At 47.7% G+C, this 57,671-nt stretch carries 45 protein-coding genes and 1 tRNA gene (2 of these 46 only partly in view); 14 read left to right on the top strand and 32 right to left on the bottom strand.

The features are described 5' to 3' along the window. Positions 1–1,539 carry the 5' portion of an accessory Sec system translocase SecA2 gene (gene secA2 / locus LACZS1_RS05230; RefSeq protein WP_070650848.1) on the bottom strand. The gene continues 852 nt to the left of window position 1, outside the view, so only the first 1,539 of its 2,391 coding nucleotides appear in the window; the start codon lies at positions 1,537–1,539; its stop codon lies beyond the left edge, outside the window. Positions 1,540–1,627: 88 nt separating this feature from the next. On the opposite strand from secA2, the gene LACZS1_RS05225 reads away from it, so the two are divergent. From LACZS1_RS05225 to LACZS1_RS05210, 4 genes are all read left to right on the top strand, one after another. Then, on the top strand, positions 1,628–1,816 hold the full coding sequence (locus LACZS1_RS05225; RefSeq protein WP_049169422.1) for a hypothetical protein: 189 nt from the start codon (positions 1,628–1,630) through the stop codon (positions 1,814–1,816). Between the two features lie 103 nt (positions 1,817–1,919). After that, positions 1,920–2,843 carry a glycosyltransferase family 8 protein gene (locus tag LACZS1_RS05220; protein WP_070650849.1) on the top strand — a complete coding sequence of 308 codons (924 nt, stop codon included), beginning with the start codon at positions 1,920–1,922 and terminating at the stop codon, positions 2,841–2,843. Between the two features lie 89 nt (positions 2,844–2,932). After that, positions 2,933–3,832 (top strand): glycosyltransferase family 8 protein, encoded by a 900-nt coding sequence (locus tag LACZS1_RS05215; protein ID WP_070650851.1) that lies wholly within the window; start codon positions 2,933–2,935, stop codon positions 3,830–3,832. A gap of 30 nt (positions 3,833–3,862) precedes the next feature. Then, positions 3,863–4,768 carry a glycosyltransferase family 8 protein gene (locus LACZS1_RS05210; RefSeq protein WP_070650853.1) on the top strand — a complete coding sequence of 302 codons (906 nt, stop codon included), beginning with the start codon at positions 3,863–3,865 and terminating at the stop codon, positions 4,766–4,768. A gap of 59 nt (positions 4,769–4,827) precedes the next feature. On the opposite strand, the gene LACZS1_RS05205 is transcribed toward LACZS1_RS05210, so the two are convergent. The 9 genes from LACZS1_RS05205 to LACZS1_RS05165 all read right to left on the bottom strand — a co-directional run bounded on the left by LACZS1_RS05205 (position 4,828) and on the right by LACZS1_RS05165 (position 24,424). Further along, a complete protein-coding gene (locus LACZS1_RS05205) occupies positions 4,828–6,381 on the bottom strand; it encodes a glycosyltransferase (RefSeq protein WP_070650856.1) in 1,554 nt (517 codons plus the stop codon). After that, on the bottom strand, positions 6,378–7,898 hold the full coding sequence (locus tag LACZS1_RS05200; protein ID WP_070650858.1) for a glycosyltransferase: 1,521 nt from the start codon (positions 7,896–7,898) through the stop codon (positions 6,378–6,380). The genes LACZS1_RS05205 and LACZS1_RS05200 overlap by 4 nt, the downstream gene beginning before the upstream one ends. A 349-nt stretch (positions 7,899–8,247) precedes the next feature. Further along, complete coding sequence (locus LACZS1_RS05195) at positions 8,248–17,310, bottom strand: LPXTG cell wall anchor domain-containing protein (RefSeq protein WP_306402783.1); 9,063 nt, start codon at positions 17,308–17,310, stop codon at positions 8,248–8,250. Next, positions 17,219–17,464 (bottom strand): KxYKxGKxW signal peptide domain-containing protein, encoded by a 246-nt coding sequence (locus LACZS1_RS05190; protein ID WP_083311582.1) that lies wholly within the window; start codon positions 17,462–17,464, stop codon positions 17,219–17,221. Before LACZS1_RS05190 ends, LACZS1_RS05195 begins: the two co-directional genes overlap by 92 nt. Positions 17,465–17,467: 3 nt before the next feature. After that, a complete protein-coding gene (locus tag LACZS1_RS05185; RefSeq protein ID WP_070650831.1) occupies positions 17,468–19,033 on the bottom strand; it encodes a glycosyltransferase in 1,566 nt (521 codons plus the stop codon). A gap of 10 nt (positions 19,034–19,043) precedes the next feature. Continuing rightward, positions 19,044–20,630: a glycosyltransferase family 4 protein gene (locus LACZS1_RS05180; RefSeq protein WP_070650829.1), complete on the bottom strand. Its 1,587-nt coding sequence runs from the start codon at positions 20,628–20,630 to the stop codon at positions 19,044–19,046. Between the two features lie 550 nt (positions 20,631–21,180). Next, positions 21,181–22,095, bottom strand: coding sequence for a UTP--glucose-1-phosphate uridylyltransferase GalU (galU, locus tag LACZS1_RS05175; RefSeq protein ID WP_070650834.1), 915 nt, complete (start codon positions 22,093–22,095; stop codon positions 21,181–21,183). A 162-nt stretch (positions 22,096–22,257) separates the two neighbouring features. Further along, positions 22,258–23,331 (bottom strand): phosphomevalonate kinase, encoded by a 1,074-nt coding sequence (locus tag LACZS1_RS05170; RefSeq protein WP_010489096.1) that lies wholly within the window; start codon positions 23,329–23,331, stop codon positions 22,258–22,260. A gap of 202 nt (positions 23,332–23,533) precedes the next feature. Next, entirely contained in the window at positions 23,534–24,424 is an 891-nt protein-coding gene (locus tag LACZS1_RS05165) for a glycosyltransferase (RefSeq protein ID WP_070650827.1), read from the bottom strand. Between the two features lie 212 nt (positions 24,425–24,636). Between LACZS1_RS05165 and LACZS1_RS05160 the strand changes: the two genes are divergently transcribed. After that, positions 24,637–24,846 carry a DUF1659 domain-containing protein gene (locus LACZS1_RS05160; protein WP_010489101.1) on the top strand — a complete coding sequence of 70 codons (210 nt, stop codon included), beginning with the start codon at positions 24,637–24,639 and terminating at the stop codon, positions 24,844–24,846. A 20-nt stretch (positions 24,847–24,866) separates the two neighbouring features. Next, on the top strand, positions 24,867–25,100 hold the full coding sequence (locus tag LACZS1_RS05155) for a DUF2922 domain-containing protein (RefSeq protein ID WP_010489103.1): 234 nt from the start codon (positions 24,867–24,869) through the stop codon (positions 25,098–25,100). Positions 25,101–25,330: 230 nt separating this feature from the next. Here LACZS1_RS05155 and LACZS1_RS05150 read toward each other — a convergent pair whose 3' ends face one another. Next, positions 25,331–26,377 carry a glycosyltransferase family 2 protein gene (locus LACZS1_RS05150; RefSeq protein ID WP_070650824.1) on the bottom strand — a complete coding sequence of 349 codons (1,047 nt, stop codon included), beginning with the start codon at positions 26,375–26,377 and terminating at the stop codon, positions 25,331–25,333. Between the two features lie 189 nt (positions 26,378–26,566). Beyond that, entirely contained in the window at positions 26,567–27,391 is an 825-nt protein-coding gene (gene map, locus LACZS1_RS05145) for a type I methionyl aminopeptidase (protein WP_025013679.1), read from the bottom strand. 200 nt (positions 27,392–27,591) lie between these two features. Here map and LACZS1_RS05140 point away from each other — a divergent pair, with 200 nt between their 5' ends. Further along, positions 27,592–28,053: a flavodoxin gene (locus LACZS1_RS05140; RefSeq protein WP_010489109.1), complete on the top strand. Its 462-nt coding sequence runs from the start codon at positions 27,592–27,594 to the stop codon at positions 28,051–28,053. Between the two features lie 77 nt (positions 28,054–28,130). Here LACZS1_RS05140 and LACZS1_RS05135 read toward each other — a convergent pair whose 3' ends face one another. From LACZS1_RS05135 to LACZS1_RS05125, 3 genes are all read right to left on the bottom strand, one after another. Continuing rightward, positions 28,131–29,132, bottom strand: a complete 1,002-nt coding sequence (locus LACZS1_RS05135) for a YihY/virulence factor BrkB family protein (RefSeq protein WP_070650822.1) — start codon at positions 29,130–29,132, stop codon at positions 28,131–28,133. A 136-nt stretch (positions 29,133–29,268) separates the two neighbouring features. Then, the gene (locus LACZS1_RS05130) at positions 29,269–30,645 is read right to left on the bottom strand and encodes a DUF2252 domain-containing protein (RefSeq protein ID WP_070650820.1); all 1,377 of its coding nucleotides are present in this window, start codon (positions 30,643–30,645) and stop codon (positions 29,269–29,271) included. 230 nt (positions 30,646–30,875) lie between these two features. Beyond that, a complete protein-coding gene (locus LACZS1_RS05125) occupies positions 30,876–31,484 on the bottom strand; it encodes a TetR/AcrR family transcriptional regulator (RefSeq protein ID WP_306402906.1) in 609 nt (202 codons plus the stop codon). A 275-nt stretch (positions 31,485–31,759) separates the two neighbouring features. Here LACZS1_RS05125 and LACZS1_RS05120 point away from each other — a divergent pair, with 275 nt between their 5' ends. After that, positions 31,760–32,995 (top strand): aminopeptidase, encoded by a 1,236-nt coding sequence (locus tag LACZS1_RS05120; RefSeq protein WP_070650818.1) that lies wholly within the window; start codon positions 31,760–31,762, stop codon positions 32,993–32,995. Between the two features lie 100 nt (positions 32,996–33,095). On the opposite strand, the gene recQ is transcribed toward LACZS1_RS05120, so the two are convergent. The 7 genes from recQ to LACZS1_RS05085 form a co-directional block, all read right to left on the bottom strand. Next, complete coding sequence (gene recQ, locus LACZS1_RS05115) at positions 33,096–34,883, bottom strand: DNA helicase RecQ (RefSeq protein ID WP_070650816.1); 1,788 nt, start codon at positions 34,881–34,883, stop codon at positions 33,096–33,098. 122 nt (positions 34,884–35,005) lie between these two features. Next, positions 35,006–35,728, bottom strand: a complete 723-nt coding sequence (locus tag LACZS1_RS05110; RefSeq protein ID WP_093997850.1) for a hypothetical protein — start codon at positions 35,726–35,728, stop codon at positions 35,006–35,008. Positions 35,729–36,108: 380 nt separating this feature from the next. After that, a tRNA-Arg gene (locus LACZS1_RS05105) sits at positions 36,109–36,182 on the bottom strand. 101 nt (positions 36,183–36,283) lie between these two features. Beyond that, positions 36,284–36,706 carry a DUF3284 domain-containing protein gene (locus tag LACZS1_RS05100; RefSeq protein WP_010489123.1) on the bottom strand — a complete coding sequence of 141 codons (423 nt, stop codon included), beginning with the start codon at positions 36,704–36,706 and terminating at the stop codon, positions 36,284–36,286. Between the two features lie 157 nt (positions 36,707–36,863). After that, positions 36,864–37,193, bottom strand: a complete 330-nt coding sequence (locus LACZS1_RS05095) for a PTS lactose/cellobiose transporter subunit IIA (RefSeq protein ID WP_047105898.1) — start codon at positions 37,191–37,193, stop codon at positions 36,864–36,866. 37 nt (positions 37,194–37,230) lie between these two features. Beyond that, a complete protein-coding gene (locus LACZS1_RS05090) occupies positions 37,231–38,535 on the bottom strand; it encodes a DEAD/DEAH box helicase (protein WP_070650814.1) in 1,305 nt (434 codons plus the stop codon). A gap of 14 nt (positions 38,536–38,549) precedes the next feature. Further along, positions 38,550–39,503, bottom strand: coding sequence for a Gfo/Idh/MocA family protein (locus tag LACZS1_RS05085; protein ID WP_010489126.1), 954 nt, complete (start codon positions 39,501–39,503; stop codon positions 38,550–38,552). 208 nt (positions 39,504–39,711) lie between these two features. Between LACZS1_RS05085 and LACZS1_RS05080 the strand changes: the two genes are divergently transcribed. Beyond that, entirely contained in the window at positions 39,712–40,068 is a 357-nt protein-coding gene (locus tag LACZS1_RS05080; protein ID WP_010489127.1) for a DUF4828 domain-containing protein, read from the top strand. A 103-nt stretch (positions 40,069–40,171) separates the two neighbouring features. On the opposite strand, the gene LACZS1_RS05075 is transcribed toward LACZS1_RS05080, so the two are convergent. Together LACZS1_RS05075 and LACZS1_RS05070 are read right to left on the bottom strand one after the other, a co-directional pair. Continuing rightward, positions 40,172–40,528 carry a YxeA family protein gene (locus LACZS1_RS05075; protein ID WP_047105894.1) on the bottom strand — a complete coding sequence of 119 codons (357 nt, stop codon included), beginning with the start codon at positions 40,526–40,528 and terminating at the stop codon, positions 40,172–40,174. Between the two features lie 129 nt (positions 40,529–40,657). After that, positions 40,658–41,383 carry a GH25 family lysozyme gene (locus LACZS1_RS05070; RefSeq protein WP_070650812.1) on the bottom strand — a complete coding sequence of 242 codons (726 nt, stop codon included), beginning with the start codon at positions 41,381–41,383 and terminating at the stop codon, positions 40,658–40,660. A 347-nt stretch (positions 41,384–41,730) separates the two neighbouring features. Between LACZS1_RS05070 and LACZS1_RS05065 the strand changes: the two genes are divergently transcribed. The 4 genes from LACZS1_RS05065 (at position 41,731) to LACZS1_RS05050 (ending at position 44,544) form a co-directional block, all read left to right on the top strand. Next, a complete protein-coding gene (locus LACZS1_RS05065; RefSeq protein ID WP_047105891.1) occupies positions 41,731–41,925 on the top strand; it encodes a hypothetical protein in 195 nt (64 codons plus the stop codon). 41 nt (positions 41,926–41,966) lie between these two features. After that, complete coding sequence (locus tag LACZS1_RS05060; RefSeq protein WP_047105889.1) at positions 41,967–42,890, top strand: SPFH domain-containing protein; 924 nt, start codon at positions 41,967–41,969, stop codon at positions 42,888–42,890. A 200-nt stretch (positions 42,891–43,090) separates the two neighbouring features. After that, positions 43,091–43,963, top strand: coding sequence for a DegV family protein (locus LACZS1_RS05055; protein ID WP_306402905.1), 873 nt, complete (start codon positions 43,091–43,093; stop codon positions 43,961–43,963). Positions 43,964–44,088: 125 nt separating this feature from the next. Then, the gene (locus LACZS1_RS05050; RefSeq protein ID WP_070650808.1) at positions 44,089–44,544 is read left to right on the top strand and encodes a GNAT family N-acetyltransferase; all 456 of its coding nucleotides are present in this window, start codon (positions 44,089–44,091) and stop codon (positions 44,542–44,544) included. Between the two features lie 83 nt (positions 44,545–44,627). Here LACZS1_RS05050 and LACZS1_RS05045 read toward each other — a convergent pair whose 3' ends face one another. Next, on the bottom strand, positions 44,628–46,532 hold the full coding sequence (locus LACZS1_RS05045; RefSeq protein ID WP_115656724.1) for a M13-type metalloendopeptidase: 1,905 nt from the start codon (positions 46,530–46,532) through the stop codon (positions 44,628–44,630). Positions 46,533–46,654: 122 nt separating this feature from the next. On the opposite strand from LACZS1_RS05045, the gene LACZS1_RS05040 reads away from it, so the two are divergent. Further along, positions 46,655–47,530 carry a PPK2 family polyphosphate kinase gene (locus LACZS1_RS05040; protein ID WP_070650805.1) on the top strand — a complete coding sequence of 292 codons (876 nt, stop codon included), beginning with the start codon at positions 46,655–46,657 and terminating at the stop codon, positions 47,528–47,530. Positions 47,531–47,601: 71 nt separating this feature from the next. On the opposite strand, the gene LACZS1_RS05035 is transcribed toward LACZS1_RS05040, so the two are convergent. The 7 genes from LACZS1_RS05035 to gatA form a co-directional block, all read right to left on the bottom strand. Beyond that, positions 47,602–48,417: a Cof-type HAD-IIB family hydrolase gene (locus LACZS1_RS05035; RefSeq protein ID WP_093997862.1), complete on the bottom strand. Its 816-nt coding sequence runs from the start codon at positions 48,415–48,417 to the stop codon at positions 47,602–47,604. Positions 48,418–48,522: 105 nt separating this feature from the next. Continuing rightward, entirely contained in the window at positions 48,523–49,707 is a 1,185-nt protein-coding gene (locus LACZS1_RS05030; RefSeq protein WP_070650803.1) for an MDR family MFS transporter, read from the bottom strand. A gap of 271 nt (positions 49,708–49,978) precedes the next feature. Further along, entirely contained in the window at positions 49,979–52,030 is a 2,052-nt protein-coding gene (locus LACZS1_RS05025) for a glycoside hydrolase family 3 N-terminal domain-containing protein (protein WP_070650801.1), read from the bottom strand. Between the two features lie 451 nt (positions 52,031–52,481). Next, entirely contained in the window at positions 52,482–53,852 is a 1,371-nt protein-coding gene (rlmD, locus tag LACZS1_RS05020; RefSeq protein ID WP_306402781.1) for a 23S rRNA (uracil(1939)-C(5))-methyltransferase RlmD, read from the bottom strand. After that, on the bottom strand, positions 53,845–54,879 hold the full coding sequence (locus LACZS1_RS05015; protein WP_070650797.1) for a diacylglycerol kinase: 1,035 nt from the start codon (positions 54,877–54,879) through the stop codon (positions 53,845–53,847). The genes rlmD and LACZS1_RS05015 overlap by 8 nt, the downstream gene beginning before the upstream one ends. A 214-nt stretch (positions 54,880–55,093) precedes the next feature. Next, positions 55,094–56,524, bottom strand: a complete 1,431-nt coding sequence (gene gatB / locus LACZS1_RS05010) for an Asp-tRNA(Asn)/Glu-tRNA(Gln) amidotransferase subunit GatB (RefSeq protein WP_047105878.1) — start codon at positions 56,522–56,524, stop codon at positions 55,094–55,096. 1 nt (position 56,525) lies between these two features. Next, positions 56,526–57,671, bottom strand: the 3' portion of a protein-coding gene (gene gatA / locus LACZS1_RS05005) for an Asp-tRNA(Asn)/Glu-tRNA(Gln) amidotransferase subunit GatA (protein ID WP_070650795.1). It continues 309 nt past the right edge of the window; only the last 1,146 of its 1,455 coding nucleotides appear in the window; its start codon lies beyond the right edge, outside the window; its stop codon occupies positions 56,526–56,528.

Raw genomic sequence — 57,671 nt, 5'->3', positions numbered from 1 at the left:
GGCATTATCCATGCGCTCGGTGCCAATGACGAGTAAGCCGCCTTTTTCAACCACACCTTTGCCTAAATGAATATCGGTTCCGCGCCCGGCCATCGATGTCGCTACGGTGATCGTTCCCGGTTGGCCGGCTTCTTTGACAATCATGGCTTCTTTTGAAGCACTGCGCGCGTTTAACAAGTTATGCGGAATGCCGGCTTTTAGTAGCACCCGCGAATACAAATTCGACATGGTCACAGAGCCGGTTTCGATCAATACAGGCCGTTTCTCCGCATAAGCCTGCTTCACCATGTCAACTGAGGCATAAATCTTATGTTCTGTATCGAGGAAAAGTCGATCCGGCTTGTCTTGGCGGATATTCGGCTTATGCGTGGGAATAATGACCACGTCCAAATGGTACGATTCCCGAAACTCGGCCGCGTCTGTTTTTGCTGTTCCCGTCATGCCACACAAATGGGTAAACATGCGAAACAGATTCTGGTAAGTAATTGATGCCATTGAGCGGGTCTGGTCCGAAATCGGCAGGTGCTCTTTAGCCTCAATCGCCTGATGCTGTCCGGCTTCCAGGCGCATCCCCTGCAACTCGCGCCCGTTGGTGATATCCAACAATTTAACCTCGTGATCAACGACCACATAATCGCGATTACGAATGAATAAAAATTGGGCTTTCAAAGCTAACACCAAGTGTCGGTATAAATCCCGCCACTTAGCCGATAACAAATGGTCAACGCCAAAATAAACTTCCAGTAACGCAATGCCGGCCTCGGTAAACCAAACCTTTTTCTTGTCGTCGCTGAGCACATAGTCGCGGTCGGCTTGTAACAATGGGATCACTTCGGCCGCCAACAGGAAATAATTCGACTGAACGCGTGGCGCACCGGAAATCACCAACGGCGTTTGGGCCATATCCAGCAAGACCGCATCAATTTCATCAAGTAACGCAAAGCGAAAATGGGTTAAATACTTTGGCTTTTCCGGGCCGGACAGGTTGTCTAATAAATAATCAAAGCCTAGTGTGCTGTTGGTGGTGTACACAATATCGTGCTGATAAATATCATCGACATCCCGATCTTCATCTTCCTGGCCTTCTTTGGAAACACCAGCCGTGACCGAAACGCCGAGCCATCGATAAACGCGACCCATATCTTCAGCATCACGATTTGCCAAATAAGCATTGGCCGTAATCAAAAAAGTCCCCGGCCCTGCCAAGCCATTGAGGTACATCGGCATCGTCGCCGTCAGCGTCTTGCCTTCCCCGGTTTTCATTTCCGCAACATTGCCAAATTGCATGGCGAGTGCGCCTAAAACCTGTTCATAAAAAGGCTCCATCCCCAGCACCCGGCGATCTGCTTCGCGAACAACGGCAAAGGCCGGCACCATGATGCTGGCCAACGATTTTCCGGATTTCAAGGCTTCACGAAAATGCAGAGTCTGCGCCTTCAGTTCCTTATCCGACATTGCGCGATAAATATCCCGTTTTGCGATAACTTGTTTCGCCAGTTTAACATATTTATGTAATGCCAAATGCTCTCTTAGTTTCAAAAAGCAAACTCCTTTTCAGCTAAGCATGTTCTGGCTTTCTAGAACCACCTATTAATATTAGTCATTTTATAATATAATATAGCTTATCATGTCAAAACCAAAAAAACATACGCTGGATCAAGAAATACACGACCGGTTCAAGGCTGAAAAAAAACAGCTGGTTGATCCTCCTGTTAAGAAAGATCCCGGCCAAACCTTACAAAAAGTCATCGCCGTTGTCATTGCCATTATTGCCGTGGCTGGTGTCATTTACCCGCTTATTTCGATCTTTCAATAAGCGGTCCTTTGATGTGCCTTTTGTCATAAAGATACTATAACACTTGGTACATAATTTCTCAGAAAGCGCGTTAATTTGAAACAGATGGAGGTCTAAAGTCTTCATGAGCAAAAACGTCATCGTTTATTGCGTCACAGGGACCCACTTGCAACTTACCGCCGTGTCCATCGCCACGATCCTTGAACACTATCAAACTAAAAGAGACTTACAAATCAATATTGTTTGCAGCGGCGTTCGCCAACAAGACATCGCTTTTATCAAACAATTGCCGGCGATCTATGGCAAACCCATGGTAACTGTCGATTTTTGGTCGATTCCGCAAGAAATTTCCAAAATCAGACCGGATTTCACCATTGGCAGCGGCGTACCGGTCCCGCCGATGGCCATTTGGCGTTTGTTTATGCCTAATTACTTTAATGAGTACGATCGCATGCTTTACTTAGACAACGACACGATGATCGAAACCGATGTCAGCAACATCTTTGCCCAGCTGAACGAGCCATATGTGCTGGCAGCGGTAAAAGACTTTTTGTTTGCGACCGACGTTGGTTACGGCCCTGCCAATTTTAACGCCAAAGAAGCCTATGGTATCGATTCCATGAGGCATTACTTTAATAATGGCGTCATGTTGATCGATGTGGCGAAATTCAATCGGTTAATTCCGGTAAGCCGTTTGCTGCACGTCATCAATACATCGCATTGGCATTTAGCTGATCAGACCATTATTAATATTTTGGCTGCCGGTCATGTTAAATATCTGCCATATCGCTACAATTTCCAACACTCACTGGCATTCTTTGATAATCCCAAGGTTGATTGGAATCCACAACTGGTCAAAACGGTGACGGATGAGTATCCGCATATTCTGATTCGCCATTTTGCCGGTACCGGTCGCCTCACCTGTCCGTACCAACATGTTCGTCTCGCCGATGAATGGGAAGAAGAATTTTTGCGCGTCTTGATCAATGTTAAGCGGTTGAGTTTTAATATCAGTCCGATTCATACGATTCAACCGGAAATCAAGTAACCTTGTTTTTGATTTCCAACAGAGTAACAGCATATTAACGCGTTCGCCGACTTCTAACCGCGTCGGCTCACGTTCAGGAGGTTTTTCTTTTGGAGCAGCAGGCGGTTGTCTTCTGCGTTACTGGCCCGCATATTCAACTCACAGCCGTGGCCATCACGACATTGTTACAACATTATCATCAACAAACACCCTTAAAAATTTTAGTCGTCTGCGATCATGTCCTCCAGTCAGATATAGATTTGATTCGGTCATTCCCGCAACAATTAAATCGTCCCGCAGCGTCGATCGATTTTTGGGCGCCACCGGCTTGGGCTAAGGATCTGAAGCCTTATCAAATGCGCGGACGTACTGGTTCAACGCCACCGATGGCTTTCTGGCGAATGTTTTTGCCAGCTTACTTTTCGAACTATCAAAAACTGCTTTACTTGGATAATGACATCATTGTCAATACGGATGTTTCTGATTTGTTTGACCGGTTAGATGACCAGCATACGCTTGCGGCCGTCCCTGACTTTTTATTCGCGGCTTCCAAAGATTACGAGTTGCCATCCAAGGTTGATACCATGTATTTATATGGCATGGCCGATATGCAGCATTATTTTAATGGTGGGGTCATCGTCATGAACGTAGCGCGTTATAATGCCAGTTATCAACCCGGAGACATCCTTAAGCTCATTCAAACCACGTCATGGAACCTGGCAGATCAAACGCTGATGAATCTCATGTTTCAAGAAAGCACGTCGCTATTGCCTTATCGTTACAATTATCAACATAGCAAAAAATATTTCACCGATCCTTATCACTGGGATCCCGAGCGCATCCAACCAATGCTGGCGGCTTACCCACACATTGCCATTCGTCACTTCGCCGGCGAAGGTCCGGTTTCCGCACCTTACCAACATGTCGCGCTCCGTGACGAGTGGGAAGCAGCTTTTTGGCAGGCCCTGCATCAAGTCAGGCTGCTGGCATCAAAGGCCAGTCAATTATGATATTTTAGCGAACATTCTGGAGGCTTCTGAATGAGTGAAAATGCCGTTGTTTTCTGCGTCACCCGACTTCATCTTCAATTAACCGCCGTGGCGATCACGTCGATTTTGGAAAATTATCAAAATAACCAACCGTTGCAGATTCTGGTTGTTTGTGAGGATGTCCAGCAGCCAGATATCGACTATATTAAAACCCTTCCCCAAAAGTTTGGTTTACCGCAAGTAACCGTCGACTTTTGGAGCAAACCCAGCGAAGTCGATCAAATATCGCCGGACTTTACGATTGGCGAAGGTGTGCCGGTTCCGCCCATGGCAATTTGGCGACTGTTTACCCCTAATTATTTTGCCAACTATCAGAAGCTGCTTTACTTAGATAATGACGTGATTGTCAAAACCGATGTCAGTCGCTTATTTGACTTGTTGGATGAGCACCATGTCTTAGCTGCCGTTCCCGATTTTTTGTTTGCGGCTTCCAAAAACTACTACGAGGATCAGTATCCGGCTGAAGAACTCTACGGCATGAAATCCATGCGGCACTATTTCAATAATGGCATGATGATTATTAACACCGCTCAGTTCAACCAAATGATTCCGGTCGACAAATTGATCACAACCATCAACACGACCCACTGGCATTTAGCGGACCAGACAATTCTCAATATTCTTCTGGAAGGCCACGTGCAGCTTTTGCCGTGGCGCTTCAATTATCAACACGATCTCACCTACCTACACAATCCCGATTATCATTGGGATCCGCAGTTGGTGCAAAAAATCATTGACGACTATCCACGGATTGTCATTCGCCATTTTGCTGGCAGTGGATTTTTAGCATTACCTTACGAACACGTTCAAGTCAGCGATGAATGGGATCTGGAATTTTGGCGTCTGCTTGAAAAAGTCAAAAAAGCCAGTCGCGTAAGTCATCCCAGTAAGGACTAGTTTTTACAAAACAAAGAGGTTCAGTCATCAGTAGCCACTAATGATTGAGCCTCTTTGTTTTATTTATTTTGGATCTTGCCATCAACCGGCGCCTGAAGATCATCCAAAAATGCCCGCCATTTTGCCACAACATGAGCTTTCGAATACGTCTGCGCCAGTTTCTTAGCCGCCACACTCTGCGCCTGCCACAAGTCCGCATCGGTCAAAACCTGGGTTAGGCGTTTGGCCAGAGTTCTTCGATCGTTGAGTGGGACTAAGAAGCCGTTTTGGCCATCTTTAATTTGCTCGTTGATACCGTAATGCACATCATAAGCCACAGCAGGCATGCCGTGAGCCAGGCTTTGCATCAAGGCGAGGTTAAAGCCTTCGTAATAACCGGTTAAGGCCAAAACCGCGCCTTGGTCAAACGGTTTACTTAAGTCAGGCACATAACCCATAAACCGTGCATGATCTTGTAGGTGTGTTTCAACAAGCTGCTTTTGCAACTTCTGATAATACGATTGGTCGTTGATGTAACCGTAAATTTCCAGTTGAACATCCGGTACCTGTTGCTGGATTAATTGAAGGGCATCAATGAGTTGATCGAGTTGCTTTTCCGGATGAATGCGGGCAACGCTGATGATCGTGTGCTTTTTCCGGCGGTTTAGCGGTACTGATGTTTTTTCTAAAAGGGCAGATTCGTTGTACGCTGGTGGAATGGCCCAGGTTTTGACGCCGGAACGTTGATGTAAATCAGTTGCTTGGCTTTTGGTGGCGGTCACAAAGCCGATGACGCTTTCCGGATGATCGATTTCCTTCTGGACGCGATCCACGTATGGACTTTTCATCGGATCATTAGGGTCTTGGGTGTGGGCGGAGTGCCGAACCGCAATGATTTTTGGATGCGTAGGCAGAGCAAACAACGGCGCGTCCCCCATTTCCGGCCAGTCAGCAAAGAAATAGGCAGGCTGGCCGATCGCCTGCAAACGCGATAAGAAGTCGGTTATCAACTCCTGCCGCGTCGTGAAGATACTGAGGCCATCATCTGTTTGGAGGGTGGTTTGCTGCAAAACGTTATGCCCGTTATCGTCTTTTTGGTAGGTGTTTTCATAACCTACTTTGCCATCTGGCTGCATCATTTGTTCTGTCGTCAGATAGCCATCTTCATCAAAGATATGCCGCATCGATAAAAAACCACGCACATCGTAATAATCTGTTTGCAGTAATTGATCGCGGTGCCCGTAAAAATCGATTTTGTCGATCTGATCAGGTGCAAACGGATACCCTGAGTCTGGCTTAGCTAATGTCACCGTCACGACCCGATAACGCCCTTTGTAGTAATGCACCTGTCGCGCTTGGCGAACCGGTGTGACTAAATTACCAAAATCAAGATCGGTCAGCGTCCGCCGCGGGCCATGATAAATGACGGCTTGCTGAAAAAAGTCATTCATATTGACGCAATCTTCCGCCTCAATACCGGCTCTGAAGCGATTCAAATCGCTGAACCGATTATAAATGGTAGATATGATTTTAACCGGCACACCCATTTCTTTAAAAAGGCGATAACGTTGGCGAATGGCATAGTCAATTCCGGAAAATTCGTAACGGATCACATCTGTCATTAAATAAATCATTTATTCTGCTCCTTTGCTGGTTGAATAAATTGATCCTGCCATGCCTGCCACACTTTGTCCTCGCTGAATCGCGCTGCACTTTTATAAGCCCCATCACTCAATTGGCGAAGCAGCTGATCATCCTTGAACAATGCAATCGCCTTTTCTGCGAGTGCATGAATATCGCCATTCTTAACGATATAACCACTTTTCCCATCCATAATAATGTCGCTTGGGCCATAATTAACATCGTAACTGATCGCGGGAACACCATGCGACTGCGCCTCCAACAGTGCTAAACCGAATCCTTCATAGCGGCTGGAAATCAGCATCAATTGTGCGTTGTTGTAAACACCGGTTAAATCCGGTGTATAGGCAACAAACGTAACCACATCGTGCAAGTGTGCGTCATCGACTTGCTTTTGTAACTGATCCATTAATTTTTGATCATTAATGTAGCCATGAATACTTAACGTTGCATCTGGAACGGCCTGTCTTATCTGGACAAAGGCGCTGATCGTGTCCTCGAGTCGCTTTTGTTCATGAATCCTGGAGACACTGATAATATGATGTGATTGCCGCTTGTCAAAGGGAACGTGTTTTTCTGCCAGCGTTTGATCAGTAATAAATCCGGCCGGAACCGTTTTAATCGGGAAACTTTGAACTCGCTTTGCAATCATCGAAGACTGCTTGTGCGTCGAAGTAAACAGCCCCTGGAACCGCGACGCCTCCTCTATTTCTGCGCCAAGCGTCTCACTCAGCGCACCGGTTAATGGGGCATCGGCCGCAGTATGCACGTTATGCCAAAATGAAATCGTATAGACATGTTGCTGCATATGATAGATACCCGGATCCACCGCATACGAACGGTCAGCAATCATCCCTTCCGCATCTTGCTTGACTAACTGATCATAAAAAAAACCTGTCAACTCGTCATCCGAATCAAAATAATAGGATCGTGCATGATAACGCAACCAGATTCGTTCAGCCTGATCCCCTTTTACGTTCTGGAATTGCTTGACAATGACCGGCACGCCCCCAGCATCATAAAACACTTGGCGGTTATGCGCACCTGAAGCAGCATAATAAATAGAACTCGACAAAAAGCCCCGGACATCATACAAATCCTTACGCTGCAGTTTGCCATTTGCACCATAATACTCAACCCGTTCAATCTGGCCCTTTTCATAAAAAGTATAATCCGTGAACGTCCAGACCTGCATCACTTTTTGCCCATTGCGACGATATATGACGTTCGTTCCATTGTCTTCTGCATCAGCATTCACAACTTTAAAATTCGCGATATTTTCTCGCGGGCCATGATAAAACAAGCGGTTCTGAAAAAAATCATACAGATTGACAACATCGTCGGGCATTAATGATTCGCGCGTTAAATACAAGTACTGATACCGGGCATAAGTGAACGTTGCAATTTTAGCCGGAACGTTGTGCTTGTGAAACAGGATTAGGCGCTTCATCTGCGCATTCTCGATGCCTGAGTTATTATAATCAATTGCCGATGTTAAGAAGTAAAACATAAGCAGCTCCTTCTCGTAAAAGCCAATGAAGATTATGCATAAAAATCGAATTTGAACAATTCATTACATTCATAATTTTAGCACAGATATACGTTTTCTTAATTCCTGATGGCTCTGCTTTCAATAAAAAAGCATCCTGTTTGACTGTACGATTTAACTCGTTCATCAAACAAGATGCTTTTTTGGGGAGCGTGAGCCAGCCCGCTTAGAAACCGGAGTGTAAGTGGCCTCGGGCGTGATGGCTGGTCTTTGCCGTCGCGACAGAGGTCATTACACGCAGGTTTCTGGGCTGGCGAACGCGTTATGGTTCAAGTGTCAGAAACGCTTGTCTGATCAGCGATTTTCATGCTTAATCGTCGGAACGCTTGCGTTTCTTTAGGCCGTCAAGGAGCAGTGAGAAGCCTGCCAGCAGCAATCCCCAAATCGAGAGACTTGTAGCCTGTTCATCACCGGTTTGTGGTAAGTGACGGCGAGCATTACCATTACGAGCATTGCCATTAATAGTCTTATTTCCAGAATGAGCGTTGGTGTCAACACGATTCTTATCACTATTAGACGGATTGCCAACCTTGTGCTCGCCTGGTCTAGGCTGGTTGGTCGTATCACTCGGCTCCGTTACATGATCGCTAGGCTTTTCGCCAGACTCGCCACCACCAGTACCTGGTAACTCGTGCTGACTGGTTTTGCCGTTAAACAGTAATTGAGCAGTTGCATAGGTGACCGCGCCACTTCCGCTATCATGACCGTTGACAAATCTTGTGCCAAACGCAATTTCAACCTTATAACCCGATTGATCCGCCAGCTTAGTCAGGATGAATTCGATCGTATTGAACGGAATGCTATCACTCGCTGTTTGGTTCTGCGCTTTCGTGAATGCAGAAACCAAAACGTACTTGAGTGAAGCCGGATCAAGCGAATGACCGTAAATATCCGTGATACTGGTGATCATGCTCTTAATGGTGTCTGCAGTGATGGGAGCATCGTTGTTAATGTTGATGTCATGAATCACCACGACCGGATTCCGCAAGTTATCACCGATCAGGTTGTTGCCTTTATTATTTGACCCGATATTGCCATTCCCGACATTGTTCGAGCCGACATTATCACTTCCTTGATTGTTGTTGCCGTGATTGTTATTACCAGTATTATTGGATCCCACATTACTATTGCCAATGTTTTGGTCACCAAAGTTGTTAGAACCAGCATTGCTGTTGCCAGCATTGCTGTTGCCAGTATTGCTATCGCCGATATTATTGTTACCGGAGTTGTTCGAACCTACGTTACCATTACCAGTATTGTTGTCGCCCGAGTTGTTTAAACCGGTATTGCTGTTACCGCTGTTATCATCACCAGAGTTGTTTGAACCTGAGTTACTGTTTCCGGTGTTGTTATCGCCGGTATTGTTGTCCCCCGTGTTGTTAGAGCCAGTATTACCGTTACCGGTGTTGTTGTTACCAGAATTATTCGAGCCCGCATTACCGTTGCCAGTATTGTTGTCACCAGAATTATTTGAGCCGGTATTGCTATTACCGCTGTTATCATCACCAGAGTTGTTTGAGCCCGTGTTACCGTTGCCGATATTGTCGTCGCCAAAGTTGTTGGAGCCCAAATTACTATTTCCAGTGTTGTTGTTACCCGAGTTGTTCGAACCTGCGTTACTGTTACCGGTGTTATTATCGCCAGCGTTGTTAGAACCCGTGTTACTGTTGCCGGTATTGTCGTCACCGGAATTGTTCGAGCCCATATTATTATTACCAGTGTTCTCATCGCCGGAGTTGTTTGAACCCGAGTTATTGTTCCCAGTGTTGTTGTCGCCAGAATTATTCGAGCCGGTATTACCGTTACCGGTATTGTTGTCACCAGCGTTGTTGAAACCGGCATTGCTGTTGCCGGTATTTTTGTCGCCCGAGTTGTTGTTACCTGAGTTACTGTTGCCGGTATTGTTGTCGCCAGTGTTGTTCGAGCCTACGTTGCCGTTGCCAGTGTTGTTGTCGCCTGAGTTATTTGAACCGACATTGCTGTTGCCGCTGTTGCTATCACCAGAATTACTCGAGCCCTTGTTACCATTACCAGTGTTGTTGTCGCCGGTATTGTTAACGCCTGAGTTGTTCGAACCCGAGTTGCTGTTACCGGTATTGTTGTCGCCAGTGTTGTTCGAGCCTACGTTGCCGTTGCCAGTGTTGTTGTCGCCGGCATTGTTCGAGCCAGCATTGCTGTTACCGGTGTTATTGTCGCCTGAGTTATTTGAACCGACATTGCTGTTGCCGGTGTTGTTGTCGCCGATGTTGTTCGAGCCGGCATTATTGTTACCAGTGTTGCCGTCGCCAAAATTGCTGGAACCCGAGTTGTTATTACCGGTGTTTTGATCACCTGAGTTGCTTGAACCTTTATTACCGTTGCCGGTGTTGTTGTCACCAGTATTGTTCGAACCCGAGTTATCGTTTCCAGTGTTGCCATCACCGGAATTATTCAGGCCCGAATTGTTGTTGCCGGTGTTATTGTCGCCAGAATTGTTCGAGCCAGTGTTGCTGTTACCAGTATTCCTGTCCCCAAAGTTGTTTGAACCCGAATTGCTATTTCCAGTGTTGTTGTTGCCGGTGTTATTGGAACCAGCGTTACTGTTGCCGGCATTGTTGGCACCGGCATTGCTCGAACCAGTATTACCGTTACCGGTGTTATTGTCGCCGGAGTTGTTTGAACCAGCGTTACTGTTGCCGGCATTGTTGTCGCCAGAATTATTCGAGCCCTTATTACCGTTACCAATATTGTCGTCCCCGGTGTTGTTCGAACCCGTGTTACTATTCCCGGTGTTGCCGTCACCAGAATTATTCGAGCCCTTATTACCGTTACCGGTGTTGTTGTCGCCAGTATTATTCGAGCCCTTATTGCCATTGCCGGTGTTGTCGTCTCCGGTATTGTTGTTGCCCGAGTTGTTGGAACCAAAATTACTGTTACCGGTATTCTTATCTCCCGAGTTGTTGTTACCTGAGTTGCTGGAACCAGCATTGCTATTCCCAGTATTATTGTCACCGGAATTATTCAGTCCCGAATTGTTGTTGCCGGTGTTGTTATCACCAGTGTTGTTTGAACCAGCGTTACTATTTCCGGTGTTTTGGTCACCTGAGTTGTTCGAACCCGTATTACTGTTACCGGTGTTGTTGTCGCCAGTATTATTCGAGCCCTTATTTCCATTACCAATGTTGTCGTCCCCGGTATTGTTGTTACCCGAGTTGTTCGAGCCAGTATTGCTGTTGCCGGTATTCTTGTCTCCGAAGTTGTTGTTCCCTGAGTTACTGTTACCAGTGTTGTTGTCACCGGCATTGTTTGAGCCCGAATTACTATTTCCAGTATTGTTGTCACCCGAGCTGTTCGAGCCAGTATTGCTATTACCGGTGTTCTTGTCGCCGTTGTTGTTCGAACCGGCATTGCTATTTCCGGTGTTGTCGTCACCGGTATTGTTGTTTCCCGAGTTGCTTGAGCCTGTATTACTGTCACCGGTGTTTCGATCACCTGAGTTGTTCGAACCCGAGTTATTGTTGCCAGTGTTGCTGTCACCAGTATTGTTTGAGCCCGAATTGCTGTTACCGGTGTTGTTGTCGCCAGTATTGTTCGAGCCAGTGTTACTGTTACCGGTATTCTTGTCGCCGATATTGTTTGAACCCGAGTTACTGTTACCGGTGTTGCTGTCGCCAGTATTATTCGAACCCTTATTACCGTTACCAGTGTTGTCGTCTCCGGTATTGCTGTTGCCTGAGTTGTTGGAACCAGCATTACTGTTACCGGTATTCTTGTCGCCAGAGTTGTTGTTACCCGAGTTACTGTTGCCGGTGTTATTGTCGCCGGCATTGTTCGAGCCCGAGTTGCTGTTGCCACTGTTATTGTCACCAGTATTATTCGAGCCTTTATTACCGTTACCGGTGTTATTGTCACCGGTATTACCCGAACCCGAATTTCCGTTGCCAGTGTTGCTATCCCCGGAGTTGTTGTTACCCGAATTGTTCGAGCCCGAATTACTGTTTCCAGTATTGTTGTCGCCAGTATTGTTGTTTCCAGAGTTGTTGGAACCCGCGTTGTTGTCTCCGGTATTCTTGTCTCCGGAGTTGTTGTTACCCGAATTACTGTTACCGGTGTTGTTGTCGCCAGAATTATTCGATCCCTTATTACCGTTGCCAGTGTTGTTGTCTCCGGTATTGTCCGAACCCTTATTTCCATTACCAGTGTTGTCGTCTCCGGTATTGTTGTTTCCAGAGTTGTTGGAACCCGCGTTGTTGTCTCCGGTATTCTTGTCTCCGGAGTTGTTGTTACCCGAATTACTGTTACCGGTGTTGTTGTCGCCAGAATTATTCGATCCCTTATTACCGTTGCCAGTGTTGTTGTCTCCGGTATTGTCCGAACCCTTATTTCCATTACCAGTGTTGTCGTCTCCGGTATTGTTGTTTCCAGAGTTGTTGGAACCCGCGTTGTTGTCTCCGGTATTCTTGTCTCCGGAGTTGTTGTTACCCGAATTACTGTTACCGGTGTTGTTGTCGCCAGAATTATTCGATCCCTTATTACCGTTGCCAGTGTTGTTGTCTCCGGTATTGTCCGAACCCTTATTTCCATTACCAGTGTTGTCGTCTCCGGTATTGTTGTTTCCAGAGTTGTTAGAACCTGCGTTGCTGTTGCCGGTATTCTTGTCTCCGGAATTGTTGTTACCCGAGTTACTGTTGCCGGTGTTGTCGTCACCAGTATTGTTCGAGCCCGAATTGCTGTTGCCACTGTTGTTGTCGCCAGAATTATTCGATCCCTTATTACCGTTACCAGTGTTGTCATCACCGGTATTGTTGTTACCCGAGTTACTGTTGCCGGTGTTATTGTCACCGGTATTGTTTGAACCGGTATTACCGTTACCAGTGTTGTCGTCTCCGGAATTGTTCGAACCCGTGTTGCCGCTGCCATGATTATTCGCAGCAGTGTTCGCTGCAGCCGCTGTTTGTGCTGTACTGTTTTCCGCGGAGGCCACCGCCGCAGCACTGGCTGCTGAACTTGCTGCATTGAATGCTTCAACCGCTGCGCTACTTGCTGCAGAATTGTTTCCTTCTATGCTAGCCGAAGTTGCAACTACCGCAGCACTTGAAGCTTGGGCAGCATAGCTTTCCGCCAGTGATGCTGCTGCGCTTGCAGATTGAGCAGCCGAACTGATAGCAGCATCATCTGGCCAACTTGCTGCAGCACTGGCTGCTTCAGCTGCGGCGATTGATGCATTTTTCGCGGCTGTTTCCGCATCAGTAGCTGATTCAGAAGCAATTTTTGCATATTCAGCCGTTGCTCTCTTGGCGTATTCCTCAGCAGTCGCTGCTGCATCGATCGCACTCTTCTTGGCAACCGCAGCATTGCTGGCAGCCAAAAGCGCTGTAGCTGCCGCAGAAGAAGCTGTCGCTGTCGAACCAGCTACTTCAGCACTTGAAGCAAGAGCCGCGGCACTTGATGCAAGGGTAGCATAGCTGTTGGCCTCAGAACTTGCTAATAGGGCAACCGCAGCAGCACTGGCTGCATAACTTGCTGCAGTGGATTGCAGACTGCTGTTTGAGGCGTATGAATTAGCAACTTCAGCATAAGACGACGCAACATTCGCAAAGTCCGTTGCCTCTTGAGCACTTGATGAAGCTGCCGCTGCCGCACTTGAAGCAGCTGTTGCATAGATACTGTTAACCGTCAGTTTTGCCGGACCAAGCTTAATTGTCTGGGTTTTTTTATTGGAAGTATAACTAACGACCAAATAATAATAAGCACCATCAGTTAACTCAACATTATTCAGCGTCAAGCTATTGCTTGTTGCACCGGAAATGGCACTTCCTGAATCGTTGGCTGAATTAGCTTTATACCATTGATATTTAATATCGCCAGAATCCAACGTCGTCTGCGGGGTAAGCGTAACATCCGTGCCGACGTTGGCCGTTTGATCGGTAAGTCCATTGCCAATCGTGACAGTCTTAGAATCTGAATGTGTCGACCCATCACTATTTGTAATGGTGACAGTAATTGTCGTTTTACCGGTTTTAAGAGCCGTTAAATTACCAGTACTATCAATCGTGGCAACGGACAAATCACTACTGCTCCAAGTGACAGTCCCTGTGGCGTTGTCCGGGTCCGTTGCGTACGTATACGCCCCCTTCTGACCATCAAGAACATAATCATCACCACTAACAATCGTTATCCTACTTGCATGAATGTCATTTTCATAGACATCGACTTGATTAACATTGCTGTAGCCTTTGTTATCTAAAAAGAAACCGCTGGACTGAAAGTATGCTTGAAAACGTAGAGATCCTGCGTAGTCAGTTGTTTTAAAAGTTAATGTGCTCAAAACATTATGATTAAACACGCTGTTGCTTGGAATATTCGATATATTAACATCCTTAATATATTGCCCAGCATCCGCCACCGGCATCCATTTTCCTTGAACTAAAACATACCACGTGACTTTCCAAGTGGGATCACCAAGCCCAAATCCTGCATAGTAGCTGGCAGTCAACGTTGTAACCGTTTGTCCACCAGTCGTCGTTGAGACATTCTGCGGTGACACACCTTTCCCTGGCGTTAAGACAATACCGAGTGGAACCCAGGCATCACTGGAAACCGCTCCTTGCGTCGACGTGGTATCAAGTGAATAGTTCTTGACCCGTTCGGCCAGTGAGGACGCTGTGGCTGCATTGCTCATCGCCATTGAGGCAAAAGTTGATGCCTGAACCGCCGCAGAACTTGCTGCGGTAGCAAAAGAGCTCGCTGCAAGCAAGTCGTTGGCCGCCACGGCGCTGGATGCTAAGTTTAACTGATTCACGGCAATTATCTCTGAGCCGCGATTGAGGTCAACTTGTTGGGCAAAACTCGAAGCGGCACTCGCATACGCATAAGCTAGCGATGTGTTCTTAAGCGCGCTTGCGGAACTAGTAACCGCAGCGACCGAATTCGCTGTTGACTCAGCGGTTGTTGCGGCACTGGTAGCTGCGGTTATCTGGTCGCCATAAACCTTAGATCGGTTAGCGAAAATTTTTGCAATGCCTTCACTGCGGGCGCTAGTAGCTGCTGATACTTGCTGATAGGCTTGGCTCATTGTAGTATTAGCCGTTAAAGCAGCTAAAGAAGCCTTGTTAAAATCGCTACCCGCCGATTTAGCTTTTGCAGCTTCACTTGAAGCATTTTTTGCAAATCCAACCGCCAATGAGAGTGCTTGACTGGCCTGTGAGAGATAAGTCTGCGCATTAGAAGTAAACGCAGGATCAAGGGTGGCAAATGCGTTATTAAGCTCCGCATATTCGGAACTTGCCAAGGAGGCTGCCTGACTAGCCGCTGAAGCAGCCGCACTTGCGTTGATGGCATAGCTGGAAGTCAAGTATTCGGCAGTTTTGTCTTGTTCGGCACTTGATGAATCGGCCGCAGCTGCGAGCATCGCAGAATTAACAAATTCTTTGGTCTTGGCAGCGGCAGCATCTACCTCAACCGCCGCTGAACTAATAGCAATAGCGCTTGAGGAAGCTAATGCAGCGTATGAAGCCGCAACAGCATATTGACCATTACTTTCGGCACCTGCAGCACTTGCGGCAGCATCACTGGCCGCTTTAGCTAGGCTGCTAGCTAAACTGGCAGCAGACTGTGCAACAGCCGCGGCTGAAGTTGCCTGACTCGCAAGAAAAGATGCTGCCTGACCATTTGTATCAGCATTTTGCTGCATGTCTGTGATGGCTTGACTGGCTGTAGTACCAGCAGCAGTTGCTAAAGAGGCGGAACTAGCAGCCTGATTACTTGCTGTCTTTGCTTGCTCAGTGTAAGAACCTTTAGGGTCACTAACGAGAATCGTGATGGTGTTAGAGGCAGCACTGAAAGTTTTCGTGAAAACCCCCCACTCACTTCTTGTTCCGCTTGCGACTACTTGGAAGAAGTAAGTGCCAGCAAAGTCTGGTTTAAACGCCAGTGAAGCATCTGAATTGCTAATCTTCTGCCAATTCTTACCGTCAGTTGACTGGTACCAATTATAGGTTGGGGTACCTTGAACCTTGTTGTTCGGTCCTAAGTTGCCAATTGTTGTACTTAAATTTGCGGTACCGCCTAACGTTAATGCATTCGTCGACGTTACTAAGGATAACGTCGCTTCCGGGGTATCTGATTTTTCAGCTGACTGCGTTCCGGAAATATCCTTGTTAAACTGTGCCGCCAAACTGGCTGCCTTTTGCGCTGCAACCGCATAGGAAAGTGCTGCAGCAGCGACAGTACCGTTGACGCCGGCCAACGAGTTCGCCACTTGAACGCTAGCAGGTTGAATGGCGGCATTGCTGCTGGCCACAGCCGCTGCGCTGGAGGCTTGGTTAGCTAAGCTCGTTGACTGTCCAGCATAACTAGTTGCCTGAACTGTTTTGGCAGCAGATGCGGTTGATGAAGCAAGGCTTACTGCACTATCCGCGACACTGGCAGCAAGGCTCGCTGATGAAGTCGTTTTAGCCCGAAAATCAGCAATCGCCAAAGAGTTGGCCACCTCAGCACTTGAAGAAGCTGCATTGTACTGAGCGATAGCCTGCACATCAGCAGTATCTGCCTGCGTTTTAAACTGGGCTAAAATAGCATCCCCTGCCACGACAGCATCAAAGTTGCCGCTAGCGGCTGCTGAACTTGCTGCCTGATACTGTGCGGCTGCAGATGCCGCTGCTTGCGCGGCCGCGGTTGCTGCCTGACTAGCACTAACTGCAGCTGAAGAAGCAGCAAAATAAGCCGCCTTCACATCGTTGTTACCCGCAGCATACTGGGTCGCAGTATAGGCGGACGTCACTTTTTGTGTGGCCGCACTGGCTTGTCCCCTAGCTCTGTCGGCAACTAATGCTGTCGCCGCTGCCGCACTGCTTTGCGCGGCTAAAATACTCGGCATGGCCGCTACAGCTGCATCATGCGCGGCGGTTGAAGCCAGCCCGGCGTAACTGTCAATTAACGATGCGGCACTTTTCGCATTTGTTGTGGCGGTTGATGCTGCTGCACTGTTCTTTTGTTCAGCATACATCGATGCCAACGTTGCATAGTGATTGACGAGCTTCTGGGCATCAAGTGCACTGTTATAAGCTTGGGTTGCCTTGGTTGCCGCGGCACTGGCATTGGTATTACCAGCTGCTCGACTAGCATAACTGTCAGCTATAGCAACATAGGATGATACGGTTGTCAACTCCGCGGAAACCGATTTAACCAGTTCCGGATCAACGGTACTTGGCGCCTCACTTGAAGCCGCCACCGATGCTGCACTGGTTGGCGTAGTTGCCGTTGGTTGCGATGGCGTCGCTGCGGATGATTCAGCTGCCGAACTAGCAGTTGAACCTGTACTTTGACTGGCTGCCGATGCGGTAGCGTCCTTTGTATTTGGTGCGGCAACCTGGCTGCTGGGCAACACTGTCATCAGCCAATACCTGCTGCGTCTGGCTCACTTGCGCACTGCCAAGCCCCAACGCAAGAACGAACATGGAAGCAAAAACCCAATGCTTCCCATCTTTATACATCTTAAAATTCGTTTCTTTTACATTTTTATTTCGCTTTAAATTAATGAAAGCCATGTGCTAATTCCCCCCTAACGCCTTGGACGTCAGCGATGCCGAGAGATCAGAACTCGCAGTTTCCTGGATGTCTTTCATCGCCTTTTTCCAAGCCGTTTCGGCATTTGCCTGCGAGAAATCTCCTCGTTTTTTCAATGCGGCAGTGTGCATTTGTTCCCATAGTTTCCGATCCGACAAAATCTTTGTCACTTTTGCTGCCATATCCGTTATGGCGCCGTTTTTTACAAGATAGCCATTGACGCCATCCGCAACCAACGCTCTTGCACCATAAGGAGTATCGTAAGCAACGATTGGAACACCATAACTCATTGCCTCTAGCAGGTTCATCCCAAAGCCCTCATTTCGGGAAGTCTGCAAGATGACGCTTCCTTTTTCATAGACGTTTGCTAACTGATCGCCAGTGACATAATCAGCAAAAGCCACCTGCTCGCGTACGCCTTCTTTTTTTGCTAAGTCCTTGAGCTTCTCGAGATAGTCTTGATCAACCGCATAACCCCGAAACTCAAGCTTGGCATCGGGAAACGTTTCGCGAACTTTGGCTAAAACGCGGATTGCCTGATCAGGACGTTTTTCTGGCGAAAGTCGCCCTACAAACAAAATCAGATGCGGATCGCGTTTTGCTTCGTTGATTGGTTTCGGGCCGCGCGGAACATAGGTATCTGGCGCAACGATCACTGGCAGATCCGGCAAACGTGCGCGCAAATCTTTTTGTTCCGCCACAGTGGCAACGATGAGCCCGCCAAAATCTGCGCGGTGCTCTTCAAGTAACGGTTGATAAGCCGGCAGCCAGTCAGCATGCTTGCCCGACCGCCGCAACGGCACGTCATGCAGGTATGCCCACTCGCTACCAGCTTGTTGGACACTTGCCACGACATAGTCCAAATCGCGCCGATCAGAAATCAACAGGCTATGCGGATGCGCAGTCGTCAGTTCATTCAGGAAAAATAAAAACAGCTGGTCTTCGAGATTAAACCGAAAGTTACGCCCTTTATAATCCAAAAGCTTCCACATTGTCGGCTGAACGTTGCCCTCAATATTCATATGTGTTACTTCGAGAACCGTTTTGCCTGCCAAATTTAAAAATTTTTGGACGGCAAGCTGCCCATCCGGATGAAAATAGTCGACTGACGACTTGAAGCCGCGCCAATCAAAGTTTTCTCTAACCGTTGGATTATTAAAACGATCCAAATACGTGATGCTATGAACCAAGCCGACAGTCCCTGGCATGACCTGAATCTTGGCAATTTCTCGACCAGCCTCGTTAATCATTGTTTTGTTAGGGCCATGTGCAATCAAATGATATTCATCCAGAGGAATCTGCGACAGGAGGCGTAGATTTTGTTCGCGCCGCGGCACATCCATTGTTCCTTGGAAAAAATCGTACATATTGAGCACATCTTCTGCTTGCAGCCCTAAATCAAGGCGATTATGGGCTAACAACGGATTGTAGTTGCGTGTCACATACTGCGCACGAAGACCCATATCTTTAAAAAGGTGAACCCGTTGCGCTTGGGAAAACTCGGTACCGGAATTCATGATGAAAATATCGTTGCCGATAAAATAATTCATGCCTTTTTCCTCATTGTTTGTGCGCAAATGCTGGCACGGCCTGTAACTTACTAGGCCATTTGGACTGAGCATCTTTTAGTAGTGCTTGCCAAGCCTGCCATACATTGGTTTCTGAATACCGCTCTGCCGAATCATAAGCACCGGTCGAATAGTGTTGTGCCAGTTCCGGATCGCGCAGTACATCAAGTATGGCGGCTGCCAACGCCTTGTAATCGCCAGTAGCCACAATTCGACCGTTGATCCCATCTTCAATAATTTCATTGGGCCCATAGTTGACATCGTACGTGAACCCGATCAGCCCGTGTGAAATGGCCTCCATGATGCCCAGGTTAAATCCTTCCATCCGCGACGTGAGGCCATACATCATGGCATGATTTTCAACTTCTGCAACATTAGTGGTGTAACCTTTAAACTTCACAACATCTTCCAGGTGATTCTCTTTGATCGCCGCTTCAATCGCTCGCCGCGCCTTGAAGTTTTCTGAAGGATCCGCATACCCGTATAAATCTAAGCTGACAGCAGGTATCGCGCGATGCACGATACCGATGGCCCGCACCAGATCATCAAGGCGTTTTTCCCAAGCGATACGGGCAAAAACGACCATTTTGCCAAACTGCCGCTTTGCTACGGGAATTCGTGGTTCGGCTAACTGGTGATCAGGAATAATGCCCACAGGAATGGTAAACAGTTTTGTCTGCGGCGAAAACCGTGCCTCAACGTCCCGAGTTTGCCGGTGAGTCGCTGAAACCACGGCATCGTAACCGTTCATGGCGTGCATGCCAAACTCATAAAAGTTGTTCAAAATAGCATGCATCGGATCTTGCGAGTCGCTGGCGTGCGAGTTGTGCAAGTAAAACACTGTATACGCTGGTCTTTTCAGATGGAGCAAGCCCCAATCCCCTAAATGTGCGCGATCAAGCACAAAAATATTCGGTGTCGTTTCTGACCAAAAAGCCTCGTTAAGTAAATCAAAAAAATGTTTGGTCAGACGCTCAATCGTATCGAATTGCCGGACAGTTCCATCCCGATCAATCAATCGCCAGCCTGACTTTTGGCGCTGGCCAACCGCGTCATCCTTATTAAAAGTTTCCAAGACTGTCTTTCCGGCAGGCGTTTGCCAAGTCTCCGTGCCGACTTTGTTGTCTGGTGTATACCATTGGCTTAGCGATACAAAACCGCGACTGTCATAGTGATCGACCCGAAAAAGATTGTTAAAACCGTCAAATAGTTCAACCGACTGAACTGTCCTATCGTCATTCAAATTAACCCGCGCAACCAGCTGCCCACGAGCTGTGAATACCAGATCCCGCGTCTCCTCATGTTGCACGTGTGTATTCATGACCCCAAAGTCAAGCTCTGCCGTAACAATATTTTTGGAAGGGACATCTAACGCTTCCTGAAAATAGTCAAACATGCCAATCAACTGTCGATCCACAATCCCAGCCTCTTTGGCGTGAATGTGGAGTTGTGGGTCCCAGTCGCGAATCACGATACGCGACTCAACATGATGAGCATTAAAGAGTCTAAAGCGAGCCAGTTCCGCATGTTCAATCCCCGATTTCTGTTTGGGCATTGATGCGTTTATGAAGAAATTCATACTTGTAAAATCCTCCTGCAACGCTTCCACTGGATTAGACGGCCATTAACGAACACAAATTTCAGTGACTTTCGGTACCATCTCCCTCCTCGTTGTTTGGTTTAACCAAACTTACGTTATATTATATCTGATAGAATTAATTTTTGACAGTTATTACCTCGGTTTATTTTTTAAACATATTTTTGGTTTAATTGCTTATAAGTTCCGTCATTTCAACGCTTATAATAACTTATGGTTAAATTAAAAAGGTGCGCTGAAAAGGCTTTCGAGAACGATTTTGCAAAGAACACGTTCATAATTATTAAGTTATTTAATATACTGAATTCGCTTATCAATCGTTTGAGTACACCCGCTGACTTAACACCAATGGCAACTGGTATCGCCCACAAAAAAAGCTTCATCTCAGCCACTTGTTACTGACTGAAATGAAGCTACTATAAAAACTAAATTTAAGCTGCCACCGATCCACACGGGCAAGGGCACTTCATCGTAAGGCAATTAGCCTTACCCTTTTGCTCCTCATGTGACATCGACATCCATTTACATCAAGTTACTTTTTATTCGCCGGTTTGCCGACAGATTTGCCTGACTGCAATTTCGCAGCCAAATCAAGAATATAAGCCCGCAGCTCATCCTTGACTTCTGGATGAGTTAAGCCATATTCAATATTGGTTTTGACATAACCGAATTTGTTACCGACATCATACCGATCGCCGGTAAACTCATGGGCGAAGACCCGTTGCGTTTGATTCAGTGTGTCAATGGCATCGGTCAACTGGATTTCGTTTCCTTTACCCGGCTTTTGGCTTTCAAGAATGTCGAAAATCTCCGGTGTCAATAAGTAACGGCCGATAATTGCCAAGTCGCTTGGTGCATCAGCGACTGCTGGCTTTTCAACAAACTTCTTCACGTTGAAGAGGCCTTTGGAGACTTCCTTTTCAGGATCGATGACGCCGTAAGCCAATACCTCATCATGCGGAACCTTCTTGACGGCAAGAATCGAGGCATGGGTCTTGTCGTACTCATTGATGAGTTGTTTGGTTAACGGAACCTTGTCATTCATCAAATCGTCGCCAAGCATGACAACAAACGGCTCGTCGCCTACAAACGACTTAGCCAACCGAACGGCATCCCCAAGGCCACGCGGATATGGCTGGCGCACGAAGAACAAGTTAACCCCGATATCGGTGGTTGAATGAACAAGCTGCAACAAGGCATCTTTATGTTTTTCTTTTAGATTTTGTTCCAATTCAGGAGCCGAATCGAAATGGTCCTCAATCGAACGCTTTTGTTTACCCTCAACAATCAGAATATCTTCAATACCACTGGCTTTAGCTTCTTCAACGATGAATTGAATGGTCGGTTTGTCAACAATTGGCAACATTTCCTTAGCTAAAGCTTTTGTTGCCGGCAAAAAACGGGTCCCAAGCCCGGCTGCCGGAATGACTGCTTTACGAACTTTCACACGCATACAAGTCCCTTCTCTACTAATTTAACTACCTACTCTACTATACTAGAAACCGCTTGCGAAGAGTACACGATTCCGCTAATTCTAAGAAAGAATTCATGACTTCATCGCAAAAAAATAAAAAAATCTCGGTTATTGTCAAAATGACCGGGATTTTTGTTAATCATTAATTTCATGGACTTTGAACTTCAGCGGTTCAATATGGTGCTTTCGCCAAGCCGCCAACAACGGCTGAATGGCCTGATGGGAATCAATCAAGACAATCCCACAGTCACCACCGCCTGCGCCTGACGATTTAGCCGCGCCACCTGCTTCTTCAGCCAGCGTCACCAATTGCCGCAAAGCCGGCGTTTGAATCGCAACCCCGGAAAAGTGTGCCAACTCGTCCAACAATTCACGGTTACGGCGAATGCCAGCCTGAATATGACTGAGCGAATGTTCCCTAAAGCCGGTAATGAGTTTCTCAAGTGTCTCGCGACTTGCCGTCAAAAACTGTTGATAAAGTTGTGGCTTTTTGGCTTTAGCCAAGGTGATTTTATCGACTAATTGTGATGTCGATGCTGGCGAACCGGTCCAGCCAACCAGTAGTTGCATATCTGCTGGCGCCGTTAACAACTCAATTGACAAATCCGGCCAGTCAGCTTTGATCAAATCTGCCAGTGACATCTGATTTCTGGCAGCCGCCAACCATGCCTTGTCAAATGAGCGGTAGGCGATCCATCCACCATAAACCGATGCAGCAATGTCACCTAAAGAGCCATTACCCTGAACATCGAGGTGGGCAATGGCCGCAAGCTTATAAATCTGGTCTTTGGACATCTTCAAATCATAAAACTTGGCAAGCGCTTTGATCGTCGCGACTGTCACTGCTGCGGAACTCCCCAAACCATACTTCTTTCCGTCTTTGGCATCCAGTTGCGAATCAATATAAAGCTTGTATAAAGCAAGCGGTTTATTTAATTCACGCGCATACTGTTCCGTTAATTTAATCGCCGAGAGAATGTAATGAAATGGATTATCCCGGTTATCAAAAACCATCTCGTCGCCTTGGCGTTGCCAGTATAGCGAATTTTCTTGATACTGTTCAGACACGATACTGCCGAAATGCTTCGCGGCTTCGACTGTCACGGTGACAAATTGATCCAATGCCACAATGATTGCCGGGAAGCCGGTTTCGACCACCGCGTATTCACCGGCAACATAAAGTTTGCCTGGCGCCTGCGCTGTTATCACACAATCAGAACCCTTCAATTTTCATTAATCAAGGACCCCAGAAGGAATCCGACTGTAAGTATAACTGACCTGAAGTGACAAAAATGTTAGTCAGCAAAAACCTTACCCTTTTTAAAGAAATACCTTAATTATTTTAGCAGACATTAGACTTTCTGCAAGAGCGTGAGCAGGAGCACTTAGAAATGGAAAAATAAGCCGCTTATCATTTTTGCTGTCCAGGATCCAAAAACGCTAACTGTTTCTCCTTAATCTCGGCAAACGTCTGCCACCACATTCTTTCCCAACGCGTGGTTGGCGTAAATTTATCCCACGGCATGGGAAAATAGCCATTCGAGGCAAAATGAATGATCCCCGGCCGGTCCAACTGGCTTCTTATTTCATTGACCCGTTGCGGTGCCAAATGTTCATACTTATTCAGTAACCGATCATCGTATTGCAGATTAAACCGCCACGGCAACAGATGAATGTGCTGATAAAAGACAATATTGATAATATTTTGGTCACCATACGGGTAATTACGCCGATTGATGGCAGCCATCATCTTGTCAAACGGCGCAAAAGCTCGATAGGCGCGGGCATTAGCCACAAATACCCCTGCATTGATGTACTGGTCTGTACTCGGCAGGAAAAATTCCTTTGCCCGATTATGATTCGGATGCGTGGCGTCTTCGTAATCCAAAACCCCGCCAAGGATGTCTCCTGGCGTTAGCTGATCAAACAGTTCATTCACATCGGTTGTGACCAGCACATCATTGTCCAAATAGGCCAACTGATCATACGCCCGGAAATAATAAGGCAGCAACAGCCGCCAAAGGACCATTTTCGGCAATTTCGTGCCTGTTTCAAAATGATCCGAGACTTTTTCCATCATATCGTATGGCGGCGTCCAAAAATCAATCGATATTTGTTCTTTGCCATACAATTGGGGCATTTGGCGAATGAAGTCGATATCTTCTTGATATCCACCTTCCAGTATCACCAGTATTTTCAGCGGGTCGTCTGATTCATAATGCTTGATTAAAGATGTTATCGCCGTAGCGGTCAGCATAATATGTAAACCTTTTACACAAAAGACGACTGCTCGATTAGCCATCTAACATCCTCCTTTCATAATTATCAGGTAACAGATTACGAATCTTGATCGCGGTTGCACGTCAAAACTTTTCTTTAGGGTTGTCAAATCATCTTCTTCAGCGATTTATATCAATGTAAGGCAAAACAAACGCCTTACCAATTCAAACCACTGTTAACCGATATCGGCCGAGTCGTTAACAAACCAGTCATTCATTATAAGGAGGAATCACCATGAGCCGCAATATCACGCGCCAAACGATTGTTTATACCCTGACCGACCCGGAGAACGAAGCATTCAAGCAGGTACGTCGGATGAACAACGTTGACCCTAATGCCAAAGACGAAGAATTGCTGGCAATCGGTCAAGCGTTTGCGAAGCTTTATCCAAACGCATCACTGACCAGCACCGTCTTGCAACAACAAGCTGCTGTCGTTGCCTAAGTTAACCGGAGGGATTATTAATGAAAACACTGATTTTTAGTTTCAAGTCCGAAGCTGGTAAAGCTACAAGCATTCGGATCAACAAATACGACGCTGAGATCACGGCCGACCAGGCGCAGCAATTCGCCGACGCCGTTGCCCAGGCACAAGCTTTCAAAAAGGAAGGCATGAATCTGTATGCCACACCGGTCAGTGCTAAAGTGACCGAAACCAACAGCACCGACCTCTTCACCACCGAAAAAAAGCCCGCGTAAAGTAAAGGATCAAAACTGACCTCCCCCCTTAACACGGCACCCCATTTTCCATGATGATCGATATGAAGCAGCCATCACCTTCTTTTGAGGGCGATGGCTGCTTTTGGTGAGCGTGAGCCGGTGCGGTTAGGAGCCGGAGAACGCGTTATGATGAGCGCGTTATAGAAAGCGGAAATTCGATTTCACATTTGCCAACAAAAGAACAAATTACCCCTCAACATGACCTACCATCACGACTCCTTCTTCGGCTCATCGCTTTCACGACCGGTCAGCTTATTCAAGTCATCAAATGTTGGCAATCCCAGCAAATGCGACCAGGCGCGCAACTTACCTAAAAGGCTCGCTTTCCCGGGCTTGTCTGCCGCCAATGCATTGGCATCCCCAGCCGAAATAATGCCTTGAAATTCGCGGGCATACTGCGCTAAAACCATTCCTAACTGCTGCGCGTAGCCCCAGTTAGCCACTAACTGCCGCGGCGACATTTTTGATAACACAAACAAACTCAACGCCGCATACCGGCGTACTGCCAACGAAGTCAGTTCCGGTTTTTCCCGCGCAAGCGTCAGGAAAACGGCACCCAATTGGTGAATGGCTTCCAGATCGCGCTTTTGAAATTTAGCATGAACGCTACTGGTCGCGTTAAATCGGTAGTAATATCGCGGTTGATCGACAAAATGAATTTGATCAATGCGTGGCAAGAGTTGGCCGATGAAATAAGCATCTTCAAGTAAATTAAAGTTGGCAACCGGCACTGGCTCCTTGAACAAATCGGCGCGAAACATTTTATTCCATAAATAACCACGCAGATCATGGTCCTCAAGCCAATACCGATACTTGTCATCACCTTCGATTGTAAATACCGGCGCGTGAAACGACCGGGCTTTAATTTTAGTGCCGCCAATATAGTTATAGTAATTGACCACCGTCATATCGACCCGCGGTGTTTGCATTCCTTCTGCCATAGTGGATAACCACTGGGGGTGAACCAGATCATCGCTATCCATGAAAGTGATGAATGAACCGTTGGCGTGATCGATGCCAATTTGCCGGGCGCGGGCTTGGCCGCCATTTTTAACGTGGATGACCCGCAGCCGCGAATCCTGCCGCGCATAAGCCGCCAAAATGATCTTGCTCGTATCCACTGATCCGTCATCAACGCAGATCACCTCAAAATTCGAATCATCTTGAGCCAACAGACTATCCAGTGCCTGAGCCAAATACTTTTCGGCATTATAGACCGGCATGATGACTGAGATCAATGCTTCATGAGCTGCCATATCGTCCCTCTTTTCCCTTGTTCCTACAATGTTCTATTGTCCGACAGCACGGCGGCCAAAAGCGATATATTTAGCCAAATAAAACAACAAAAGCAGGAAACAAATGGCTGCTTCCTGCTTGCAGATTCCGTGATAGCTGGTTTTGATCAACCGTTTCTCCTACCTTAATCCGGCTAGCGGCGAATCCCATTATTCCGGAAGCGTCTTGAGATCGTCTTCGGTCAACTGATACTTGGCGTCAATCGGATCACCCTGTGAGGTCAGAATCTTCGGACCGTTATCCGTAATCACAAGGGTATGCTCATACTGGGCACATTTGCTGCCATCAGCCGTGACATAGTATTCCCATGTATCACCTGGCACCTGCTTGCCCTTAATCTTCCAGGTGCCTTCCGTGATCATTGGTTCGATCGTAATGGTCATGCCTGCCTTCAATCGCAAGCCGTGGCCAGGAACGCCATAATGCGGCACATTCGGACTTTCATGCATTGTCGGCTGAATGCCATGACCCACAAGCTCACGAACATCCCCATAACCATTGTCGTCTTCTGTATAGGTCTGAATCGCCGCGCCGATATCACCGATTCGATTGCCGACGACTGCCTCATCAATCCCCAGATATAATGACTTCTTGGTCACATCCATCAGCTTCTGGTCAGCTTCCGAGACCTTACCGACACCATATGTCCAGCAGGAATCGCTAAAATAGCCATGCCAACTGATCACTGTATCGACACTCACAACATCGCCGTCTTTTAATTTCAGTCCCTTACGCGGAACAGCATGAGCAACTTCATCATTAATGCTGACGCAGGTCACATACTTGTAGCCTTCAAAACCAACTTGTTCTGCTTTAGCGCCATGAGACTCAAAAAACTCTTTGGCGAACTTTTCGATTTCCCAGCTTGAGATTCCCGGTTTAATAATATCGCGCAAGCCAACATGCATCGCTGCTAAAATAGCGCCTGACTTGGCCATACCTTTTATTTCACGTGCTGATTTGATGGTAATCAAACTTCTTGCCTGCTTTCCAATACGATTTTAACTCGCAATTAGTGTAGCATTAATTGGAAAAGAGCGCGAGTGTAGCCGGTATGACGAATGAATCGCCCAGAAATTGTCACCCTATGCTATAATCAGGCGAATGAGCAAGAACAACAGCCTCGCCGTCATCGGAATTAGAGGGCTGTTTTTTAGGAGGATGAATAAAGAAAATGGCAAGCGCAAGAATTGTATATGCCAGCCTAACCGGTAACAATGAAGACATCGCCAGTATTGTTGAAGAGGCTTTTGAAGATTTGAATGTCGATGTCACCACCACAGAAGTTTCGCAAGCCTTGGCTAGCGATTTTGAAGATGTCGATATTTGTGTGACGGCAACTTACACCTATTCGGATGTTGGTGACGGCGAGTTACCGGATGAAGCGGTTGACTTTTATGAAGAACTTCAGGATCTCGACCTGACCGGTAAAGTATATGGCTGTTGTGGCAGCGGCGATCGGTTCTATGACGACTTTGCCACGTCTGTCGATGATTTCGACAAAGCCTTCGCCAAAACCGGCGCAACCAAGGGAGCCGAGAATGTTAAAATCGATCTCTCCCCTGAAGAAGACGACATCAAGCACTTGGAAGCTTTCACCAAGCAGTTAGTCGAAAAGTTCAAGTCCATGCAATAAAATAAAATGAACGCAAAAGGCTCGCGCAGGTTGTCGCGCGAGCCTTTTATTGTGCCGCTGAAGGCAAATTGAATACATTAGGATTCCTCTTTTGGCCGCGGCGTTTTTACCCGCCGCTTCACAAAGTCGTGGACTTTTCCCTTACTGCGATGAAGCCGACCGATGAAGTACTCCGCCGTCAGCGCATTGATGACCGCGCCCCACAACAAGACCAGGGCCGAGAAATTCAGCCATAACATAATCGCAATAAACGTGCCAATAGTGCCGTACGACAGGTAACGGGTGCCAAAATAGTGCATGTATAACGAAAACGCCTGGGCAATCAAAAGCCAGCCAATCACCGTGAACGCTGTGCCGGGCAGCACCGTCCATATTTTGATTTTGACATTTGGTAAAAAATAATCAAGAAACATAATGATGATGAATAATGCGGTAACGGTCACCGGCCAACGTAAGGTATTAAATGTTTTTAGCCAATCATCGTTTAGCCGCAACAAAGGAATCAGCCACTCGAGAAATTGGCGGCCAAATGCAAAGGCAATCAAAATCGTGCCCATCACAATAATCAGCATGAAAGTCATGAGCATCGACAACAGCCGTTGAATAATGAAGTTTTGCGTGGCGTCCACACCATAAACCTGATTAAAGCCCATCTTCAGGCCATTCACGCCTAGGCTAGCGGCCCACAATGTGGCGACCGCACCGATTCCCAATAACCCGCCACTACTTGTGTTCAATAAATTGGCAATCACCGGATCGAGCCACTTCATCACATTCGAAGGCACCGCCTGTGTCAAATAAGTTGCTAAACTACGGTAAGTCAGCCCCAGGTATGGCAAGGCGTTGGCAACAAATAAGATTAAGGGAAAGAGCGATAATAACGCATAGTAAGCGATAGCCGCCGCACTTTGGCCGATATTGGATTCAGCCACACGATTCATTGCCAAGCGGACAAAGACCCAAAACTTGGTCCGGCGCGGCAACTTCATCTCTGCTAATGCCATCTGGCCCGAACGAATCATGGCCTGTTGCTCCGTTGAAAGTAACGGTTGTTTTTTACGATGATTTTTCCGCGCCATGCTTTACCCTCCTTCCCAGCCAATGATTAAGGCTCTCTTTAATTTTGCCAGAGTTAATCTAGTAAAAACAAGCAAAACATATTTTGATTCATAAATCATTTGAATAATGACGATCTTCGAAATGGCGCCTCGCCGATCACGCCAGAAGATGGGTGTCAACTGCACGGAGAAAAGCTGAATAATCGGCTTTAACCTGATTTAAATACCACTTGCTCCACCGCTGAACCGCGCTGTCGAAATGCTTATCCAGATAACCGGTGACGACTGCTGCCTGCGGTGTTTGGGCGTGCGCCATCGCCAAAAGGTAGGCCGTAATCTGGGTATAATACTGAAATTCAGTGAAGTTGAGTTCCTCCAGATCCACCGATCCTTTCATATCCCGAAACTGGCGAACATAATAACTTTTATCGCCGACATTAAACCAGCCTAAAAAAGGGTCAGAGGCTTTTTGAAGAATCATCTGGGCGGCAATGATTCGCTGTCCTTGACTGACTTCCTGTTGCAAAGTCATGCGTTCGGTATGCGGCAACAGTTCCTGCCGTGGCGGCAATGCTTCCTTGACTTGCAGCACTATATGGCCGCCGCCTAAGCCGCTGAGCAAAACCAAGTAGCAGTTCGTCCCGAAGCTGCCGATGCCGACACTATGATGAATGATATCTGTAATCCGATACTGGCTTAACAAAACCAGAATATCCGCGCGGGTGGTCTTGCGATACTGGGTAAACCCATCGTAAATCGCCTGGTAAGTTGCTTGGTCAAGCCGCACGGAACTCGGCGGATCGTCTTTGAACCGCATGTGGCCATCATCAGTTGTCAGGGTATATTTTTTAACGACAGAATCATTATTGCGTTTTGTCGCTTTTTTAACGAATTTCGCTAACAATTGCGAGTCTTCTGCGCCGGGAATTTCCTGCATCAGGTGCTTGACTTCAGTGGATTGATAGAAGCGGTCCAAAGCACCGAGCTTGAACAGGTCCCGTAAGGTTTTGCGATAAATGCTGGCATCGGTTTGCACGAGCTCATCTAGCTTATCGGCCTCAAACCCCTGCTGATCGCCCAGCAGATAAACACTGGTTAGTAAACGTTTGATATCAAACTCAAAGCTATTAATCTGGGCTTCGTCAAAGTCATTGAGGTCGAACAGCAAATTCCGTTCCGGTGAGGCGTAAAAGCCGAAGTTTTGTAAATGCGCATCGCCATCGATTAACAGATTGATCCCGGATTTCTCTCCTTGACGCAGATCATAGGCCATCAGTTCGGCAGTGCCACGGAAAAAGGCCGCCTGCGATGCTCCCATGCGCTGGTGACGCATCGGCAATAGCGATTCCGTCAAATTCTGTTCCACACTATTAATAAACTGAACCGGATCACGATCAATTTTACTAACGGCAGCGAGGCTCTCAATCGGGGCGGTCTCCCGAATCTTTTTCCCAGTCTCCTTCAAATCATCAATCGTATACTTGGCTGCGACTCGCTCGCGCAATAAATCTTTAATGTCTGATGAACTTCCCATAACTGACTCCTTCTTGGTTTAGGTGCCGTCCGTTTCATTTTGATAGGATAACACTTGGTAAGTCAAAAGTAGCGCATTGTTGCGCGGTTTTCCAGTGTTGTGAGCGCCGAAGCAACAAAAAAACCTGCTTGCATGCGGTCTTACAGTGGCCAATTGGCAAGCAGGTTTTTATTCACATTAGTTTATAGACAACATGACGCACGGAAAAACGATGTTCCCCAGTTTATCGTTTAATATCCTTGTGCGATTTGGGCTTTTTCAAACCATGAGATTCGCGGGTCGTCTGAAAACCGACCATTAACAATAAAGTCTTGCGTCACAGCGGTTAAAATGTCGACCATTTGATCGCGGGTGATATCGATGAAGCCCGGTGCCATCAAATTAGCAATCCCGGTCGCAACAATCCATACCCCACAAATCGTGTTGCGCAATTGCGCTTCACTTAAGTTTTTGGCAGGTTCATAAGCATCAAAGACGCGCATAGCCGTACTCATTGCATATTCGCGCATCTCGTCAACCCCAAAATGATCTTCAACAAAAACCGCGCGGTAAAGCGGACGATTCTCTAGTGCAAAGTAAATGTAAGCCAACCCCAAGTCAACAACCGGATCATTCGTATAATGCTTCGCCATTTTCAATGCCAACAGTTCTTTGATTCGATCCATGACGGCTTGCTTTAATTCAGCCATATTCTTGAATTCTAAATAAATCGGCTGGGTTGAGCAGTTCATCTTCTTCGCAATATTCCGTGCGGTAAAACTCTTAAAGCCATGTTCCACGACCAGATCATATGCTGCATTGAGAATCTGATCATGCGTGATAGTTTTCTTTCGTGCCATATTGTTCCCCTTACTTTCTTTAAAAGTTATTTAAAACTAACTTGCACACAACTAAATTTTAGGCACTTGGGGCAACATCTCCACTCCAAAAGATATACCCCGTGCCTTGCTGTTATTTTATCAGAGATGAAAGCATAAAGGAACAGAATTCATAAAGAAATTTCAGTTTTTCTTAATTTATTTTGACATTTTTTGATACCAGCCCGAGGCATCTTACGTCAGTCAGCGATCTGACTATGGTAAACTGTTGCCAAACTACTTGGAGGGATCCCATTATGCCATTAGCCAACTTTAACGAAAAGCTTAAACAATACGCCGATCTGGCGGTGGACATTGGTGTTGCCGTCAAACCCGGCGATACCGTCTATTTGCAGATTGCCGTGGACCAGGCCCCGCTTGCCCGCCTGATTGTTGCCGCCGCTTATCAACGCGGTGCGGCGGAAGTTCAGGTTCAGTGGTCTGACGATACGCTCAAACGTCTGGACATGGCACATATGGCCGAGGACCGCCTCTTCAATATTCCGCCTTTTGTTAAAGGCCAATTTGATTACTGGGTCGATCACCAAGCCAAACGGATCACCGTCATCTCGAGTGACCCGGACAATTTAGCCGCCATTGATCCGACAAGAATTGCCAACTATCAGGAAGCTTTCACGAAAGCCTACCAACGCCTGATGAACGCCATCAGCTCAATGAGCATTAGCTGGACGATTATCGGTGCCGCCAGTCCAGCATGGGCGCAGAAAGTTTTCCCTGACGCCAAAACGCCGCAAGAAGCAACTGACCGGTTGTGGGAAGCGATTTTCAAAACTACCCGCATTGACCAGCCTGATCCAGAAGCCGCTTGGAAAGCGCACGATCAGAAATTGAGCGCAAAGGCGAAATGGCTGACGAATGAACAATTTGATCAACTGCATTACATGGCGCCGGGGACGGATTTGGTCGTTGGCTTGCCGAAGAATCACATTTGGAAGGGCGGTGGCGCCTTCAATCCGCGCGGCGAAGAATTCATGGCCAACATGCCAACGGAAGAAGTCTTCACGGCTCCGGATTTCCGACGAATCGACGGCACGGTTGTTTCGACCAAGCCCCTTAGCTACAGCGGCCAGATCCTGGAAGGCTTGCAATTTACGTTTAAAAACGGGCAAGTTGTGAACGCCCATGCCGATCGGGGGAATGATGTTTTGCAAAACCTACTCAAAACGCCTGGTGCCCGTTCACTAGGCGAAGTATCGCTGGTGCCGGATCCATCCCCCATCTCGCAATCCGGGCTTATTTTCTTCAATACCCTTTATGACGAAAATGCGTCAGATCACATGGCACTCGGCCAAGCCTATCCATTTTCGGTCAAAGACGGCGTGGCAATGAACGCCGAACAACGAAGGACGGCAGGCTTAAATCAAAGCCCTACCCATGTTGACTTCATGATGGGCTCCGCCAACATGAACATTGACGGCATTAAACCCGACGGCACTGTGGTACCCATCTTCCGCAACGGCGACTGGGCGTAGTGTCCAGCATCATAGCAGCGTTTAAAAAAACCGAATCAAAGCATTTTGCAACAATTGCGAAAATGCCTTGGTTCGGTTTTTGATTGATACGCCAGTCGACTCAACTTTGCGCTTTTGCCGGTTGGATCGCCTTTAAGACATCCAAAAAGATTTGACCGTATTTGTCGAGTTTAGCTTGGCCGACCCCTTTGACCGCCAAAAATTCATCCATCGTTTGCGGCATTGCGCTGCCGATTGCCTTTAGCGTTTTGTCCGAAAAAATCATGTAAGGCGGCAAATGCTGTTGTTCTGCCAACTGGCGCCGAGTACTGCGCAATTCCTGAAAGATTGTGTCATCGACTTCCAGTGTTTGCTTCGCTTTCTGCGCGGTTTTCTGGAAAACAGTTGCCTGGCCGCGTAAAACTTCGGCTCCTTTGGCGGTAAGCCCAAGTGTCGGATACTGGCCGCCGCGAGTTTCGAGATACCCGCCAGCCGTCAAAAAGTCGATAAACGTTGTGATATCGCGCTGACGCCGATTTTGCATCAAGCCGTAAGTGGACAGTTGATCTAAGTGAAACGACAAGACGCGCTGATTGTGCGCACCTGCGAGTACTTGGGCAACGACGCCTTTGCCGAATCGTTCGTGCAACCGTACGACACATGACAACACCTTCTGTGCATCAATGGTCACGTCAACCGATTCGCGATCATCAAGACAATTGGAGCAGCGTCCGCATGGCTTGGTTCCTGTTTGCCCAAAATAATCCAAAATGAACTGTTGCAGACACTGGTCGGTATTGGCATAACGTTCCATTGTTTTTAGTTTGTCATATTGCCGCTGTTTGTGCGCCTCGTCACCTTCGGATTGGTCAATGAAGAACCGTTGCACCTGTAAATCTTGCGGTTTGAACAACAAAATGGCTTCACTTGGCAAGCCATCCCGCCCGGCTCGTCCGGCTTCTTGATAATAAGACTCAAGATCTTTGGGAATTTGTGCATGGATCACGAAACGAACGTTACTTTTATCAATACCCATCCCAAATGCGTTCGTCGCAATCATAATCAGCTTACGATCAAACAGAAAATCTTCTTGATTGGTTGCCCGCTGCTTTTCAGTCATACCGGCGTGATACTTTGCCACCGGTAATTTTTTATGTTCCAAAAATGTATAAAGGCGATCCACCTCTTTGCGAGTGCTCGCGTAAATAATGCCGGATTGGTCGGCATTAAGTTTAAGATAGTCCAATAAATAACGATCTTCGTCCTGATGACGGACCACTTTAAAGCTAAGGTTATCGCGTTCAAATCCGGTATTAATGACCCCATCATCCGGAATCACCAGGCGCTGACAAATATCCTGACTGACCCGCGGTGTAGCGGTTGCAGTCAAGGCAATTACAGGGGGATGTGCCGGCAACTGGGCAGCGACCTGGGCAAGATTCAGATAACTCGGCCGGAAATCATGGCCCCACTGCGAAATACAATGGGCTTCATCAATGGCAAAAAGCGCCACATGCGTCGCGGCAAGTTGCTGCACAAACCAATCGTTGTCAAATCGTTCCGGAGCCACATACAACAATTTGATCTGCCCCGATTTTGCCTGATTCAGTCGCTCATTAATTGTCTGATAATCAAGGGTGCTGTTGATAAATGTCGCTGGAATATCATTGTCATTTAAAGCGTCAACCTGATCCTTCATCAAGGCAATCAAAGGCGACACCACTAATGTCAATCCTGGCAGTAACATAGCCGGCACCTGATAGCACAACGACTTACCACCACCGGTCGGCATCACGACTAAGGTGCTTTCTCCCGCCATCACGCGATCAATTGCCTGTTTTTGGCCGGTTCGAAAATGATCGTAACCGAATTTTTCTTTTAAAATCGTCGTTGGTTGCGTGACAACCATACTTGTCCTCCTAACCGGTTTTGCTTGCCCTAATTATAGATTTTGATAACGATGGCAGATGCCCTTTTCAAAAGTATCAACTTAGACATGTTACACCATCCAACTGCCGCTAATGATCACGTTCAAAGCAAATTAACCACAAACCAAATAACCAAACTAAAGCCTAACACCATCAAATCAAGTAACAATAAATTCAAATTCAATAAAGTCCACCACGCGAAGCCCGCTGGCCAGAACGTGAGGAAGAGATAGAAAATGACGATAGTGCCTAAAAACGCAACCGGCGCACTTTGCCACATATTCTGCAGGTCGCGGTGCGATAAAGCGACCCCTGGCGTCAAAATCAGGGTTACGACTAGAAAAATAGCCAGCCACTGCCAGTTAACCACCACCATGCTGCGCATCATGACCCATTTTTCGCTGAGACTCGATGAAGCCGCCAGCACTTCCCACACCTGATTGCCTGCCGGGAAAAACGCCCACCGGCCAAGGACTAGCAAAACAACGCTGATACCCCAAACCGGTGCGCTGCTGGATAAAAACAACCCTAGCTGGGCAAGCGGATCATGTCGATCATACCGCAAACTGACATGTGCGGCGCTGCCTTGCAACGGATCAGCTCGCAACGAAAAATTCGTCACCTGCAAGCCAAATAATCGTGCAACTGCCGCATGCAACAACTCGTGGACAAAAATGCCTGGCTTCATGTACCAGATTTGCGTGTTCGATCGGCCAGCATGATTGACCATTGCTTGAACGGTTGCGCCGTTAACCGCGCTGATCAGCAGGATGCCACCAATGAAGATCAACCAGCCGGGGACATAAACGTTCATAAAAACTTGCATGGGGGCATCCTCCTTTGGTGTGAACGGAAGGTCGAAATATGTTTATTTGCGCAAGATTAAGGGTATCAGTGCTTAGACGCAGTATTCAAAGGCAAGCCCGTTTAAGGAAAGTTTGTCCGATACTACCGCGAACGCGCTCACTGGCGCAGAAATCTACGTGTAAGGATCTCAGGCGCAATGGCCAAGACCGCCAAGACCGGGCCATGGTACCGACACTGCCGTGAAAACGCGCTCGCAGGCCCAGAAACCTACACATAAGGACCTCAGACCTAAATGGCCAAAGACCAGCCATTTAGGTCTGAGGCCACTTATGCTCCGGTTTCTAACCGGGCCTGTTCGCGCTCTAACAAAAAGCACAGCCTCTTGACTGTGCTTTTGACTGTGCCCTATCGGAATTGAACCGATGACCTGCCGCTTAGGAGGCGGCCGCTCTATCCTGCTGAGCTAAGGGCACCAGACAACGTCAATTATGCCAAAAGCCGCAGCGCAATTCAAATGCATTCTGCATGTTAACTGCTAATAGTGGTCATTGATCATTGTCTTTTAGCTTACTTGTTATGCAGTTCGATACGACCGTTCAATCGAGTCGAGCATTCTCCCAACGTTACGTCGGCGTTTGTGGCCAACCAGAAGTTCCGTGACCATCTGTTTGAGTTGTGCAACCCAGTTGATCGGCTGGACAGTTTCACTCACCTGAACACGACTAGCTGCAGCACTCAACGGCGTGATCAAATAACGGACTTTAAACCGTGAGAAACGCGTCATTGTCAGCATTGCGAATTCACGATTGATCACATTTTGTGTGACTTTCACCTGTGCCCATTCACCATCAGGAAACTGCTTGCGGTAGGTAAAACCACCAAGCTCAGCCATATCAACTGGCTGATGGCCTGCTGCGATAATGTCGGCCTGGACCGGCGCTACGATTTTACTATATAAAAATGCTGCCGGTGTCTGTAATGTCTTTTCAATTTTCATGGGGATTACCTCTCTTGCTTGTGAGCGTGAGTCGGCGCGCTTAGGATCGGCGTGTAAGTGGCCTTGGACGTGACGACTCGGGCTCCAAGGCCCTTACACGCCGACTCCTACGCCGGCGAACGCGTTATGGTGACGACGGTTATGCTGACCACCCGTTTTACTTTTGGGCATGGATTTGCTGGTAAAGATCAATAATCTCATCGGCAAGTCGACGAATTGTCATAGCACTCATAAGATGATCCTGACTGTGCACCATTAATAAGGTGACGTCAACTTTTTGACCTCGTGCTTCGTACGTCAGCATTTGAGTCTGAGCTTGGTGAGCTTGCTTGAGCTTCGCATCCGCGTGTTTCAAGAGCTTGCGGCTGCGTTCGATGTGATCGGCTTTGGCTGCATCGATTGCTGCCATCGTCGCTTTTTGCGCATCACCGGCTGCACTCATCAGCGTCATCATAGCAGCCATTTGTTCCGCCTTCATACTTTCCATGACTGCCCTCCATCCCTATCATACCGCTGATTTCGTCTCATGGCTGTTTCTTATGCTTACCTTTATTCCGCCGATCCCGTACGCGATTTTTTTTATGCTTACGATGCGGCTTCTCGCCCGGATCAGCTGCTTTAGCTGACTGCTCTTTCTTAAGCATTTTTTGTGCGGACTTTTGCTTAGGTACCTGAGCTGCTGAATCAGTGGTGGCATTGTCTTTTGACGTGTCTGTCGATGGGGCAGGTGGCGTGTCGACTAACTTTCCATCGACCATATACGCCCGGTGAATCCCATATTGCGGTACCAGCTTGGCCAAGTCACGGCGATCATGATCATCCCCCAAGGTCACGACCATTCCTGACTCGCCCATGCGGCCGGTGCGTCCGGCGCGATGAATATATACTTCGGCTCGCTTTGGCGGATCAAAGTTCACCACGGCCGGCAGCTTGGGAATATCCAACCCACGGCCTGCCATATCTGTCACTAATAACAAAGTCACGCGACCATGCCGAAAATCGGTTAGCGCCTTTTGCCGGCTAGTCTGGCGACCTTCCCGCGACAATACGGCAAAACGGACGGCCTGATGGCGCAAAATGCCGGCAGCTCGTTCTAACGAAGCATTTTGATTGAAGAAAACCAGTGCCTTGAAGCCATCAGTGTGGGCCAGCGTACGCAACCAATCAATTTGATGCGCGCGATCGGTTTGTAAGAAAAGATGCCGAACCGTTCCTTGCGTCTTGTCGATGGCACGGACGTCAATCAATTTAGGCGTTTTGCCAAACCACTTAGACATTTCCTTGAAATAGGGACTTGGCGTGGCGGAGAAAAATGCCAGCTGCGTTTCGGCCGGAGCCGCTGCTGCGATTTCCCGAACCTGCGCAAAACCGGGATCCCGCAACATCTCATCGGCTTCGTCAACGACCAGTGTTTGCAAACCGGCCAGCTTTAACTTGTGTGATTGGATCAGTTCCAACAAACGTCCTGCTGTTGCCACAATCACTTCAGGTTTTTCTTTGAGCCGCGTCAACTGCCGCTTCACGTTCGCCGAACCGATAATGCCTTGAACGTTGACATGGATATCTTGCGCGTACGGCGTTAACACGTCGCGCGTCTGGATGGCCAACTCTTGTGAAGGTGCCAAAATAAGCAGCTGAAGGCCATCACCCGGCACGATTTTTTCTAATAAAGGTAAGCCAAATGCCAGCGTTTTACCCGATCCGGTTGGTGCTAGGCCAATCACATCTTCATCGGTTTTTAGCGGTTGATAAACAGCGGCTTGAATCGGCGTTTGCTCAGTAAAGCCATCAGCCTGCCACCGTTTTTGAAACGGGGTTGCAATTGTCAAAATGATCGTCCTCACTAAAAGTCCAGATTAGCGGAAGTCCGCAGAATCGACATGACTTGGTGTACTTCCTTGGCGAGTTGCCAAGCTTTATCAAAGGCATTCCGATCCTGACCGGTAATTGCCTTGGCAAAGTAAGCAGCCTCCGCTTCCATTGGGTTAGCCAGCTTTTCGGTGCTTAAAACCTGATCGTCAAGTTTGATCGTCTCAAGTTCCGCTGCATTATCCATCGTCAAGGTCTGCCTGCCGGAATAAATCTCCGATGGCAGCGAACTATTGGTGGTTTTGCCGGTGATTAATGTAACAGAAAAGTCGCCATAATCCAACCGCGCTACACCATCGCCATCAACGCCGCTTTTGAGAAAATGCGGCAGGTAAACGGCATTGTCAGGAACCCCGAACCAGGCAACGGCATCGTAAACCAGATAAATGCCCAGATCCATTAAGGCACCGCCGGCGAACTCTGGGTTGAAAACATTCGGCAATTTGCCAGCCAAAAAGGCATCATATTTGGACGAATACTTCATATACGTGAGGGTCGCGCCATCGATTTGCTGGCGGTGGGTGAAATCGTTGACCACCTGGAAGTTATGCTCATAGACGTGGCGCGCAGCTTCAAAAAGATACAGTTGTGGCTTTTTGCGCAACGCTTCATCCAGTTTCTCGAATTCCATGGCTGTTGCGACCAATGGCTTTTCAACAATCACGTGCTTGTCGGCATCAAGTGCCGCCAGCGCTTGCGAGGCGTGCAGACTATTAGGACTGGCAATATACACCACGTCCACATCGCTGCCCAGAAAATCGTCCATCTTCGTATACGCCGTTGCAGGTGCCGTTTGGTCGATGAATGACTGAGCACTTTCTTCGTGTCGCGAATAAACTGCCGTCAGCTCAAAGGCATTGGTGGCCTTTGCTGCAGCCACGAATTGCTTGGTGATCCATCCTGTTCCGATCACGCCGAGTTTCAACATGGCAAGTCCTCCTTCAAACATGATCACAGCTGCATTCACACGCAACTGTGCACGTTCTTTTTTGATTCAACCATGGCCTAAATTAAAGGCCATTAGAACCGTTCATGATTATTGTAACAGCCCAGTAACAGAAAAACAGCACCACTGTAACCACTAAATAAAAAACTCATGGTAGACTAAGCATAGACAAAAATGGGAGGTCGAAAACATGGCGAGTTTTTTACGCGGGTTGAAATATGCACTCGCGCACCGCGGTCATCATCACAAGGATAAGGGCAAAGCACCGAATCCGGCAATGGCATTGGCAAAGAACTTCACGGGAAGCTTTGCTTTTCTTGATGAACAGACCAACAAGACCCACTCGCTAGCGATTTCGCCGCAGCTGCAGATCGCAATCGACAATAAAATCCTGCCAGGGCAAGTGGTCGGGATTACCATTAACGAACTGACTTTTCTTGATCACTATGGGTACAAACTGGTCATTACGGCAGACGATAATGGCCCGCAGACCATTTATGACGAAGCTGAAGATGCCACATATGCCATTATTATTCCAAGTGCGTGAGAAGCATCAGCTATTCACCAGTGCAGAAGCCGACTTACGCTAATAGCCAAAAAAGTGCCGATCCATTGCGGACCGGCACTTTTTGCTGTCTTTTTATGATGGCCTACTCGAGCTTGGCCAACGCTGCTTTGGGAACCTGTGAACGTGAGATGCTTTCCCAACTGGTGACGCCTTTTTTATCATTATAGGTGACTTTCAGAAACGCATTTTTTCTTAACGGACGATCTCGATTCGCATTAAACTTCAACTGTTGTAAGCCGCCTCGCTCATCAAAGCCAGGCAGATCGTAAGCGTAAATCGTGTGCTTGTTGCCTTCATCATCACGATTGGTGACCCGCTGACCAGTGTTGGTAATTTTTGTGTAGTACGTGGTACCGCCATAATTGGTGATTTCAAAAATCTTTAAACCGCCAAAAACGAGTACAACCAGCACGACCAGGCCGACCAGTACCTTTTTCATCCTGTTCACCTCGATATTAGTATGGCCCAATATGCCACAATCGAGAATGGTTTCGGCGAACATTTAACGAACAGTTTTGTTAGATCAGTTCGTTTGCGGTCTGTCCATGATGATTAAGCGACTTAGCGCCTATTGCGCCAGCCTCAAGAAACTGCTTCGCTTCCCCATAAACACCGCCGCCCGATATGCAGCTTGCGGGCCGTTGGGGATTCGGGCGCCATCGGTATATTGCCAGAAATTGCCGCTGCCAGTGGGGCGCTGATCACTATCCATCCACCGCGGTGCATGGGAAGCAACTGTTTTGACTGCCTTCAAAATTTCGGGACTGCCCATCAATAATACCGGCCGATGATATTGTTGTTGGATCAGGGTGATAAACGTCGTTAAATGCCGGGTCAGCCACGCCGCACTAGGCTTTTCTTCCCGGTAATAACTTAAATAAATACCAATTGGAAGATCACCAATATTCGACCCGACTTTTCGCTCAAACTGAAGTGCTTGCGCTTGCGGTGTGGTTTCAAAACTGAAAACATGATAGACCCCAATACTAAGCCTGCTGCCAGCGGCTTGATCAAAATTGGTATTGAAATTGTCATCAAAATAGCTGCTGCCTTCAGTCGCTTTGAGGTAAACAAAGCTGACTTTACTGGCGCGTAAACGATCAAAATCCTGAACCCCATCTGTTTGGTCCAACCGTACGCCCAAAATGGGATACGTTGCCGGATCCGGGCGCGGATTTCGCTGCAGCCACCACCCTACCAGCAACAAAGCTGCCAGTATGCCACTCGCGATGAATAACCATCGGTGCCACCGATGGCGATAAGTATCTGCATAAATGACCCGCCGACTCCGCAAAAAAATCCTCCCTTATCGCCGCATCCCCATTTATAGGCAAACGGCCGCTTTGATTGGTCTTATTGTAACAAAGTCAAACACTTTTCGGATAATAGGGTTAGAAAATTCTTGACCATGAACATACAAAATGACTTTTTTACTACGGCAATCCGGTATTTAACGGCGCATGCTAAAACCCAGTCTCAGTGCTTCATCAATACCGCAACGATCCTCGCCATAAAGCTTACTGTCGCTGAGCCGTCCTGATTGTCTTTCCACCAACCGTGCTTTAGAATTAGCTTGTGATGATAATGGTTAGAATTTTGAACTGTTGTTAATCAGAAAACGCTTAGAAAGGAGCGGCAGCCATGCTTGATGATCGGCTTTTGGGAACAACGTTTGTTTTGCCAACTTCAGCGCGGCATGGCGAGATAACGCTTTATGGTATTCATTATCATTATCGTGTCAACGATGATGCGGTTGCCGGCGACTTGGTCGTGGTGAATGCTGTTTCTCCGTTGTTTCTTGGCGTCGTAAAACCGGAACATCGGTTAAAGTATTAGGCCGCATAGTATATTGGTTTCGACTCAAGGGGGTCTTGTCTATGAATGTTGTTCTTATTTCAATTGCAGTGATTGTTTTAGTCATCGTCATCGCCGTGCTTTTCACCAGCGTTGCGATTATCCACACTGGCGAAGTTGGCATCGTCGAGCGACTTGGTAAATATGTGGCAACGCTGCAGCCTGGTTTTCATGTGGTGCCGCCGTTTATCTATCGCATCACCGAAATTGTCAACATGAAGCAGATTCCGTTAAAAGTTGACGAGCAGGAAGTCATCACGAAAGATAACGTTGTCGTGCGGATTTCCGAAACACTTAAGTATCACATTACCGATGTCAACGCGTATGTTTACCAAAACAAGGATTCCGTGCTTTCAATGGTTCAGGATACCCGAGCTAATTTGCGGGGCATTATCGGGAATATGGATCTGAACGATGTTTTGAACGGCACCGAAACCATTAACCAAACCTTGTTTCAACAAATTGCCGAAACAACTGCCGGTTATGGCTTGAATGTCGACCGGGTCAACATTGATTCCATTCAAGTGGACGCCACGATTCAGGATTCCATGAACAAACTACTCCGGGCTTCACGGGAAAAGGAAGCCAACATCATGGAAGCGGAAGGCCACAAACAAGCAGCTATTGCCAAAGCTGAAGGTGAAAAGCAGGCAGCCATTTTGGAAGCTGAAGCCAATAAGCAAACGCAGATTCTCCAAGCTCAGGGTCACGCGGAAAGTCAACGGTTAATCGCTGCTGCCGTTAAGGATCAGATCAACTCCATCAATGCCGGACTGATCGACAATGGCGACTTATATTTGAAGTATAAGAATGTTGAAGCCATCGAAGCTTTGGCTAAAGGCACGGCTAACACGGTTGTTTTGCCAAGCACGGCCATTGATTCATTAGGTACGTTGCCTGCACTTGGCACCTTGTTTAACCAGAAGCACGATACAAAAGAAAATTAAGCTTTTTAAGTCGAATCGCACAAGCTGCCCTTCGGCTTTTTAGTTCTGGATTTATCGCGTTTTTGCCAATGTATCTTAACTTTTAACCACTTTGGCTGCTTTATACTGATAGCACCCCCTTCACTTTCGAAACCAGGCCAAACAGCGTAGTATTGATTTAAAATAAACCCGGCATTTATCGGGTATTTTGAGGTGAGTCCATGTACCAACTCTTAACTGATTCTTGTTGTGATCTGCCTTATCAGACACTGCATGATCATCATGTCGATTTCGTTTCGATGCACTTTACGATTGATGGTGTGGAATATGAAGACGATCTTGGCGAGGATCATTATGATATCAACGCCTTTTATCAACAGCTCAAACAAAATGTCATGCCGACTACCACGCAGGTTAACGTCGGCCAGTTTGTTGACTTTTTCACGCCTTACGTCAAGACAAAAACCCCTATTCTCTATATTGGGTTTTCCAGCGGCCTGAGTGGAACTTTTAACTCGGCCACGCAAGCACGAGCCATGTTGCTGGAGAAGCATCCGGACGCGCAGATTTATTTAGTTGACACTTTAGCGGCGTGTGCCGGTGAAGGTCAGCTCGTTCTTGATGCCATTGATAAACGCGATGCCGGCATGCCAATCGATGAATTAGCAAAATGGTTAACTGACCACCGACTTGACTATCGGATGTGGTTTACAGTTGACAAGCTTGATTTTCTTTATCACGGCGGTCGGGTTTCCCGAACGTCAGCGGCGCTGGGTACCATGTTGAATATCAAGCCGGTGATGGATGTTGATACTGAAGGGAAACTAAGAGTTGTGCGAAAAGTCCGCGCTCGCAAACGCTCGCTCATCGACTTGGCGAATGAGACTTTAAAAGCCATTCAGGAAAATCCACAACACCGCGTCATCATCTCCACTTCCGGTGATCAGGAGGCAGCTAACTTTATTAAAGATCGGCTTCATGAAGCCTCGCCACAAACGCCACTGCAAATCGGTAACATCGGGCCGACAATTGCCAGCCATACCGGCTTCGGCTGTGTCGCGGTTTTCTCAATGGCAACGGAAGATCGGCAGTAATTATCGGTAACCGCAACCGTCACATATGCTTGTGTTTAAGGAAAAAGCGCCACAATACTTCCCTATCAATTTCACCAATTGGAAAGCTGAAAATGCCATATTTTTAAACGAGGAGGTTGCCCGTTATGGTGACACGACGCGCAATGCCAGAAGATATCCCGCATCTATTACCACTTGTCCAAGGCTATTATCATGACAGCCCGGTACCACTCACTATTGATCCGCCGGCCATGACAGCACATCTTGAGCGTCTGCGTACTGATTCCGAACTCGGTTATTTATTAGTCACAGAGCTTGACGAGCAGTTGGCCGGTTTTGCCATTTTATATCGCAGTTTCGATACGCGAACACTAAAGCCGCTGCTTATCATCAACGATGTCTATGTCGCCCCTAAGTTCCGCCGCCATGGGCTGGCTCGTCAACTCATGACCGCGGCATTCGATCTGGCAACCGATGAAGGCTTCACAAGTGCCAACTGGCAGACCCGCACCAGTAATCTAGGCGCTCAGCATTTGTACGACCAGATTGGCGAACGGGAAACCGGGTGGTTGCATTATCATCATGTGATTCCTGACGCATAGAAAAAAGCTGGCTCTTGTCATCAGTGCCGAGAGCCAGCTTTTTTAATCTGAACTATTTCATTTAAAACACTTTCGTTTGCACACTACCGATGCCAAATGGTAAGCCGCTTCTGGGGCTGCCGATACATCCCATCTTGCGGTTGTACCTGGAAAGCTTGATACCACGCCGGAAAGTTCTGGACTGGCACATTCACGCGTAACGCGGCCGGCGCATGGACATCCTGACGTAACAGTGTTTTAACTCGCTCCGGCCGCATTTTGGTAGCCCATGAACGGGCGTAGGTAGTAAAGAAGGCCTGCAGATCCTTGACATCAGGGTGATCGCCAAGCAAAGCCAACGCGACATCCATCCCTGCGTTATCCGCCATATTTTCACTCACTGTCAGCGTGCCATTCACCTTGACCCCTTCATACGTCCGCCCATCAAATTGCGCGGCCATCGCCTTCACCAGTTGATCAAAGGCTTGCTTATCGGCCGGCGTCCACCAGTTGTGCAGATTCCCATGCTCGTCATATAGCGCCCCATTATTATCAAATGAATGCGAAATCTCATGCCCGATTGTGACGCCAGTGCCGCCAAGATTCTGGGCCTTTGTCCAGTTAAGCTCATAATAAGGCGGCTGCAGGATCCCCGCCGGAAAAGTGATGTCATTTTTCAATGGGTCATAACTGGCATTCACTAAGTGGCCTGGCATGTTCCACTCATTGCGGTCTACCGGTTGGCCTACTTGCTTAAACCAAAATTGCTGCGCCTGGCTGCTTAATTTAAGAACAGCCGTCAGTAAATCATCATCTGCATCTACCGTCAAGTGGTCATACAGCGAAAAGAGCTGATCCGGGTATCCCATCTTCACCTTCATGGTGGCCAACTTGCGAATCGCTTTTTGCTTGGTCGACGAACTCAACCAGGTATTGTTCTCGAGCTGAACGCGGTACTGCGCAAGAATCTGCTCGACTATCGCGGTGATATCCGCCTTGGCATCAGCGCCAAAATAAGTTTGACCGTAATATTGGCCAATCACATCGTCAAAATATTCGTTGGCAATGCCAAAAGCATGCTTGGTCCATGATGACGCCTCAGGCTGTCCCGCCAAGAAACGATCGTATTGTCCGGCGAGCTGCCGTAGATCATCGCTTAGGTATGTCGCGCAAGACAGCAATTCGTTGATCACCATCCAGGCATGCCACTCTGGGTAGTTGTCTGCCGTGATAAGTGTTGGTAAGTTCGGCACATAATTCGGTACCACGGCATTAACCTTGGTTGGTGTTTGAGGCATTAAATCCGCAAAGGCTTGAGGGATACCCAAAAATCCGGCAGCTTCCTCAAATGCTTGCCAGGTCATTGGATTGTCAAAGGTACTATCTACAGCCAAATCAACATTATCGGGCACAACTTCAGTCAAGCGGCGATCAAACCGCTTAGCCGCTTCAACATAATTTTTTTGGTCACTTTCACTGAAACCTGCAGCCGCCAACATGGCCGTCGCCATTTTCGACCAAGCCTCAAGATCAGCGGCGTTTTCCGCATCACCATTGCGATACATTGCAGCATCAGGCAAAATCGTGTCTGGTCCACCAAGGTTTAAAATGTTGTGCTCGGCATCATGCATATCGGCATCGACATACGGCGTCACAGGCAACACGTATTGTCCGGCTATCAGCGTCGGCATCGCTGCCCGAAACTGGTCTAAGGTTGTAAGCTTTACCAGCGTCTGAACGCGTGTGCGCACAGGATCAATCCCCAACTGCTGGCGCTTGGTTTTGTCGTCAGCCTTTGAAAATAACCGAGCAGCGTATCGCAAAGGTAACACAGTGTCACTTTCTGTTTGTGTTACCTTTCGTAAATCGTCCACAAGTTTCGTGCGAATCTCGTCTGATAAATCACTATCAGCACTGACAACGCTTTTATCTGGTGGAATCTGTGCCTTTTCTTGCCACGCACCGTTAACCGCCATGTACAAATCATCCTGAATCCGTGGTAAAGCCATTGAAATCCCCTCGTTTCTTGATCGTAAGTTCAGCATAGTTTTAAACGCAATCAGCGTCAATCGCTTGCACATCGCGCATAGAACTACTATGTTGGAAACAAGTAGATTGTGAGGGTGATCAAATGACATTAGAAAAATACCGCTTCGACGGCACCGGTACGTTTGACATTAAGGCGTTCGCAACGTCACCACCAGATGAATTTACGAACAAAAAGGACAAAATCAAGGAAGACATTGATCATAACATCAAGAAGTTGTCGAAGGTACAAGAACATTTGGCTGCGCAGAAGCAGTACAGCGTTCTGATCATTTTTCAGGGAATGGATGCAGCCGGAAAAGACAGCATGATTGAGCACGTGATGTCCGGAATTAATCCCCAAGGAACAACGGTTGTGTCGTTCAAGGTGCCTACTGAATTGGAATTAAGCCATGACTTTTTGTGGCGCATTCATAACGCCTTCCCGGCTGGCGGCGAGTTAACGGTTTTCAATCGATCGCAATATGAAGAGGTGCTCGTCGATCGGGTTCACCCAGAACTACTACTGAAAGAAAATCTTCCCGGTATCGATTCGGTTTCCGATGTGCATGACGACTTGTGGACAGAACGCTTTGATGACATTAAGGCACTCGAAGCATACGCACGCCGCAACGGCATCTTACTTTTAAAGTTTTTCCTGCATATTTCCAAAGCCGAGCAAAAAGACCGCTTCCTCAAGCGCATCGAAATTCCGGAGAAAAACTGGAAGTTCTCACTGGCTGATATTCGCGAGCGCCGCTACTGGGACGACTATCAAAAGGCTTACCAAGAAGCCATTCAAAACACCGCCACCAAGAAAAATCCGTGGTATATTATTCCTTCTGATGACAAATGGTACTCACGCTTGGCGGTTTCGCAAATTATCAATCGCGAAGTAACCGCCTTGCCGCTCAAGTATCCGGTCATCTCGGAAGCGCAAAAGCAAGGGCTGGTTCAGGCCGTGGCAGATTTGAAAGATTAGATTCATTTTATTTGAAACTGTTTTAAATAAAAACCCCTTCAACTTCATGACTTCCGAAGTTGAGGGGATTTTTATTGCGCTTCACCCATGGCGTATCGCTGAATCGCAACCGCCGCGCCATCGTGATCATTATCAGGTACAACTGTTTTAATGACAGCTGACACTTGTGGCAAGGCATTGGCTAAGGTTACGCCTAGCCCAGCGGCCTGCAGCATGGGTAGATCGTTTTCACCATCGCCAAGCGCCATCGTTTCCGGTATCGGAACGTTGTACAGAGAGCTCAGGGTTTGCAAAGCCGATCTTTTCGAAACCCCTTGCCGCACTATTTCCAGATAAGTCGCCTTTGAGCGGCTGGCAACCAGCTGCCATTCCGGATGCGCCAAAATGATTTTCTCAGCTTGGTCCACTATTGCCGGATCGCCCATGCATAGCATTTTCTGCACCGACAAGTTATCGCTCAACATGTCCCTGATCGGTGCGGTTGTCGGCTTTACATCAGTAATCACAGCTTCCTGATCCGTCCATTTGTCAAAAGCAGCCACATACCAGTGCGTACCGCTGAATACATTTAAGCTTAGCGGAAGCATCGATAAGACATGATAGACCCGGGGGCCAACTCCTTCTGGCCAGGAAGTCGCCGCTAATATCCGCAACTGCTCACCTTCTGGCTGGCCAATCAAAGCACCGTTCAGACTGACCAGCGGCACTGCCAATCCCATTTGGCGGGCTAATGCTGTCATTGCCAGAGGAGGGCGCGCCGATGCTAAGACAAAAATCCCACCTGCCGCAACATAAGTCTGAATTGTCTGTTTAACGCCCGCCGTCAGCTGATGTTGCGAATTCAGCAACGTGCCATCAATATCACTCAAAATCAAACGATAGCGCAAGCAAAAAATCTCCCTTCCCGACCAGGATGAACCGAACATTTTCAAAAAGGTGACCGAAAACATCGCACCCTCATCATTTCAAGCGGCAACTGACCTTGTCAAGCACTATCTGCTGTGTGCTGCTGGATGCAACGGATCATTCAGCGCAGGGATGCTCTCCCGAACCGTAAAAGCAAAAGCCAATACTGCCAAGAGGATCAATCCGGTCGCTCCCACAAAAAGCAAACGGTAACTGCTGGTTCCTTCAATAATCATTGCGCCTAACAACGGCCCCAGAGCCCGGCCCGCGGAGGCAAAGCCCTGAATCAATCCTTGATAGCGGCCTTGTTGCGCCAGTGGTGTAAACAGCGTCACATAAGTCGAAACCGCCGGCAACGCCAAAACTTCACCCACTGTCAAAACGACCATCGCAACAATGAATGTTGGGTAGGCACCGGACCCGTTTAATAAAATCAAAAACGATCCGGCAAACAAAATGAATCCGCCAATCAAGCGTAACCGAATATGTTTCAGCAACCAGCGATCAAATGCTGTCAAAATTGGCTGGAACAACACAATCAATAACGCGTTGATGGTCCATAAGAAACTGTAGTCCTTAATTGTGAGCCCTTCGCTTAGCATAAAGGCAGAAATGTTACTCTGCCACTGTTCGTACATCAACCATGTTACAAATAACGTCACCATCAACATCACCAAACGTGGGCGCGCCGGATTCCGGCCTTCCTGGGTCACCTGCTTGGCAGACGCCGTGATCGTCACCTTTTCAATGCGATAGTGCCATAGTGCGACCACCAAAAAGATCGCAAATAAGCCGGCTGCCAACGCAAATACCATGGCAATGCCATAAGGTAAAACAAAGCCAACAATCAATGTACCGATGACAAGGCCAAGGTTTGACGTAAAATAGAGTACATTAAACACAACACTCGGGCGCTTGTCCCGAATGCGCGTCGCATAAGAATTGATGGCTGTGGCCGTCACCCCGCTGCCAAAACCGGAGACGACTAACAGTAACGGATATGCTGGCCACCCATGAAAGAATATCAGCAAAGCCGTTGCGCCAAGATTCAAGCCGATTCCGGCCAAAATGGTGCCATAAGGTTGCCAATGATCAAACAGCCAACCGCCGAGACTATTGCCCACAACCATAAACATCGAATTCAAAAACAAAACGATGCCAGCCACGGTCAGCGACTCACCCAAATATTCATGCATGTAAATCGTTGTTAACGGCCAAATCAGGCTAATACCCGTATTGGTAATCAGTGATCCCAAAAACAACCACTTCATGGCCAAGGTCTTATGTTGCACAATACTCCCCCATTTCGTGTCACTGCTAATGATGATAATGGAAATGAACAGAAAATAGCAACTCGAATGAGCAAATATTTAGGGGGTTATCATGATTTGCCCAAAAATCGGTGAAGAGAACGTCAGGAGAAGTCTCGACAAATCTTCTACAATATCAAAAACGTCCGATCTTATGGCAACTCGATCGGGCGTTCTTGTTAGCATCATCTTCCAAATAACTTGCCAGAAGCAATCGTACTACCTGATCATTTTAGTCACGTGCTTTACGCCACCAAATCATGCCTGCCGTGGTCAAAATAAGCACGACACCGAGCATGACAAGGCCGTTCACCACTTTCTCGCCTGCACGCGGCATCACGTTGTTTTCTCCACCAACCTTGTTAGGCAATTTTTTGTCTGCAAAGGCCACTTTCTTCTGCTGTCCGGCACCATTAACTTGTGTTTCCAGGCCGATTGCGGCCGCTTTTAGCACTTGAACCGCATGATCAATGACAGGTTGTGTTGCATTTTTATCAGCAAGAACCTTTTTGGCCACAGCCAATGCCGCTTCCAGTTTTTCCCAAGTACTGTTGGTGTATCGCTTGGCGTCATATGCTAGGACTTGTTCAATCAATTGCTGTAAAGCATCTTTATTGGTTTTGACATTCGTTTTTACAAGTCCGGCAATCGCTGTTTGCAGTGTTTGCACTGCTTGGTCAACCGCATCTTGGGTCGCCTCCTGATCCGCTAAAACCTGATTGGCCGCAGCCAGCGCGACTTGATATTTACCCCACGAATCGCTGATGTAATCATTGGCAACATAAGCAGCACCTTGGTTCACTAGTGTTTGAAGCGCGGTTTTATCGACTTTAGCGACTTGTAGCGGTTCAATTGTCACCTGAGCGTCTTCAATCCCCGGCAATCCGGTGGTCAAGGTCAGCTGTTGTGCCTTTGCCGTCAACGGAATCGTGAAGTTGAATTTACCGCCGGCACCGACATCAGCCGTAGCAACGACATGTCCCTGATCATCTTTAACCGTCAACGGTTCACCGGTTTGCCAGTTGCTGTCCACAACGGTACCGGACACAGTTGCCGTCTTTTTCGCTTGGTCATAAGCCACGTTATCGACCCGTACCTGTTTGGTTTCGAGTTGGGCGGCAGTTAAAAGACCCAACTTACGCTTCAATGACAAGATCCGGAAAACATGCTGATCAATCGCCTGTTCCGAAAGCTGACCATTGGTGACGGCTTGGTGAATCTGCGGAATGGCCGTCGCATAATCATCGTTCATAATGCAGTCATTCCCAGCCGCGACCGCCAGAACGTCGACCGGAACGTTGTTATGACTGGCCGCAAATTTAGTAATGGCACCCATCCCCAGCGCATCGGTAATAATCAACCCTTTATACCCGAGTTTATCACGCAGAAGGTCAGTGACAACACGCTTGGAAAGTGAAGCCGGATAAACCGGATCGACGGATTGCATCACAATATGGGCAATCATAATGGAATCAACGCCAGCATCAATGCCTGCTTTAAACGGCAATAGATCCTCTTTTTCAAAAGCTTCTTCTGACTTTGTTATAACGGCAAAATCAGTATGGGTGTCAACTGCCGAACCATAACCGGGAAAATGCTTAACGGTCGCCGCAATGCCAGTATTTTGCCATGCAGGCACAACCTGTGAAATATAATCGGCTGTTGCCGTATAATCTTGACCGATCGTGCGCGGATAAATGAAACTATCGGTATCAGCCGTGCTGTCAGCGACCGGCGCATAATTCCAGTTAATGCCCAAATTCTTAAGTATCGTGCCAACCTGTTGCGCTTCCTGGGTCACTTTCGCCATGCCGCCTTCAGCAAATAAGGCTTGCGGTGACGGAAAAGCGCGCCCATTTGCAATCAACGGATTCTGACTCAATCGCGAAACACTGCCGCCTTCTTGATCGACGCCAATCAGCAACGGTAACTTGGCGCTATCTTGAAAACTCTGCAATTTGTTCTTAAAGGCTGTTTGTGCTGCCTCCGGTGTTGATCCTTCCACACTTGTGAAATCAGCACCGTAGACGATTAAGCCGCCGAGATGATATTTTGCCACATCGGCACGTGCCTGGGCTGTGTCTTGTGGTGTTCGTGAAACAAACATCTGCCCGATTTTCTCATCAAGCGACATTTTGGAAATGTACTGGTTCAGTTCCGCATCACTAATCGGTTGGTCGCCAGCAGCATGAGCGACTGAAGCACTTGAAGATAGACCAATTGATCCTAAAAGTAAGACGCCACATCCAAGTATGGACGCCACCCGTTTGCCAAACTTCTTCATGAAAGTCCTTCTCCTTCCACAAATCTCCCAACAAATACTTAACATCATATTCTTTATCAGGTGAGATGACTGCCAAGCGCTAATAACTGGTAGACTTGACAGCGCACTAAATCCAGTTGTCTAGAGAATCATTAAGCACAGGCTCATTCTTTTCGGAAAATAGCAATTCCTAGTCATTTCTATTACTATACCGAAAGTTGAAATATTATTAATATTTCGTTATCCCCTCCCGTTTAGTTTGCAAATCCCAGCCATTAACGACAGTGTAAGCGTATGCGCCATTGCTAATCGTGTCAAGCAATAATTGATTTATAACTATTTAATTTTTAACGATAAGATAAGGCAATCACTACTAAAAAAGCCAATCTCAGTTCGACGATTTTCGTCACTAAGGTTGGCTTTTCTGAATACTTATGCGTTAAATACTTGATAAAAGACCTTACGTCCAAAATTAATCGAGCGTCAAAGCCGTAATGCTTTCAATATGCTGCGTCTGGGGAAACATGTCCACCGGTTGTGTCTGCTTAGCGGTGTAGCCGAATCCTGCCAACAATTGCAAGTCACGCGCTAATGTTGCAGGATTGCAGGAAACATAAATGATCTTTGGCGGTTTCATGTAACCCACCGCATCAATGAAGCTCTTGTCCAAACCTTTACGCGGCGGGTCAACCATCAGGACATCTACCGGCAAGTCAGCATCTTTCCATTTCTGAATCACATCTTCTGCCTTGCCAACTTCAAACGTCACATTTTTAATATGGTTTCGCGCGGCATTTTCTTGAGCATCGCGCACCGCTGATTCAACCACTTCAACGCCATAAACGTGTTTGGCATGACGCGCCATGGTGAGCGAAATGGTGCCGATACCGGAATAAGCATCAATGACAGTTTCTTTACCGGTCAATCCCGCGGCTTCAATGGCTTGGGTGTAGAGTACTTCGGTTTGAACCGGATTCACCTGATAAAAGCTAACTGGCGAAATCTGAAATTCGCTGCCTAACAGTTTATCCAAAAGGTAATCCTGACCATAAATCGTTTTTGATTTACGACCAAGGATGACATTGGTGCGCTTATCGTTTAAGTTCACCACAACGCTTGTAACTTCCGGTAGTGCCAGTGTCATTTCTTCGACAATATCTTTAAGGTGCGGCACCTGCCATGTGCGCGATACCAAGACGATCATCATCTGGTGCGTGGCGTGACCGCGGCGAACCATGATATTCCGGATAACGCCGCGGTTGGTTCGTTCGTCATACGCGGGAACCTGATATTTTCGCAAAAGATCACGAACAACCACAATGGCATGGTCAATTTTAGGATCCTGAATCAGAAAATCTTCAATTGGCACCAGATCATGACTGTGTTTTTTATAGAAACCGGTTTGCAATTCACCGTTGACCATGCGGACCGGCACCTGTGCTTTGTTGCGGTAACCGAGCGGATGGTTCATGCCAATGGTCGGCAAGACATCAATCGCTAAGTGGGCTTTTTTATAAAGTTCTTCGATTTGGCGCTGTTTGAACTTCAATTGCGCCGGATAGGCTAAAATCGACAGCGGCGCAATTCCTGTGCGAATATAAGCACCGTCTGCACCCGCAACCCGATCCGGTGAGTCCGTCAGGCGTTTGGTCACCTTAGCAAAGCCGTATTGTTTTTGAACCTTGAGCACGTGCACCTGCATCTTTTCACCAGGCAGAGCATCCTCGATAAACAGCGGGAAGCCAGCGACTTTTGCGACGCCCATGCCTTCATAAGTGAGATCCTGAATGGTAACTTCCAGATCCTGATTCTTGGTAACAGCTGGTTGGGCCAAATTAGTCATCCTTTTCGTCTTGTGAGCCGATTTGACCATCACCATCAATATCACGATGCGAGATCGATTCGACTTCTGCCATGTAATCCTTTTGCTTCTGCGCATCCGTCCCAAGATTCTTGGTTGGGATTTCATCCAGATTAGCATACATCGCAATATGTTGCTTCAAATTAACAAATGTCATCGGGGCATCGCCGCCATATTCACCATCTAGGTTGATTTTAAGCGTTTCATTGCCGCCGGTTTTGACTTTCAGTTTTCTGGTCTTGGTGTAAATAATGTTTGGGTCATCAACATGCCGCCCGCCGTTGAACACCAACGCCATCAGCTTCAGCAAATTCGCCATATTCGCCGTTTTGACGATAATCAGCGAAAACTTGCCATCGCCTAAGGCTGCGTCAGGCACAATCTGTTCAAAGCCGCCAACCGAATTGGTCAAACCGAGAAAGAACATGCTGGCCGGACCTTCGTAAACGCCGCCATCATATTCCAGCTTCATCGGCATCGTCCGAACAGCCGGCAGCATTTCCGCTCCTTTAATCACATAAGCAAAATAACCAAAAATCGATTTAACTTCAGACGGCACTGAGTAGGTGAGCTCACTTAATAAGCCGCCTGCCGCGATATTCATGAAGTAATGATGGTTTGCCTGACCAATGTCCATCGCCAGGGTCTGCCCTTTTAAAATCACCCGCGCTGCTTCAACCGGGTCATCCCGGGAAATCCGCAGTGCCCGCGCATAGTCATTGGTGGTGCCAGCAGGAATGATCGCCATCTTTGGTCGTTTCTTGGCTGGAGCGATGCCGTTGACAACTTCATTGATGGTGCCATCGCCACCAGCCGCGACAATTAGTTCAAAACCGGCTTCCGTGGCGCGTTTTGCTTCTTCGCGAGCAGAAAAAGGCTTCGGCGTCGTCTGAAACGCCGAGCTTTCATAGCCTGCTTGCTCCATGATATCTAAAATGTCAGGAACGAAACGCTTTAGCCCTTCGTTGCCGGAGGTAGGGTTGTAAATCAAACGCGCTCGTTTTCTCATGGCTTATTGACTCCTTCAGTGCACAAGTTAACGCGCAATGCTGCGAACTTGTGATTTATCTTTATTCGGTTAGTGCATGTCCAAATCTGGCATAACGCAAATTTTAGCTTAGCCTAAACCGGAAAAACGGCGGCCCCGTGATTCACTCCGGACCGCCGTCAATCTTTACCAATTGTATGCTTACTTGCTAATGATTCACAAGTACTGAAACGAATTAGCGCTTCTTGATTTCTGCCATCAGAATTTGGTTGACGACTTTAGGATTGGCCTGACCATGTGTTTGCTTCATGATCTGACCCACAAGAAAGCCAATTGCCCGGTCCTTACCAGCTTTAAAGTCATCAATACTTTGCTGGTTATCATCCAACACCGCGGTGATAATCGGGGTTAGTTTAGCCGGATCAGACAGTTGGATCAAGCCTTTTTCGCGAACCCAATGATCAGGATCGGTGTCATGTTGGATAATTTCTTTGAAGACCTTCTTAGCCATCTTGCTGGAAATCGTACCGTCACCGATTAACTTGATCATCCCTGCCAAATGCTCCGGGGTCAGCGCAACTTGCCCTAGTTCCATATGCTTGGCGTTCAGATAGCCAGATACTTCACCCATCAGCCAGTTAGACGCCTGCTTGGCATCAGCACCTTGCGCCACGGTGGCTTCAAAGAAGTCCGACATTTCCTTGGTCTGGGTCAAAACGCCGGCATCATATGCTGGAATGCCCCAGTCTTGGATGTAATGCTCACGTCGTTCTGCCGGCGGTTGTGGCAACGATGCCTGAACCTCGTCAATCCACTGTTGTGATACCGTAACAGGCGGTAAGTCCGGTTCCGGGAAGTACCGATAATCATCGGCGCCTTCTTTGACCCGCATCAAAATGGTCTCTTTTGCATCCGGATCCCAGCGCCGGGTTTCCTGGCGTACTTCACCACCACTAAGCAATACCGACTGCTGGCGCTTTTCTTCAAATGCCAGCCCATCGCGAACATGAACAAAGGAGTTCAGGTTCTTGATTTCGGTTTTAGTGCCAAGATGTTTTTGCCCGATTGGCCGAATGGAGAGATTGGTGTCAACACGCATGGAACCTTCTTCCATTTTAACATCGGAAGCACCGGTAAACTGCACAATCTGGCGAAGCGTTTCAAGATAGGCATACGCTTCTTCCGGACTGGTGATATCCGGCTTGGAGACGATTTCGACCAGCGGCGTGCCTTGCCGGTTCAAGTCAACATAGGAATAGCCGTCGTCTTCATGCTGGTTTTTACCGGCATCTTCTTCAACGTGCAGTTCCGCAATGCCGATTTTTTTCTTCTTGCCATTGACTTCAATTTCAACCCAACCGTTTGTCCCAAGCGGTTTCTCACTTTGGGTAATCTGATACGCTTTTGGGTTATCCGGATAAAAATAGTTCTTCCGATCAAAATGCGTCTCGCGGGTCACATCCGCGTGCAATGCCAAGGCAACCATAATACCAAGTTGGTAAGCGCCGCGGTTAATACTCGGCAAGACACCCGGGAAGCCCCAGTCAATGACATTGGTCTCAGTGTTAGGTTCCTGACCATAAGTCACCGGCGCTGGTGAGAACATTTTTGACTTGGTTTTTAATTCAACGTGGACTTCAAGCCCGATTGTCGTTTCAAAATTCATCTTATTTGCCTCCCGGGATCTGTGCTAAGTAGTCGTTTTGCGCTTCAAAAGCTGCGGCAACTTGGAAGATCGTGCTTTCGGCAAACGGCTTGCCAATGAGTTGCAACCCAACCGGCATCCCATCAACAAAGCCTGCCGGTACGGAGGCTGCCGGTAAGCCGGCTAAATTAACCGGGATTGTCAAAATATCATTCATGTACATCGTGACCGGATCGGTGACTTTTTCGCCAATTTTAAAGGCGACGGTCGGTGTTGTCGGTCCGATAATTAAATCATAATCATTAAAGACGGCTTCAAAATCACGGGTGATCAAAGTCCGTACCTGGCCGGCTTTTTTGAAGTAAGCATCGTAAAAACCGGCAGATAGACTAAAGGTTCCCAACATAATTCGCCGCTTAACTTCCGGTCCGAAGCCTTCAGACCGGGAGCGAACATAAACGTCTTCGATATTGTGCACGTCTTTGGCGCGGAACCCATAACGAATCCCGTCAAATCGCTGCAAGTTCGAACTAGCTTCAGAACTGGCGATGATGTAATAAGCCGGGACAGCGTATTGGGTGTGCGGCAGTGAAACTTCCGTCACCGTTGCGCCCAAGTCTTCAAGCTGTTTAGCCGCCGCCTTGATCTTGTCGGCAACTGCCGGATCGACCCCTTTGCCTAAGTATTCCTTAGGCAACGCAATCTTCATGCCCTTGATTGCTTGGCCAATCTTTTCGGTGTAGTCAGGAACTGGTGTGTCGGCGGTCGTACTATCCCGTTCGTCGTGGCCGGCAATCACATTCAGAACCTGCGCCGCGTCTTTAACGTTACGAGTCAGCGTCCCAATTTGATCAAGGCTTGAGCTGAAGGCAATAAGCCCCCACCGGGAAACCCGGCCGTATGTCGGTTTGAACCCGACGATGCCGTTAAAAGCAGCCGGCTGACGAATTGAGCCACCAGTATCACTACCCAAAGCAGCGACCACTTCACCAGCAGCAACAGCAGCCGCAGAACCGCCTGAAGAACCACCCGGAACGCGCGTATAATCCCACGCATTTTTGGTTGTCTTAAAAGCCGAGTTTTCGGTTGAAGAGCCCATCGCAAACTCGTCCAGATTGGTTTTCCCAACATTAATCGCACCTGCTGCTGCAAGTTTTTCGACAACGGT

The sequence above is a fragment of the Lacticaseibacillus zeae subsp. silagei genome (assembly GCF_030770335.1).
GTDB classification, from domain to species: Bacteria; Bacillota; Bacilli; order Lactobacillales; family Lactobacillaceae; genus Lacticaseibacillus; species Lacticaseibacillus zeae.
Note: the sequence above shows the minus strand (reverse complement) of the source record. Positions and strands in the feature narration are given on the sequence as shown.

Coding starts and splice junctions, on each gene's coding strand:
- LACZS1_RS05185 (WP_070650831.1), bottom strand. CDS start 19,033: ATGAATTATTTTATCGGCAACGATATTTTCATCATGAATTCCGGTACC.
- LACZS1_RS05040 (WP_070650805.1), top strand. CDS start 46,655: ATGACATTAGAAAAATACCGCTTCGACGGCACCGGTACGTTTGACATT.
- gatB (WP_047105878.1), bottom strand. CDS start 56,524: ATGAATTTTGAAACGACAATCGGGCTTGAAGTCCACGTTGAATTAAAA.
- LACZS1_RS05085 (WP_010489126.1), bottom strand. CDS start 39,503: ATGTTGAAACTCGGCGTGATCGGAACAGGATGGATCACCAAGCAATTC.
- LACZS1_RS05065 (WP_047105891.1), top strand. CDS start 41,731: ATGCTTGATGATCGGCTTTTGGGAACAACGTTTGTTTTGCCAACTTCA.
- LACZS1_RS05130 (WP_070650820.1), bottom strand. CDS start 30,645: ATGGGAAGTTCATCAGACATTAAAGATTTATTGCGCGAGCGAGTCGCA.
- LACZS1_RS05080 (WP_010489127.1), top strand. CDS start 39,712: ATGGCGAGTTTTTTACGCGGGTTGAAATATGCACTCGCGCACCGCGGT.
- LACZS1_RS05195 (WP_306402783.1), bottom strand. CDS start 17,310: ATGACAGTGTTGCCCAGCAGCCAGGTTGCCGCACCAAATACAAAGGAC.
- LACZS1_RS05150 (WP_070650824.1), bottom strand. CDS start 26,377: ATGGCAGCTCATGAAGCATTGATCTCAGTCATCATGCCGGTCTATAAT.
- LACZS1_RS05165 (WP_070650827.1), bottom strand. CDS start 24,424: ATGGCTAATCGAGCAGTCGTCTTTTGTGTAAAAGGTTTACATATTATG.
- LACZS1_RS05045 (WP_115656724.1), bottom strand. CDS start 46,532: ATGGCTTTACCACGGATTCAGGATGATTTGTACATGGCGGTTAACGGT.
- LACZS1_RS05015 (WP_070650797.1), bottom strand. CDS start 54,879: ATGAGAAAACGAGCGCGTTTGATTTACAACCCTACCTCCGGCAACGAA.
- LACZS1_RS05100 (WP_010489123.1), bottom strand. CDS start 36,706: ATGAAAATTGAAAAGACATTACAGACACCGGCAGCATTTTTATATAGT.
- LACZS1_RS05135 (WP_070650822.1), bottom strand. CDS start 29,132: ATGGCGCGGAAAAATCATCGTAAAAAACAACCGTTACTTTCAACGGAG.
- LACZS1_RS05210 (WP_070650853.1), top strand. CDS start 3,863: ATGAGTGAAAATGCCGTTGTTTTCTGCGTCACCCGACTTCATCTTCAA.
- LACZS1_RS05180 (WP_070650829.1), bottom strand. CDS start 20,630: ATGAATTTCTTCATAAACGCATCAATGCCCAAACAGAAATCGGGGATT.
- LACZS1_RS05190 (WP_083311582.1), bottom strand. CDS start 17,464: ATGGCTTTCATTAATTTAAAGCGAAATAAAAATGTAAAAGAAACGAAT.
- LACZS1_RS05025 (WP_070650801.1), bottom strand. CDS start 52,030: ATGAAGAAGTTTGGCAAACGGGTGGCGTCCATACTTGGATGTGGCGTC.
- LACZS1_RS05075 (WP_047105894.1), bottom strand. CDS start 40,528: ATGAAAAAGGTACTGGTCGGCCTGGTCGTGCTGGTTGTACTCGTTTTT.
- rlmD (WP_306402781.1), bottom strand. CDS start 53,852: ATGACTAATTTGGCCCAACCAGCTGTTACCAAGAATCAGGATCTGGAA.
- LACZS1_RS05205 (WP_070650856.1), bottom strand. CDS start 6,381: ATGATTTATTTAATGACAGATGTGATCCGTTACGAATTTTCCGGAATT.
- LACZS1_RS05095 (WP_047105898.1), bottom strand. CDS start 37,193: ATGGAAAGTATGAAGGCGGAACAAATGGCTGCTATGATGACGCTGATG.
- LACZS1_RS05055 (WP_306402905.1), top strand. CDS start 43,091: ATGTACCAACTCTTAACTGATTCTTGTTGTGATCTGCCTTATCAGACA.
- LACZS1_RS05050 (WP_070650808.1), top strand. CDS start 44,089: ATGGTGACACGACGCGCAATGCCAGAAGATATCCCGCATCTATTACCA.
- LACZS1_RS05120 (WP_070650818.1), top strand. CDS start 31,760: ATGCCATTAGCCAACTTTAACGAAAAGCTTAAACAATACGCCGATCTG.
- LACZS1_RS05225 (WP_049169422.1), top strand. CDS start 1,628: ATGTCAAAACCAAAAAAACATACGCTGGATCAAGAAATACACGACCGG.
- LACZS1_RS05200 (WP_070650858.1), bottom strand. CDS start 7,898: ATGTTTTACTTCTTAACATCGGCAATTGATTATAATAACTCAGGCATC.
- LACZS1_RS05220 (WP_070650849.1), top strand. CDS start 1,920: ATGAGCAAAAACGTCATCGTTTATTGCGTCACAGGGACCCACTTGCAA.
- LACZS1_RS05140 (WP_010489109.1), top strand. CDS start 27,592: ATGGCAAGCGCAAGAATTGTATATGCCAGCCTAACCGGTAACAATGAA.
- LACZS1_RS05060 (WP_047105889.1), top strand. CDS start 41,967: ATGAATGTTGTTCTTATTTCAATTGCAGTGATTGTTTTAGTCATCGTC.
- LACZS1_RS05155 (WP_010489103.1), top strand. CDS start 24,867: ATGAAAACACTGATTTTTAGTTTCAAGTCCGAAGCTGGTAAAGCTACA.
- LACZS1_RS05110 (WP_093997850.1), bottom strand. CDS start 35,728: ATGCAAGTTTTTATGAACGTTTATGTCCCCGGCTGGTTGATCTTCATT.
- recQ (WP_070650816.1), bottom strand. CDS start 34,883: ATGGTTGTCACGCAACCAACGACGATTTTAAAAGAAAAATTCGGTTAC.
- LACZS1_RS05125 (WP_306402906.1), bottom strand. CDS start 31,484: ATGGCACGAAAGAAAACTATCACGCATGATCAGATTCTCAATGCAGCA.
- LACZS1_RS05160 (WP_010489101.1), top strand. CDS start 24,637: ATGAGCCGCAATATCACGCGCCAAACGATTGTTTATACCCTGACCGAC.
- LACZS1_RS05030 (WP_070650803.1), bottom strand. CDS start 49,707: ATGAAGTGGTTGTTTTTGGGATCACTGATTACCAATACGGGTATTAGC.